The sequence below is a fragment of the Pseudaeromonas sharmana genome (genome assembly GCF_042649925.1).
GTDB classification, from domain to species: Bacteria; Pseudomonadota; Gammaproteobacteria; order Enterobacterales; family Aeromonadaceae; genus Pseudaeromonas; species Pseudaeromonas sharmana.
This window is the reverse complement of sequence record NZ_JBHSAF010000014.1, coordinates 634,115-691,785: the sequence shown is the minus strand read 5'-3', so window position 1 is coordinate 691,785 and position 57,671 is coordinate 634,115. Positions and strand designations below refer to the sequence as shown.

42 protein-coding genes (2 of these 42 running past the window's edge) are annotated in these 57,671 nt (G+C 55.0%); 21 read left to right on the top strand and 21 right to left on the bottom strand.

The window, feature by feature from the left end; all coding sequences use genetic code 11:
- A protein-coding gene (locus tag ACFOSS_RS12815; RefSeq protein ID WP_377153109.1) for a methyl-accepting chemotaxis protein crosses the window boundary here: on the top strand, window positions 1-1,392 show its 3' portion. It extends 582 nt beyond the left edge of the window; 1,392 of the gene's 1,974 nt are visible here — the last part of the coding sequence; its start codon lies beyond the left edge, outside the window; the stop codon is at window positions 1,390-1,392.
- Here ACFOSS_RS12815 and mepA read toward each other — a convergent pair.
- Both mepA and glgX read right to left on the bottom strand, forming a co-directional pair.
- A complete protein-coding gene (gene mepA, locus ACFOSS_RS12810; RefSeq protein WP_377153107.1) occupies window positions 1,389-2,171 on the bottom strand; it encodes a penicillin-insensitive murein endopeptidase in 783 nt (260 codons plus the stop codon). The two genes, ACFOSS_RS12815 and mepA, sit on opposite strands and share 4 nt — an antisense overlap.
- Window positions 2,172-2,284: 113 nt before the next feature.
- Complete coding sequence (gene glgX, locus ACFOSS_RS12805) at window positions 2,285-4,357, bottom strand: glycogen debranching protein GlgX (protein ID WP_377153105.1); 2,073 nt, start codon at window positions 4,355-4,357, stop codon at window positions 2,285-2,287.
- A 249-nt stretch (window positions 4,358-4,606) separates the two neighbouring features.
- Here glgX and ACFOSS_RS12800 point away from each other — a divergent pair, with 249 nt between their 5' ends.
- Window positions 4,607-5,077 (top strand): hypothetical protein, encoded by a 471-nt coding sequence (locus tag ACFOSS_RS12800; RefSeq protein ID WP_377153103.1) that lies wholly within the window; start codon window positions 4,607-4,609, stop codon window positions 5,075-5,077.
- Here ACFOSS_RS12800 and ACFOSS_RS12795 read toward each other — a convergent pair.
- The 3 genes from ACFOSS_RS12795 to phoP form a co-directional block, all read right to left on the bottom strand.
- Window positions 5,035-6,033 carry a Gfo/Idh/MocA family protein gene (locus ACFOSS_RS12795; RefSeq protein ID WP_377153101.1) on the bottom strand — a complete coding sequence of 333 codons (999 nt, stop codon included), beginning with the start codon at window positions 6,031-6,033 and terminating at the stop codon, window positions 5,035-5,037. The two genes, ACFOSS_RS12800 and ACFOSS_RS12795, sit on opposite strands and share 43 nt — an antisense overlap.
- An 87-nt stretch (window positions 6,034-6,120) precedes the next feature.
- The gene (locus ACFOSS_RS12790) at window positions 6,121-7,563 is read right to left on the bottom strand and encodes an ATP-binding protein (protein WP_377153099.1); all 1,443 of its coding nucleotides are present in this window, start codon (window positions 7,561-7,563) and stop codon (window positions 6,121-6,123) included.
- Complete coding sequence (gene phoP / locus ACFOSS_RS12785; protein WP_377153097.1) at window positions 7,560-8,234, bottom strand: two-component system response regulator PhoP; 675 nt, start codon at window positions 8,232-8,234, stop codon at window positions 7,560-7,562. Before phoP ends, ACFOSS_RS12790 begins: the two co-directional genes overlap by 4 nt.
- Before the next feature lie 209 nt (window positions 8,235-8,443).
- Between phoP and mscL the strand changes: the two genes are divergently transcribed.
- The 5 genes from mscL (at window position 8,444) to ACFOSS_RS12760 (ending at window position 13,781) form a co-directional block, all read left to right on the top strand.
- Window positions 8,444-8,893, top strand: coding sequence for a large-conductance mechanosensitive channel protein MscL (gene mscL, locus ACFOSS_RS12780; protein ID WP_377153094.1), 450 nt, complete (start codon window positions 8,444-8,446; stop codon window positions 8,891-8,893).
- 8 nt (window positions 8,894-8,901) lie between these two features.
- Window positions 8,902-9,501: a hypothetical protein gene (locus tag ACFOSS_RS12775; RefSeq protein ID WP_377153091.1), complete on the top strand. Its 600-nt coding sequence runs from the start codon at window positions 8,902-8,904 to the stop codon at window positions 9,499-9,501.
- Between the two features lie 62 nt (window positions 9,502-9,563).
- Window positions 9,564-10,310 carry a carbonic anhydrase gene (locus ACFOSS_RS12770; protein ID WP_377153089.1) on the top strand — a complete coding sequence of 249 codons (747 nt, stop codon included), beginning with the start codon at window positions 9,564-9,566 and terminating at the stop codon, window positions 10,308-10,310.
- 169 nt (window positions 10,311-10,479) lie between these two features.
- A complete protein-coding gene (gene pncB / locus ACFOSS_RS12765; protein ID WP_377153087.1) occupies window positions 10,480-11,706 on the top strand; it encodes a nicotinate phosphoribosyltransferase in 1,227 nt (408 codons plus the stop codon).
- A 29-nt stretch (window positions 11,707-11,735) separates the two neighbouring features.
- Window positions 11,736-13,781 (top strand): nitrilase-related carbon-nitrogen hydrolase, encoded by a 2,046-nt coding sequence (locus ACFOSS_RS12760; RefSeq protein ID WP_377153085.1) that lies wholly within the window; start codon window positions 11,736-11,738, stop codon window positions 13,779-13,781.
- Between the two features lie 54 nt (window positions 13,782-13,835).
- On the opposite strand, the gene ACFOSS_RS12755 is transcribed toward ACFOSS_RS12760, so the two are convergent.
- From ACFOSS_RS12755 to ACFOSS_RS12720, 8 genes are all read right to left on the bottom strand, one after another.
- Entirely contained in the window at window positions 13,836-14,999 is a 1,164-nt protein-coding gene (locus tag ACFOSS_RS12755) for a response regulator (protein ID WP_377153083.1), read from the bottom strand.
- Window positions 14,996-19,396 (bottom strand): response regulator, encoded by a 4,401-nt coding sequence (locus tag ACFOSS_RS12750; RefSeq protein ID WP_377153081.1) that lies wholly within the window; start codon window positions 19,394-19,396, stop codon window positions 14,996-14,998. Before ACFOSS_RS12750 ends, ACFOSS_RS12755 begins: the two co-directional genes overlap by 4 nt.
- A 99-nt stretch (window positions 19,397-19,495) precedes the next feature.
- Window positions 19,496-20,197 carry a lysophospholipid acyltransferase family protein gene (locus tag ACFOSS_RS12745; RefSeq protein ID WP_377153079.1) on the bottom strand — a complete coding sequence of 234 codons (702 nt, stop codon included), beginning with the start codon at window positions 20,195-20,197 and terminating at the stop codon, window positions 19,496-19,498.
- 14 nt (window positions 20,198-20,211) lie between these two features.
- Window positions 20,212-21,138: a phosphatidate cytidylyltransferase gene (locus tag ACFOSS_RS12740; RefSeq protein ID WP_377153077.1), complete on the bottom strand. Its 927-nt coding sequence runs from the start codon at window positions 21,136-21,138 to the stop codon at window positions 20,212-20,214.
- A gap of 22 nt (window positions 21,139-21,160) precedes the next feature.
- Window positions 21,161-21,787: a CDP-alcohol phosphatidyltransferase family protein gene (locus tag ACFOSS_RS12735; RefSeq protein WP_377153075.1), complete on the bottom strand. Its 627-nt coding sequence runs from the start codon at window positions 21,785-21,787 to the stop codon at window positions 21,161-21,163.
- A 10-nt stretch (window positions 21,788-21,797) separates the two neighbouring features.
- Window positions 21,798-23,051: a lysophospholipid transporter LplT gene (lplT, locus tag ACFOSS_RS12730; RefSeq protein WP_377153073.1), complete on the bottom strand. Its 1,254-nt coding sequence runs from the start codon at window positions 23,049-23,051 to the stop codon at window positions 21,798-21,800.
- Window positions 23,052-23,053: 2 nt separating this feature from the next.
- Window positions 23,054-25,213 carry a bifunctional acyl-ACP--phospholipid O-acyltransferase/long-chain-fatty-acid--ACP ligase gene (gene aas, locus ACFOSS_RS12725; protein ID WP_377153071.1) on the bottom strand — a complete coding sequence of 720 codons (2,160 nt, stop codon included), beginning with the start codon at window positions 25,211-25,213 and terminating at the stop codon, window positions 23,054-23,056.
- 30 nt (window positions 25,214-25,243) lie between these two features.
- Window positions 25,244-25,555 (bottom strand): ArsR/SmtB family transcription factor, encoded by a 312-nt coding sequence (locus ACFOSS_RS12720; protein ID WP_377153069.1) that lies wholly within the window; start codon window positions 25,553-25,555, stop codon window positions 25,244-25,246.
- Window positions 25,556-25,732: 177 nt separating this feature from the next.
- Here ACFOSS_RS12720 and rlmF point away from each other — a divergent pair, with 177 nt between their 5' ends.
- Window positions 25,733-26,833 (top strand): 23S rRNA (adenine(1618)-N(6))-methyltransferase RlmF, encoded by a 1,101-nt coding sequence (gene rlmF, locus ACFOSS_RS12715; RefSeq protein WP_377153066.1) that lies wholly within the window; start codon window positions 25,733-25,735, stop codon window positions 26,831-26,833.
- On the opposite strand, the gene ACFOSS_RS12710 is transcribed toward rlmF, so the two are convergent.
- Entirely contained in the window at window positions 26,757-28,358 is a 1,602-nt protein-coding gene (locus ACFOSS_RS12710; protein WP_377153064.1) for a GGDEF domain-containing protein, read from the bottom strand. The two genes, rlmF and ACFOSS_RS12710, sit on opposite strands and share 77 nt — an antisense overlap.
- A gap of 211 nt (window positions 28,359-28,569) precedes the next feature.
- On the opposite strand from ACFOSS_RS12710, the gene ACFOSS_RS12705 reads away from it, so the two are divergent.
- From ACFOSS_RS12705 to ACFOSS_RS12665, 9 genes are all read left to right on the top strand, one after another.
- Window positions 28,570-31,272, top strand: a complete 2,703-nt coding sequence (locus ACFOSS_RS12705; protein WP_377153062.1) for a glycoside hydrolase family 19 protein — start codon at window positions 28,570-28,572, stop codon at window positions 31,270-31,272.
- Window positions 31,214-31,717, top strand: coding sequence for a hypothetical protein (locus ACFOSS_RS12700; protein WP_377153059.1), 504 nt, complete (start codon window positions 31,214-31,216; stop codon window positions 31,715-31,717). The genes ACFOSS_RS12705 and ACFOSS_RS12700 overlap by 59 nt, the downstream gene beginning before the upstream one ends.
- A gap of 137 nt (window positions 31,718-31,854) precedes the next feature.
- Window positions 31,855-32,331: a hypothetical protein gene (locus ACFOSS_RS12695; protein ID WP_377153058.1), complete on the top strand. Its 477-nt coding sequence runs from the start codon at window positions 31,855-31,857 to the stop codon at window positions 32,329-32,331.
- A 101-nt stretch (window positions 32,332-32,432) separates the two neighbouring features.
- A complete protein-coding gene (locus tag ACFOSS_RS12690; RefSeq protein WP_377153056.1) occupies window positions 32,433-32,822 on the top strand; it encodes a hypothetical protein in 390 nt (129 codons plus the stop codon).
- Window positions 32,823-33,037: 215 nt separating this feature from the next.
- Window positions 33,038-34,747, top strand: coding sequence for a DNA phosphorothioation-dependent restriction protein DptF (dptF, locus tag ACFOSS_RS12685; RefSeq protein WP_377153054.1), 1,710 nt, complete (start codon window positions 33,038-33,040; stop codon window positions 34,745-34,747).
- 3 nt (window positions 34,748-34,750) lie between these two features.
- Entirely contained in the window at window positions 34,751-36,067 is a 1,317-nt protein-coding gene (gene dptG / locus ACFOSS_RS12680) for a DNA phosphorothioation-dependent restriction protein DptG (RefSeq protein WP_377153052.1), read from the top strand.
- The gene (gene dptH / locus ACFOSS_RS12675) at window positions 36,048-41,222 is read left to right on the top strand and encodes a DNA phosphorothioation-dependent restriction protein DptH (RefSeq protein ID WP_377153050.1); all 5,175 of its coding nucleotides are present in this window, start codon (window positions 36,048-36,050) and stop codon (window positions 41,220-41,222) included. The genes dptG and dptH overlap by 20 nt, the downstream gene beginning before the upstream one ends.
- Complete coding sequence (locus ACFOSS_RS12670) at window positions 41,223-42,920, top strand: hypothetical protein (protein WP_377153047.1); 1,698 nt, start codon at window positions 41,223-41,225, stop codon at window positions 42,918-42,920.
- Complete coding sequence (locus tag ACFOSS_RS12665) at window positions 42,921-43,862, top strand: HNH endonuclease (RefSeq protein WP_377153045.1); 942 nt, start codon at window positions 42,921-42,923, stop codon at window positions 43,860-43,862.
- On the opposite strand, the gene dndE is transcribed toward ACFOSS_RS12665, so the two are convergent.
- The 4 genes from dndE to dndB are packed head-to-tail and all read right to left on the bottom strand — an operon-like array spanning window position 43,852 to window position 48,938.
- Complete coding sequence (dndE, locus tag ACFOSS_RS12660; RefSeq protein WP_377153043.1) at window positions 43,852-44,214, bottom strand: DNA sulfur modification protein DndE; 363 nt, start codon at window positions 44,212-44,214, stop codon at window positions 43,852-43,854. The genes ACFOSS_RS12665 and dndE overlap by 11 nt on opposite strands.
- The gene (gene dndD / locus ACFOSS_RS12655) at window positions 44,207-46,186 is read right to left on the bottom strand and encodes a DNA sulfur modification protein DndD (RefSeq protein WP_377153041.1); all 1,980 of its coding nucleotides are present in this window, start codon (window positions 46,184-46,186) and stop codon (window positions 44,207-44,209) included. The genes dndE and dndD overlap by 8 nt, the downstream gene beginning before the upstream one ends.
- Window positions 46,183-47,850, bottom strand: coding sequence for a DNA phosphorothioation system sulfurtransferase DndC (gene dndC, locus ACFOSS_RS12650; protein ID WP_377153039.1), 1,668 nt, complete (start codon window positions 47,848-47,850; stop codon window positions 46,183-46,185). Before dndC ends, dndD begins: the two co-directional genes overlap by 4 nt.
- Window positions 47,847-48,938 carry a DNA sulfur modification protein DndB gene (gene dndB, locus ACFOSS_RS12645; protein WP_377153037.1) on the bottom strand — a complete coding sequence of 364 codons (1,092 nt, stop codon included), beginning with the start codon at window positions 48,936-48,938 and terminating at the stop codon, window positions 47,847-47,849. Before dndB ends, dndC begins: the two co-directional genes overlap by 4 nt.
- Window positions 48,939-49,033: 95 nt before the next feature.
- On the opposite strand from dndB, the gene dndA reads away from it, so the two are divergent.
- Together dndA and ACFOSS_RS12635 are read left to right on the top strand one after the other, a co-directional pair.
- A complete protein-coding gene (gene dndA / locus ACFOSS_RS12640) occupies window positions 49,034-50,158 on the top strand; it encodes a cysteine desulfurase DndA (RefSeq protein WP_377153035.1) in 1,125 nt (374 codons plus the stop codon).
- A complete protein-coding gene (locus ACFOSS_RS12635) occupies window positions 50,155-50,979 on the top strand; it encodes a restriction endonuclease (RefSeq protein WP_377153033.1) in 825 nt (274 codons plus the stop codon). The genes dndA and ACFOSS_RS12635 overlap by 4 nt, the downstream gene beginning before the upstream one ends.
- Before the next feature lie 11 nt (window positions 50,980-50,990).
- Here ACFOSS_RS12635 and ACFOSS_RS12630 read toward each other — a convergent pair whose 3' ends face one another.
- The 3 genes from ACFOSS_RS12630 to ACFOSS_RS12620 form a co-directional block, all read right to left on the bottom strand.
- The gene (locus ACFOSS_RS12630) at window positions 50,991-53,021 is read right to left on the bottom strand and encodes a DNA phosphorothioation-associated putative methyltransferase (protein ID WP_377153031.1); all 2,031 of its coding nucleotides are present in this window, start codon (window positions 53,019-53,021) and stop codon (window positions 50,991-50,993) included.
- A gap of 16 nt (window positions 53,022-53,037) precedes the next feature.
- Window positions 53,038-53,643 carry a hypothetical protein gene (locus ACFOSS_RS12625; RefSeq protein ID WP_377153028.1) on the bottom strand — a complete coding sequence of 202 codons (606 nt, stop codon included), beginning with the start codon at window positions 53,641-53,643 and terminating at the stop codon, window positions 53,038-53,040.
- A gap of 96 nt (window positions 53,644-53,739) precedes the next feature.
- Window positions 53,740-54,417, bottom strand: coding sequence for a Dph6-related ATP pyrophosphatase (locus ACFOSS_RS12620; protein WP_377153026.1), 678 nt, complete (start codon window positions 54,415-54,417; stop codon window positions 53,740-53,742).
- A gap of 208 nt (window positions 54,418-54,625) precedes the next feature.
- Between ACFOSS_RS12620 and ACFOSS_RS12615 the strand changes: the two genes are divergently transcribed.
- Together ACFOSS_RS12615 and ppk2 are read left to right on the top strand one after the other, a co-directional pair.
- Window positions 54,626-57,043 (top strand): EAL domain-containing protein, encoded by a 2,418-nt coding sequence (locus ACFOSS_RS12615; protein WP_377153024.1) that lies wholly within the window; start codon window positions 54,626-54,628, stop codon window positions 57,041-57,043.
- A gap of 54 nt (window positions 57,044-57,097) precedes the next feature.
- Window positions 57,098-57,671, top strand: the 5' portion of a protein-coding gene (gene ppk2, locus ACFOSS_RS12610; RefSeq protein ID WP_377153022.1) for a polyphosphate kinase 2. Its footprint extends 254 nt past the window's final position; 574 of the gene's 828 nt are visible here — the first part of the coding sequence; its start codon is at window positions 57,098-57,100; the stop codon falls past the right edge of the window.

The following is a 57,671-nucleotide window of genomic DNA, read 5'->3' as shown; positions in this document are numbered from 1 at the left end:
GATGGTCAAGAGCAGGCTGCTTTGCTGATGTACCGGCAGCAGGAGCGTCAACTGCGTGATGAATTGCTCCTGCAGGGGTTACCTCCTGTCAAAACTGCCCTTGCTGACTGGCAGCAGGATAGTCGCTGGAAGCAGATAAACGACATCTTGCAAAGCGTTCAGCAAGCCGGACCCGGGCCCTTTGTCATCCCGGAACGCCAAGGCTGGTTTGCGCTGGCCAGCGGGCGTATTGCCGATATCCAGGCGGTCGTATCGCCGTTGCTGCAACAGATGGCCACTCACGCACAGCAGGTGTTGCATCGCGATCGCTGGATCGTTTGGGTGGCCTTGTTTCTGGCGATCAGCTCAACGCTGTTTCTGGTGGCCATCAATGTGTTGGTCATCAGATTCACCAGCCGTCGGGTATGGCGTATCGAGCGAACCCTGGCCGGTGCTGCAGAGCAGAATGATCTCTCGGTGCGGGTTGAGGTGATGGGACGGGATGAGCTGGCTCATATCAGTCACGCTGTGAACGGCTTACTAAGTGCCATGGGGCGCCTGCTGGTAGAGATACGGGGCCATGCCGCGGATGCCAGCCGCATTGCCAAAGTCGTCGATGATCTCAGCGCGGATGGACAGTCTCAGGCGCGTCAAACACATCAACACACCGATCAGATTGCAGCGGCGATTACTCAGATGGCACAGAGCAGTCTGGAGGTGGCGCGTCATACCCGTCAGGCTGCAGATAATACCGTCACGGTGCGCGAGTTGGGGGCCGAGAATCGACATAATCTAATCGCAGCGAATGCGGCTATTCGTCATCTTAGAGACGATGTTACGGCGACGCAGGATGACGTAGCCGTACTGGCCAGCAGCAGCCAGCAGATCGGCTCGATACTCGATACCATCCGCGCAATTTCAGAGCAGACCAATTTGCTGGCGCTGAATGCGGCGATTGAAGCCGCGCGTGCCGGTGAACAGGGACGGGGTTTTGCGGTGGTTGCAGACGAAGTGCGGTTGCTGGCCAGTCGAAGCCAGGGGGCGGTCGAAGAGATACAACAGATGATACTGCGACTGCAGCACAATGCCGCCCAAGCCATGGAGCGAATGCAAGCCAGTTCGCAGACGACGGCGCAGACAGTCAAACAGGTTGAGCAAGCGGAAGGGGCCATGAGCAACCTGTTTACCCACCTTGATGATCTGACGGCGATCATCGGCCAGATCGATGAGGCGGTAGGGGAACAAACTCAGGTTGCCCAGCAGATTAATCAGCAGGTGGAGCAGGTGGCCACCTTGGCAGACGGCACCCGACGCGTCGTAGAGCATTGCCACCAACAGACGGTCGAGCTCGATCAGATTGCCAATCAGATCCATGAAGAGCTCGCTCGCTTTCGCCTGACCTCGAGTGATTAGTGCCCTAGCATCTGCATGCAGCGAGCCGGCAGCGCGGGTAACGGGCTGGGTTTGGGATGGCTGGTTACCTCGGTGGGGCCATCAAACCAGCTGGCGACCTCTTGGCAACCATCACCCCAGGGGATCGGTTTTTGCGGTGTGCAGGCGAGGGCTCCCGCCGGGCAACGCAAACGCACATGAAAGTGTGCCCGGTGACCAAACCAGGGGCGAATCTTGCGTAACCATTGCCGGTCCCCTCGGCTCTGCTCACACAGTGCCTGCTTGATCGCCGGGTGAACAAAAATTCGGTCCACCTCCGGTGCCGATGCTGCCAGTTGCAACAATAAGGCCTGCTGTCGAGAGAAGGCTTTGCTGACGACACGGTTGTTCGCGGCGACCATATCCAGTGCCTGCGGTTGCTGCAGCTGCTTGTTTGACAGGCGAGGCTGGGCAAACCGGAACCAGAGGTCGGCATCCAGCCCGGATTGATGGCTGCGATGACCACTGCTAAAGGGGCCCCCCTTAATCATCGCCATATCGCCGATCAGCAACGGAGGCAGACCAGCCTTGCGCGCCGCACTTACCAGATGCTGCAGGTAGCGGATCAAATTGGGATGACCGTAGTGACGGCGATTTTGTGGTCGCAGCAGCTGATAATCAGGAGAATGGGCAGGCATGGCGACGCTGCCCTGCAGGCATCCTGCACTGTAAGAACCAATCGGGTCGGCAACACCCGGGGCTCGGGTGGTTTGTGCCGGCCAGGGATTACTCAGCACGGCGAGGAGCAGGAGAGAGTACATAGTGAGCTGTCCGCAGCTAACAGAAGGCGGCGTCTATTGGAGCGCTTTTTAGCGGTGACGACAAGGGTTGGCCGCCACCAAGCTGCGCTCATTCGATCGCAGCTTGATGCGGATCAATCGTCTGCTGCACACACCAGAATGACGATGGAGCGCGATTTGACCGGGTACACTCTATCAACCCGGACCAGCGCGCGGCCATGGGAGTTGATATCGTCTGGTGCCGGCAAGCCCGTATCGATCAGTCGCAACCAGCGGCCATTTGGATTGTTGGGCGGTACCGGCAACTCAATCTGCAGATCCTCCCAATAGGCATTGAAAAAGGCGTAGTAGTTGGCATGTTGTCCCACCGAATAGACCGTCAAGCCTAACGAATGTGACTCATCACCCCAGTCAGGAGAGTAGGGTTTGATGCCATGCCAGCAGATATCGGCTTTTTCCAGTGCCTCGGTCAGACTGATCAGCTCAGGGATGCTCTCTGAACGCATTGAACGGTAGCTGAGCAGCTCGCGGGTGAAGCGGAACATCTCGGCACCTTGTTGATTGCAGTGCCAGTTCATCCAGCTGATGCTGTTATCCTGACAGTAGGCGTTATTGTTGCCCTTTTGGCTGCGCAGACGTTCGTCACCCATCAGCAGCATGGGCGTACCGACAGACATCAGATTCAACAACATCAGGTTCTTGGCTTGCCGCAACCGCAGAGTGTTGATCTGGCGATCATCGGTTGGGCCTTCAACACCATGGTTCCAGCTGCGGTTATCATCCGTGCCATCACGGTTTTCCTCGCCGTTGTCGAGGTTATGTTTACGGTCATAGCTGACCAGATCCCACAGGGTGAAGCCATCGTGACAGGTGACGAAGTTCAGGCTCTTGTGAGGATCGGTATAGGGCGTGTTATAGATGTCCGGGCTGCCGATCAGCCGGCTGGCCAGCCGCGACACCATGCCATTTTCGCCACGAATAAAGGAACGCACATCGTCTCGGAAATGGCCATTCCATTCGCGCCAGCGCGCCCCGGCCATACGGCCAACCTGATACAGACCGCCGGCATCCCATGCTTCGGCAAAGATCTTGGTGTCGGCCAGATTGTAGTCGCTGTCAATCGCTAGCAGGGTGGGAGGATCATTCAGCGGGTGTCCATTCTTATCCCGTGACAGGATCGCTGCCAGATCGAAACGGAAGCCATCGACGTGCATCTCCTCTTTCCAGAAGCGCAGGCTGTCGGTGATCATCCGTTTGGTCATCGGGTGGGAGGCGTTGAGGGTATTGCCACAACCCGAGTAATTGGTATTGAAGTTACGGGTTTCGTCGAGGATGTAATAGGCCGAATTATCGATGCCGCGGTAACAAAGGGTCGGACCGTTGTCGTCGCCTTCGGCCGTGTGGTTGTAGACCACGTCGAGAATGACCTCGATATTGGCCTTGTGCAGGGCTTTAACCATGTCGCGAAATTCATCGAGGACACCGGTCAAACTCTGATCGGCTGCGTATTCGGCATGCGGAGCGAAAAAACCAATCGGGCTGTAGCCCCAGTAGTTGCTCTTGCCCGGACGGGCATCCTGGGGATCAAACTGGAAGATCGGCAGCAGTTCGACGGCCGTGACTCCCAACTCCTGCAAATAGGGGATCTTGTCGATGAGACCGGCATAGGTGCCGCGTTTGGCCGACTCCAGCCCTGAGCTGGGATCCTTGGTGAAACCGGCGACGTGCATCTCGTAGACGATGGAATCTGACATCGGATGCCGCGGTGCGCGGTCATCTTCCCAGTCATAGTTGCTCATGTCGATCACGACACTTTTGGCACAGCAACGCAGGTTGCTGCCCGGGCGGGCCGCGCGCTGCCGGTCATAGTTGTCCGGCAGTATGATGCGCTTGGCATAGGGATCGAGCAGTATCTTCTCCGGATCCCAACGGTTACCTGGCATGACGAGCAGTTGTGACGGGATACGCCAACCGTAGATCTGCCCCTCTTTGAGCCCTTCGACGTGAATATGCCAGTAGTAGCCGGAGCGGTGATGAGGGGCTGTGAGCCGGATGACCTCGGGACGGGTATCTTCCGGCCCGGAAAATAACAGCAGTTCCATCTCTTTGGCAAAGCGTCCCCAGATGGCGAAGTTGACACCATCGTGCTCCAGCACGGCGCCCAGCTGCCGGCAGTGTCCTGGGGTAATCGTCCATGTCTTGGCCATATAGAAACCCGATTGCAGTGATGACGTTATGCTCGTTATGGTACTGCAAATGCAGGTTAAGCCAACGCTCTGCACGAAAAAGGTAACGCTTTCTTGAGCTTTTCATCGATAAAAAAATCAGTTTGGATTCAAATGCATGCGATTTTGCGCATAGATTTACATAACTTGAGACGAATCACGCTCTGGCTGCGGAACTTTTAATTTGTTCAACAGCTCTAATTCAGCAATGGTTCAGGGATGAGAGAAACGATGAAACTGATAAAAACATGTGGTTGGGGGCTGGTCGCTTGTTGTGCGCTGTTGTCGGCATCGGCTCTGGCGGCACCCGCGCCGGTTAATTCGCCCTATGGCAGCTGGCGTCTGGTCGGTGCCTCGGTGAATGTTCCGCCCGCCTGTCGCCAATCACGACTGGAAATTGGCCAGGATCAGGTGCGTGTGATCAGCGGCAAACCAGAGGCGCCCCAGTTCTCTTTCCACAGCCAGATGGCGATGAGCCACAACGGCAACATCTATGTCATGCACCTGCGCAAGCCGGTCCATAACAGCCAGCCGGATTGTCAGGGCCATGCGGCTGGCGACATCGTGAAGCACTTCAACACGACCCGCTATCTGCAAGTTAGCGGGGACAGTCTGTTTCATTATCTGGGGCCAGATAGCAGCGGCGGCTATCTGCGTTATCAGCGCGTCGCATCCTCGGCTCGTGGAGTCAGCGCCCAATGAAGCCCACTGTCTGCGGCATGGGTAGCGGTACTTCGGTCGGCTTGCCATAGTGGCAGAAACAGTTTCTCCATGGCTCTGGCGCGAGCGACATCAAACAGTCTCGGCTCGGTGACGTCGCCATCCAGATGCGCCTTGACGGCCGCCATGACGCGGTAGTTGGCTTCCATCCACGGGTTGGTATGCACCGGCTCGCCTTGACTGATCGGGTGACCGTCCGCCAGCAGCGGCTCAAACCACCAGCCCCGTTCCGGCCGAAAGCCGCCTCTGAGCTGGTAGGCATTGGCCGTACCGACAATCGTCACATCAAAATGCAGACCCGGTTTTGGCCAATCGCAAAGCAGAATATCGAACAGGGCCCCCTGGCAGCGATACTGCACCGTCATGTTATTCCCCTGAGCTAACTGGACGGAGCAAAATTCGAAATCATCAAACAGGGTATACAGCAGCGAAAACGGGTGCACTACGTCCTCGGCGAACCATTCGACGGGGGTCTTGGGATAGGGCAGGTTGACGCCGACGACCAGGCATATCCGTGTCAGCGCTCCGAGCTGTCCGTCGTGAAGTTGTTGACGCAGCACGCTGGCGGCATCCAGAAAGGGAAATGGATAGCTGATGAAATGGTCCTTGGCCGTGAGTGCATCGAATGCATGCTGGTTGTCTGGCGTCAGGCCGAGCGGTTTTTCACACAAGACAGGGCGGGTCGCGAGACGCTGCAGGTAGCCCAAATGACTGGCGGTCGGGGTGGCGATGGTCACCCAATCACAATCGGCCAGGATCTCAAGGCTGGAGCCACTGTGCGCTATCTGCTCTTCAGCGGCAATGCGGGCGGCCAGCTCGGCATCGTGGGCCATCAGGGCCGTGACTTCACAGCCCGCTTTGCGCAATCCTGCGACATGGACCCGACCCCAGTTGGTACCAATGACCCCGGCTGTAGGGCGCTTGCTTGCCTTGTCCATCCGCTTTGACTCTCCATGGTGGATTCATTCAGGTTCTGTTGTGGCATCATCGCCACAAAAGGCCTGCGGTACAAGTGCCTGCCGGGATTATTGTTGAGCCTTGGCGGGCTGGGTGCGTGCAGTGTCCGAGCGAAAGAGCAACGAGAAACATGCGCCCCCCAGATCACTGGCCTGAATCGACATCTGGCCGCCGTAGGATTCCAGAATATCGCAGACCACGGCCAAGCCGATGCCTTGTCCCGGCTTCAGTGTGTCAATCCGGACGCCGCGCTGCAGTATCTGTTCGCGACGGTTGACGGGGACACCTGGTCCATCATCCTCGATACGGATCAATAGCCCCTCTGGCTGTTGCTCACAGCGTACCAGTACATATTCCAGGCAGTATTTGCAGGCATTTTCAATGATGTTGCCGACCATCTCTTGAAAGTCATTGCGGTCGCCATAGAAATGCAGATTGTCGGGGCAATCGAGCGTCAGGACGACCCCTTTGCGGTCATAGACTTTTTGCAGTGCCCGGCACAACGGGGCGATTAGGCTTTGCAGGTCATGTTGCTGGCGAATCAATCCCAGGTCGCGGCTGGCGGTCGCCCGGCGCAGGTAGTAGCCAATCTGCTGATCGATACGACTGACCTGCTCCAGCAACAGAGGTTCCTGTTCACGCATCAGGTCGGGGTGTTCGCGCAGGGTGTGAAAACTGGTTTGCAGCACCGCCAGGGGCGTCTTGATGCTGTGCGCCAAGTCGCCGAGGGAATGGCGGTAGCGCTCCACTTGACGCCGTTGCTGCTGCAACAACAAATTCAGGTTGTTGACGAGGCGACTGAGTTCGACCGGCGGAATGAAATCAAGCCGCTGGCCTTCACCTTTCTCCAGCTTGCTGACGGCTCGGGCCAGTCGGGCAATGGGCAACAGGCTCCAACGTGCGGCAATCCAGACCAGTGGCAACAGGATGAACAGGTTCAGCAGCGTCACATTGCGCAGCGTACGCCAGAAAAACGCATTTTCTTCGCGCTCCTGGGGCGTGGTATCGATTAAAACCAAACGCAGCGCCGGCTGATCGCCACGCGCCGGATAGTGTTTGACCAGTACGTAATAGCTAAACTCATCATGCCCCTGGAGTTGGGTAGCCGCAATCTCGACGCCTTCACTGTCCCGTGAGCCGGGCAACAGGGTGGTACTTTCGATTTCGTAGAGGCCGGGTTTATCGAGCCACTGGCTCTGCATCTTGGCAGCAAACTCGGGCAGCTCGCGCGAGCTCCATAACACGTTGTCGTCGTCGTCATAGGCCCAGAGGGCATAGATTCGACTGCGCAGATCGTTGCGAAACGGACGAAACAGCAGCTTGCCATTCTCGTCTTCGCTGAAGGCGGTGAAAAAATCGATCTCCCGCTCCATCCACTCGCTGGCATACCGCGCCTGCAGGCTGTTTTGCACATAGATGGCAAACACGCCGTAGGCAAACGAGATGATCAGCAAACCCACTGCGGTGCCTGCGATAAAACGCAGCCGCAGCGAGCGTAAAGACCATGTCATGCGGCGATCTCGAAGCGATAGCCCTGTCCCCGAACCGTGTGGATCGGGTCATCGAATCGCTCCTGCTGCAGTTTGCGGCGCAGTCGGCCCATCAGCACATCGATGGTATGGGTCTCGCGCAGCTCGGCATCGGCATACAGTTGATACATCAGGGTCTCTTTGCTGACGACTTCGCCGGCGCGTCGCATCAGGTATTCCAGGATCTGGTATTCGAATGCGGTCAATTTGACCAGATCGCCATCGACTTTCAGCTCCTTGCGGCTCAGATCCAGCAGATATGGGCCCATCTGCACTTGCGAGCTGGCCAGACCGCTGGCGCGACGCACCAGCGCGTTGATGCGCGCCACGAGTTCTTCCATCTGGAACGGCTTGGTCAGATAGTCATCGGCGCCAACTTCGAGGCCGCGAACCTTCTCTTCCCAGGCATCGCGCGCGGTCAGGATCATGATGGGGAAGGTCACCTGGCGCTCCCGCCAGCGGCGGATCAGGCTGATGCCATCCTCATCCGGCAGTCCCAGATCGACGATGGCCAGATCCAGTTCATGTTCGTGACAAAAATAGTCGGCTTCCTTGGCATCTTGAGCGCTGTCAACCAGATGTCCCAACTCCTGCAGTTGTACCGAGAGGTGGTGACGCAACAGAAGATTGTCTTCAACCAGCAAAATTCGCATAGGTAGGTACAATGTTCAAATACTCCGTGACGACATGATAACAGCGGTTCTAATGCTCGGCGATGCCGATTCGACGATTCTCGTTTGTGGCTGCCGCTATTTTACTCCTGGCAGGTGAACCTTGAGTAAACGAGGGCGTGGTTGCAGCGAAAACAGATTGGGATAACATGAGTCATCCGGGTCACGGATTTCGACAAAGGAGCAACAAGATGTTGAAAGAGTTCAAGGAATTTGCAATGCGCGGCAATGTCGTCGACATGGCTGTCGGTATCGTTATCGGTGCAGCGTTTGGCGGTATTGTCAAAAGTCTGGTCGATGATGTACTGATGCCGCCGATTGGTCTGTTGCTCGGTGGTGTGGACTTCTCCGATTTTTTCCTGGTGCTCAAGGAAGGGGCTAAGGCCGCATCACCGTATCACACGCTGGCCGATGCCAAGGCGGCAGGGGCGGTGACGTTGAACGTCGGTCTGTTTGTCAACGCGGTGATCAGCTTCACCATAGTGGCGTTTGCACTGTTTCTGGTGGTCAAGGCGATGAATAAACTGCGCCAGGAACAGCCGGCTGCACCGGTTGAGGTGACCACCAAGACGTGCCAGTTCTGCTGTAGCGAAGTGTCCGTCAAGGCAACGCGTTGTCCCCATTGCACATCGCAGTTATGAGGTGACAGGTGTTGCGAGCACGGTTAAGCAAACTTTGCTGTGTCATTGGCCTGTTTGGTCTGACTGCTTGCAGCGAGCCGCATCCGTCCTCGGGGCCAAGCAACGGCCCCGAACAGGTTGCCAACAGGTTCTATCGTATTCTGCTGGCAGAGCCGTTCGGCGGTTTGCCCACCCAGGAGCAGTTGCGCCCCTACCGTGCCGTGCTGCACCAGGAGCTGATTCGTCGCCTGGAGGAGGCATATGCCGCCGAGCAGCACTACCTGGCTACCGCCAACGAAGCGGTTCCGCCTCTGGTCGAAGGAAGCCTGTTTGGCTCGCTGTTCGAGGGGGTAACGGATTTCCAGGTGGAAAGGTGCCAGAACGCACGTCGGACCAGTCGTTGTCTGGTCACCTTGATCTACGACAAGCAAGGAGAACGAGTGGAGTGGCAGGATGAGCTCCATTTGCGCCAAGGTCGATTGGGCTGGCAAATCAGCAATCTGACTTATGGTGGCAAATGGGATTTTGCGCCCAGCGGTACGCTGCAGCAGCGGCTCGATGCCGTCATTGCGCAAAATCAGATCATCGAACAGGGAACCGTCAGCCATGCCTCATCGACTGCACCCTGATGCAGCTTATTTTGCATGACAGGGGCCTTGTTGGCCCCTTTTCTTTCTTTGGAGTCTTCTTTGTGAATCAACTGTCTAAGCTTACCTGTGCACTTTTTCTCTCTTCATCTGTGATCCCGGCTCTGGCTCAGGAGGAGCATGCTCATTGGGGGTATGCTGGCGATATTGCACCGGCCAAGTGGGGCCAACTCAGCGATGAGTATGCCGTCTGCGGTAGCGGCAAAAATCAGGCTCCCGTCGATATTCAGTCGGTGGTCAAGGCCGGTTTGCCAGCCTTGCCGGTTGCCTATCAGACCGGAGGGGAGCAAATCCTGAACAATGGCCACACCATTCAGGTGGTCTACCAGCAGGGTAGCCATGTCAGCATCGATGGCCGCGATTTCATGCTCAAGCAGTTCCATTTCCACGCTCCGAGCGAAAACAGGATCAATGGCCAAGCCTATCCACTGGAACTGCATCTGGTGCATGCCGACCAGGATGGCAACCTGGCCGTCGTCGGGCTGATGTTTGAAGAGGGGGCCGCCAACGCCTTGCTGGCGACGCTCTGGGCGCAGATGCCGGCCAAGGCCGGCACGACAGTGGCCCTGAACCCTGCAGTGAATGTGGCAGATCTGCTTCCCACCGACAGACATTACTACCGCTTTGCCGGCTCGTTGACCACGCCCCCGTGCAGCGAGGGCGTGCGCTGGCTGGTTCTTAAACACCCGATGACGGCATCTAAAGAGCAAATTGCCCAATTTGCCCAGTTGATGGGGCACCCGAATAACCGTCCGCTGCAGCCGTTGGGCGCACGTCAAATTGTCGAATAACCGATAGTTATTCCGGCTTGGTCGTCAAGCGCACTTGTGTAAAGAAAGGTGAGGGCGCTTGACGGCCGCTATGACAAGGCATATTTTGCGCCGTTTAATTTGCACCGATGATCGCAGCCATGGCGGTCACGTCATAACTCAAGCACGATGATAATACCGAGAGGCCCGCATGCTGCGGAATACCTGTATCCATGGGGTACTGGACACCGATTTCTATAAATTGACTATGTTGCAGGCCTACCTGCAGCAGGTCCCGAACCATTCGTCTGAGTGGGTGTTTCACTGCCGTAACAACGAGGATCTGACTCCATACCTGGAGTTGCTGCGTGAAGAGCTGGCGGGTCTTGCGCAGATGCGTCTCGAGCTGCCGGCACTGCGTGAACTATCCCGCAGCTGTCCACAATTCTCCCCTGATTTTCTCGAGTACCTGTACCGTTTTCGTTTCGACCCTTCGTTGGTGGAGGCGCGGATCCAGGCCGGCAAGCTCACCATTCGTGCGCGCGGGCCACTTTGTCAGACCTCGATGCTGGAAATACCGATTTTATCGACCCTCAGCGAGCTGCGTAACAGCATGCGTTATCCTGAGGTTGATGCGGCCGTCATCGAGCGCGTCACCATGGCGCGCATTGCCGAGCTGGAGCGTCTGGGCGATGATACCGATCTGGATGGTTTCCGCTTTGCTGATTTTGGTACCCGTCGGCGTTTCAGTTTTGCCGCCCAACAACAGGTGCTCGCACTGCTCAAGCAGCATCTGCCGCGTCAGTTACTGGGCACCAGTAACCCGCTGTTGGCCCAGCAGTTTGGCTTGCCGCTGGTCGGTACCATGGGACACGAGTGGCTGCAGTCATTCCAAGCGCTGGATGGCCCGTTGGCCGCCAGTCAGCACACGGCACTGCGTCGCTGGCTTGAGGTCTATCCCAAGGCGCGGAACGTGGCGTTGACCGATGTGATTGGCCGGGATGCTTTTTGTCGCGATCTGGATTTTACGCTGGCAAATCAATACAGTGGCTTCCGACATGACAGCGGTGACCCGATAGTCTGGGGCGAAGCCATGCTGGCGCGGCTGGAGTCGCTGGGGATTGACCCCCTGAGCAAGCATCTGGTGTTTTCCGATGGTCTGGACTTTCAGCGTGCTGTCGCCCTGTATCGTCATTTTCGCGGCCGTACCCAGTGTGATTTTGGTATCGGAACCTGGTTAACGGGTGATTTCGGCCTTAACCGGCCATTGAACAGTGTCATGAAGATGGTGCGTTTCAACGGCCGCTCCGTGGCAAAAATATCGGATACGCCGGCAAAGAATCTCTGCCGCGATCCCCAGTTTATGCAGCAACTGATGGACGCTTTCGCGGTAAACGCCGGCGTACGTCAACAGATCATGAGCCAGCTGACCGGATAGAGGGCTGGCCTCGAGGAGAGCCATTCCTGATGCGTCAAACCCTGACTCTGGCTACGGCCTGTATCAATACCACCCCTCTGGATCTGGACGGCAACCTGGCGTTGATACGCCAAGCCGTCGATGCGGCCGCTACGATGGGCGCCGATCTGCTCTTGTGCCCGGAATTGTCGCTGACCGGTTACGGCTGCGAAGACATGTTTTTTGTCGCCGACTGGCTGGATGCGTTGCCGGCACAGGTCGCCGCCTTGGCCGATGAGCTGCCGGAACATATGCTGCTGGCTATCGGGCTGCCGTTGCACTTTCCCGGCGGACAGGTGTTCAATGCGGTTGCCCTCTTGTCACGAGGCCAGATCCATGGCCTGGTGTGCAAACAGCATCTGGCGCGCAACGGCATCCATTATGAACCGCGCTGGTTCACGCCGTGGCCAGCAGGACACGTTACCCAACTGAGCTATGCCGGACGCGAATTGCCGGTGGGCGATCTGGTGTTCGATGTCAGCGGTGTGCGCCTTGGGTTTGAGATCTGTGAAGACTCCTGGGTGGCCTCCCGCCCCGGGCGCACGCTCTTCGAGCGCCAGGTCGATGTCATCCTCAATCCCTCAGCCAGCCACTTTGCACTGGGTAAACAGCAGCAACGCAGCCAGTTTGTGCGTGAAGGCTCGCGTGCGTATGGTGCCGTGTATGCCTATACCAATCTGCTCGGCTGTGAAGCCGGGCGGGCCGTCTATGACGGGGATGCGATGGTTGCCAGCAATGGCGAGCTGGTGATGATCGGTGAGCGGCTGAGCTTTTCGCCACTGAAAGTGTACAGCGCCACGGTCGATCTGCAGATCAACCGGGCACAGCGGCTGATCAGTAGCCAACCTATGCTTCCTGGCCATGCAGACGGCATTGCCAGCGTCGACTTTGTCTGGGCTGGCGAGCCCTATCTGCGGGCGTTGTCTGCACCGTGCACGCTACCGGCCGAGGATGAACACGCCGAGGCGTGCCGGGCCGTAGCGCTCGGGCTGTGGGATTGGCAACGCAAGACGTGGACTGGAGGCTACGCACTGAGTCTGTCCGGCGGGGCGGATTCGGCATTGTGCGGTGCTCTGGTGTTCTTTGCCCAGGTGCAGGCCTATGCCTCTCTCGGTGAGTCGGCTTACCTCGCGCAGCTGGCCAAGGGACGTTTTGAGATCGGCGCGCGTGGCGTAGACGAAGCGCCGTTGTTGTGGCTAAAACGAGCCGTGATGCCGCAGATTTTAACCACCCTCTATCAGGGCTCTGAATACAGCGGCAGCGTGACCCGTGATGCTGCGGCGGGGTTGGCGGCTGGAATTGGCTCGCAACACCATGCCTGGTCAATCGCTCCGCTGATTGACGGATATCTGCAACTGGCGAATGCCCTGACGCCGGACGACCCGCTGAACTGGCAGCGCGACGATCTGGCGTTGCAAAATATCCAGGCTCGGGTACGAGCGCCGGGGATCTGGCTGCTGGCCAATCGTGGCAACAAGCTGCTGATCGCCACCTCCAACCTCTCCGAAGCCAGTGTCGGCTACTGCACCATGGATGGAGATACCTCGGGTGTCTTGTCGCCGATCGGGGGCATCAGCAAGTCACGGGTGCTGCAGATCAACCGTTATATCCTCGAGCAGGGGATCCCGTTGCAACAAGGCGAGGTGCTCGGTATCGCTCGGCTGGCGCTGGCGGAGATGGCCGCCATCGTCAATCAGGCACCAACGGCGGAGTTGCGCCCGGTTGAGCAGACCGATGAAGCGGACCTGATGCCATTCCCGGTACTGGATGCCATTCGACGCATCAGTCAGACCCAGCATCTGACCCCCAAGGGCGTGCTCCAGCAGTTGCTGCGCAGTCCGTTTGCCCAGCAGTATTCAGTGGCGACACTGACCGGGTGGTTGCGACGTTACTACGGTCTTTATTGTCGGAATCAGTGGAAACGCGAGCGGATTGCGGTCAGTTTCCACATCGAAGCCGACAGTGCCGACCCCAAGACCTACCGCCGTTTTCCGGTGATATCCAGCCAGCTCAAGCGGGAGTTGGACGAAATGGATGCCTTTGCCGCAAGCCTCTAGCGTGTGCGGCAGCCCCTTGCCGGCCGCGGTCAGGCAAGGGGCACTGGCGTCCCATCAGGACGCGGGCGTGTCACCAGCCTGTGCCGCCGCCTTGGCTTCCAGAGCCTGTTGTGAGTCGGCATACTGCTGGGCAATCGCGATAAAACTCGCCTCTATCTGTAAAAAGGCATCGACGATATCCGGATCAAAATGGCTGCCCCGTCCTTCGACGATGATGGCCACAGCCTTGTCATGGGGCATCCCTTCCTTGTAAACCCGCCGGCTGATCAGGGCATCATAGACATCGGCCAGGGCCATCAAGCGGGCAGACAGCGGAATGGCCTCACCGGCGAGCCCTTGCGGATAACCCGAGCCGTCCCATTTCTCATGGTGGCAATAGGCAATCTCCTTGGCCAGCTTCAGAAAATCCACCGAGGCACCCAGTGCTTTTTCGGCATGCTCAATGGCATTGAGTCCGAGTTCGGGGTGACGCTTCATGATCTCGAATTCGGTAGGTTCGAAACGGCCAGGCTTGAGCAGAATGCGATCCGGAATGCCGACCTTGCCGATGTCATGTAACGGCGCAGATTTAAACAATAGCGATATGGTGGCGTCATCCAGCTGGTGGGCAAAGCGCGGATGGTGCTGCAAGGCTTCGGCCAGAGCCTTGACGTAATGCTGGGTTCTGCGGATATGGTTGCCAGTCTCGTTGTCGCGGGTTTCAGCCAGCGAAGCCATCGCCAGAATGGTCACATCTTGGATGGCATTCACCTCGCGGGTGCGTCGGGCGACCTCCTGCTCAAGAAAATCGCTTTTACTGCGCAGGAAATCGGCGCTGGCTTTCAAGTTGAGATGGGTCTTGACCCGGGCAAGCACCACCGGCGGACTGATGGGCTTGGTGATGTAATCCACGGCTCCCAGTTTAAGGCCAAACTCCTCATCCTCCACACTGGCTTTGGCGGTGAGGAAAATGATCGGGATGTCACGGGTAGCGGCTTGCTGGCGCAGGTGCCGGCAGACGGCATACCCGTCCATCTCCGGCATCATGATATCCAGCAGTATCAGATCGGGTTGTGGCGGCTGCAGGGCAATCCGCAAGGCCTTTTCGCCACTGTTGGCGACTTTGACTTTATACAGTTCCTTGAGCAAAAAGCTCATCAGCGTCAGGTTTTCCGGCGTGTCGTCAACGACGAGCACGGTGGGTTTATCCAGTGGTTGTGCCTCGTCATCTGTGCTCATGGCGTCAGCTCCTCTATCCATTTTTCGGCAATCGTCAGGGCTTGCTCAAATTCGTAGTCGCGGATGGCGGTTTCGAGCGGCCCCAGGTGGGGGCTCGGTCTGGCGGATAATGCAGCGCTGTGGCGCTCCAGCAGATCCAGCGCTTCGGCATCATCCCCGCGTAACAGGTCGGCCAGTCGGGTGAGCAGGGGCTTGATATCTTCCACCACGCCGTCTCTCGCCACAGGCGTTTCATCTGCGGTGACGAGCGCTGCTGCGAGCGGCGCACAGAGTTGTTCGACACTCATGGCTGTGGTGTTCAGTCGCGTCAACAGGCTGGCCTCGTCACCGTGGTCACGGAGGTGCTTTTCCAGCTCGGCCGCCTGCTGTTGCAGGGTGGAGGCGCCAATATTGCCACTGACGCCTTTAAGGGTATGAGCCAGCCTCTCGGCTAACGCCCGATCGCCGGCAGCGAGGGCTACGCGAATGCGACTGATGCAGTCACGTTGTCCCGCGACAAATTTTTGCAACAAACTACGGTACAAGGCACGGTTGCCCATCACCCGGCTTAACCCCAGCGCCGTATCAATCCCCGCAATGTCCGGTAACGGGATATCGATAGCCGCGGGGTGCGTATCGGATTTTAGCGGGCCGCCAGGCGCCACCTGAGCGGGATGCCGCGCCGGGATCCAGCGCAGCAGCGCTTGCCATAACTGGGCGGGCTCGATGGGCTTGCTGACAAAGTCATCCATGCCGGCATCCAGACACTGCTGACGATCCTGTTCCATGGCATTGGCTGTCATGGCAATGATGGGCAGCTTGGTCCAGTGTGGTTCACACCGGATGTGCTGTGTCGCCGTCAGTCCATCCATGACCGGCATCTGTACATCCATCAGCACCAGGTCATAATCGACGCGCCGCATCTGGTCGATCGCCGCCTGTCCGTCTCCGGCGATATCGACGTGGAAGCCGGCACTGCGCAGTAACTCACTTGCGACCTCCTGATTGAGATCGTTATCTTCAACCAGCAATAGGCGCGCGCCGGCGATAACGCTCAATTCGGCCTGATAGTCTGTTCCCTGGGCACGACGCTGCGGAAATCTTTCCGCGGTCGGGTGGTCTGAAAGCAGCCGCATGGCGGTATCAAATAACTGTGATGGTGTGATGGGCTTGGTCAGGTGGGCGGCGACCAAGGTGCTTTGCATGAGCTCGGAGTCAGTGCCGGGATCGCTTGGGTGTAACAGTACCAGCGGGATTGTCATCGCCTGCTCGGCCAGCCTCCTGGCCAGTTGCAAGCCATCCATATCCGGCAGACTGACTTTGGACACGATCAGGGCAACAGGCTGGGACGTCTGCATGTCAGCCAGTGTTTGCAGGGCCTGTTGTCCCGAATCCGCCAGGATGACGTCGAAGCGCATGGCCAACAGCATGTTGGTCACCGCGGTGGCAGCCTTGGGATTGTCATCGACAACCAGAATGCGTGCTCCCAGCAGATCCACGCTCGGTGTCAGCATGGCGGCGCCCGGTGCAGGAACCGGTTGTAACAGCGCGGTGAACCAGAACGTGCTGCCTTCGCCGTAGCGACTCTCTACGCCTACCTGACCGTGCATCATCTCGGCCAGTGTCCGTGAAATGGCCAGCCCCAATCCTGTGCCGCCATACTTACGCGTGGTGGAGGCATCGGCTTGCTGAAAACTTTGAAACAGTTTGCCGCGCTGCTCTTCCGTGAGGCCGATACCGGTATCGTGGATGGCGAAATACAGCAGCAGGCCCTGTTCGCTGCGCTGCTCCACACGGATTTCCAGCCGGATGTCGCCGTGTTCGGTGAATTTGACCGCATTACTCATGTAATTGATCAGGATCTGCCCCAGCCGCAACTCATCGCCAATCAGCTCATAAGGAACATCGGGCGCGATATCGATGATGAACTCCAGCCCCTTCTGCCGGGCCTTTTCGGCGGTGAGATCGATTAAGTCTTCCAGCAGGGTGTTGAGGGCAAAAGGTTGCGGATTCAAGGCCAATTTTCCGGCCTCAATCTTCGAGAAGTCGAGAATGTCGTTGATGACCCCCAGCAGGTGCTGGCCGGAGCGATGGATCTTGTCAACGAAATTACCTTGCCGGGCATCGAGTTGAGACTTTTGCAACAGGTGGGTCAGGCCCAGAATGGCATTGAGCGGCGTGCGGATTTCGTGACTCATATTGGCCAGAAAATCGGCTTTCACTTTGGCGGCTTCTTCGGCGAGTTCTTTGGCTTCGGCCAGTTTGGCTTCAGCCTGCTTCTGTGACGAGATATCCACAAAGGTGCCGATCAAACCGCCGGGTTGACCATCTCCTTTGTGAAATCCCGAGACCCAATACAGGGTTTGGTGCACCTGGCCATCGGCAAAAGGAATGGGCATCTCGCGCTGGACCGACCCCAGCTCGCGGATGATGCGCTCGTCCTCCTCTTGATAATGGCGTCGATCCTCGAGTGGCAGGTACTCCAGCTCCAGCACTGTCTTGCCAATCAGCTGTTGTGTATCCACGCCAAAGGTCTCGCCATAGATCTTATTGAAGCCAGCAAAGCGGCATTCGGCGTCTTTATAGAACAGGGGATAGGGGATGGTATCCATCAGCACACGCTGGAAGGTCAACTGATCGGCCAGCGCCTGTTTGGCTTGTTGTTCTTCGGTCACATCGCGCCAGTAGCCATTCCAGACATAGTGTCCGGGTTCGGGCTCTGTCACCTCGGCGCGCGTTTCGAGCCAGCGGAGTTGCCGTTGCTGATTGTAGATACGGAATAACATGTCGCGGTTTGCGGCGCTGGACGCCTGCTCATGCAGCCGTTGCCTGGCCATGTCGATGTCATCGGGGTGGACCCGTTGCCAGCGCAGTTCGGGGTCCTCCAGCATCGCCTGACTGCTGATTCCCCAGACCTGCTCGGAGCGATTACTAATGAAAGTAAAGCGGCCGAGCGCCTCATCGGCACGCATCTCATAGCGGAATACCGCACAAGGTACCGATTCGGTGATCTCGGTGATCAAACGGCGCGACCACTCGGCCGATGCCGTGATCTGCTCCAGTTCTTGGGTTCGATCCCTGATCTTCTCTTCCAGGGTGTCGTTAAGCTGCTCCAGTGACCTGGTGGCATCCAGCAGATTACGGCGCATCAGTTCCTGTGCCGAGACCAGGGCCTTGAGTTCACTGATCTCACTTTGCACCGTCACCGGGGACTGCAAGTCCATATTGCCCAGGCGGTGGCTCTCGCGGACCAGCGCTCTTAGCTGGCCGGCAATGCGTCGTGACGAGGGGATGACCAGCAGGGCCGCCAGCAGCAGTGTCATCAGCAGCAGGCCCAGGAACAGGGCCCATTCTTTGGCTCCAAGAAAAACAAAGTCGTTGCGTGGCGCATAGATGGCCGCCCAGATGGTCTTGCCACCGAGTGGCAGAGGGCGGAATTGATAGAACCAGTCGGAGCCATCGCTAAGACGAATACTCTGCAGCTCACGGGCGGGTTTGCCGTTGGCTATCCACGCTTTAACGGACTCGCCGACAGCCGGATGGCCGATACCATCAACCGCGTCAAATAATTGCGGAAGCCGCTGTTGCCGCTGCATGACAGTGGTGAGCATTTTTTGCGGTCGGGAGAGCATACGCATCTGGCTATCCAGCAGCAGCGGAAATCCCTGTTTACTGACGTTGAGCTGGTTGGTGTACTCCGACAAATCCGTCAGGCGGATATCAACGGCAAGGATGTAGCTTTGTCCATCAAGGGCGCGAAATTGCTGACTGACCGTCACGCCAGGTTCACCGGTCGCAACAAAGACATACGGCTGGGTCCAGCTGATGGCGTGGCGCGCTGCGGCCTGACGAGCCCCGATAAACCAGGGGCGGCTCCGGGCATCATAATCGGATGTCTGGCGCTGGCTGCTAACGAGCTCAAGATCGGCGGTCCACTGCTGCTGAATGACCTCGTTGCCTTGCGCGAGCGGGCGGCTGACACGATTTGCCGGCAGGCCGTTCTCATCGCGCATCACCAAAATCTCGGCGCCATCCAGCCTGGCGAGATGGATGGAGAAAATGCTGTTGTGATTATCAATGAAGGGTAAAAAAAAGGAATTGAGTGCGGCCAGTTCCTGTTGATGAGCCGGCCAGGGTTGCTGGCTATCCGAACGCCCCGAGGGGGAGAGATGGTTGTGCTCCAGAACGCCACGAATGGTACTCAGGATGGTTTCTGTGCCTTGAGCCAGTTGCAAGATGCTGGTTTCCATTTCCGCTGACGCCTGTTGCATTTCGGCGTCGGCAATGCGGGACATGGTAGGACGAATCAGCAGGAAATTGATGGCGAGCCCAAACAGCAGCAAGGCGACAAAAACAATGCCGAACGCGCGGCTGAGCATCATGTACAAAAAGGAGAACCGGTTTCGAGCCAATGCCATCATCCGCTCCGGCGCATCAGGTGGGGATGAAGAGAATCTATCAGGTCTTCCTGAGTCTGGCAGCAAGCAAAAGCGAAATCTGGCAATCGTTTACCATCTTTATTCTGCAGTGCGCCGCTGTATCCGAGTGGCGCCCTTGGTTGCCAGGATGGCAAAGCAATTGGCCAGGGTCTGCAGATAAGCCGCCTTGTCGTCGCTATAAGGCAGGGGCCGGCCGACATAGGCATCGACAAAAAACGGGATCGGGATCCATTCCCCCTTGGGCATTGACTTGCCCAAGCCCTGTAGATAGACCGGAACGACCGGAACCGCAGGCTGATCGCGCAGCAGATGCCAGAGCCCTGGTTTGAGCTTGGACATGACCTCCGGCTCACCGCGGGTCCCTTCGGGAAACAACAGCAATATTTCATCACGTGCCAGCGCCTCGCGGCACAGTAGTAGTGGGTCGCCTGCTGGCGTGACGCTATTTGTTCCCCTGGCTGAGCCGCGCTGTACCGGGATCAAGCCCAGAAACCAGCGCGCGATGAACCGCAGCAGTGCCGTGCTGAAAAAATAGTCGGCGGCGGCGACTGGACGCAGCAGCGGCAGCCGCGAGAGTGGCAACAGGGTCAGCAAGACCAGCAGGTCGAGGTGACTGTTGTGGTTGGCGATGATCACCGCAGGCCCGCGGCGCGGCAACCGCATGCGGTGACGCACCGTGAGTCCAAGCCACAACAAGACCACAGGCCAGGCGACGACCAGTACGAACAGACGCCGGCACAGCGCATACAGCCAGTAAGGGCGGGGCAGATCGCTTTGCATGCTGACCTCCCGCCTCAGTAGTAGAAGTAGTAGAGGGTGTGAAAATAGAGCGGTGCCGTGAACGTCAGCGAATCGAGACGATCCAGAATGCCGCCATGGCCCGGCAGCAGGGTGCCGGTATCCTTGACACCGATATCGCGCTTTACCGCTGACATCACAACGTCACCGATAAAGCCGAAGACCCCGATCTCCAGGCCAACCAGCAGTGCGCGCGGCCAGTCCAGTGGCGTAAACAGCGGGCCGAGCAGGGTGGCGATGACGACAGTCGTTGCGGCGCCCCCCAGGAAGCCTTCCCAGGTCTTGTTCGGGCTGACCAGGGGCAGGATCTTGTGTTTGCCCAGGGTCTTGCCCCAGACAAACTGCGCCACATCATTCATCTGCGTCAGGAACACCAGCAGGAACAGCAGGCTGGCACCGCTGATCAGCCGACCATGGGCCTCAAGTTCCGGCAGCACCAGCAGGTAGGCCATGTGACTCAACGAAAAGACGGTAGTGACCAGCCCCCAGTGCAGTGTCGAGGTGGCGTTGAGAAAGCCTTTGGGATGACCGGAGAGGACCAGCCGCGTCGGCAGCAACAGGAACAGATAGACAGGGATAAAGATGATAAACATGCCATACCAGGCCTGGATGACCCAAAAGTACTGCAGCGGGATAGCCATATAGGCCCACAGGAAGGCCCAGCGGTCCTGCTGGCGGTTTGGCGTCAGCGAGATGAACTCCTTGAATGCCATGAAACTGACCAGTGCCATCAAGATAGAGGGCAACGGTTGGGGAAATAGCAGTACCGGCAGGAAGAAGGCGATGATCCAGCACCAGGTGCGGATGCGCACCAGGATCTCCTTGCGCGCCGGGTGGCTGGCAGGCACTTTCCAGCGGGTAATCGCATAACCTGCTGCCAGGATGGATAACACCAACGTAATACCGTGATATAGCGGATCCATGCTCAGACTCCTTGGTCTTGTCTTAGGCAGATTCTGCGGCCAGTGCCGCGCGCAGTCGATTGTAGCAGGTGAGTCCCATCGCGCCGCACGCCAGCAGCAACACGAGCGACATCCAGGGCAGGGCACCGGCGACCGGCCAACCCAGACCAATCCAGATGCCGAGCGCACCGATCAGGGTGGCGCGGTCACTCTTGCCCATCGGGCCTTCGTAGCGACGTCCACCGCCAATCAGCAGGCCACAGACGCCGGCATATTCGGTCAGCAGTGCCAACCAGATAAACGCCAGCACCACGGCGGGCCAAAGCCCGCTCACCAGGGCCAGGGGCGCAAACAGGGCGGCATCCGCCAGCACATCCCCCATCTCGTTGAGCAGACCGCCGAGGCGGCTCTTGTGGTTGAACTCCCGTGCCAGCTGACCATCGATGGCGTTGAGCGCCATGCGGACAAACAGCCATAACGGCAGGCCGAGCCACAGATAGCGCCCCAGCGTCGTGTCTGCGGACAATGCCAGCACGGCGCCATAGCCGACGGATAGCAGGCAGGCAAGGCTGGTGACCTGGTTGGCGGTGACGCCACGCCGCTCCAGCTGGCAGGTGAGTGGGCGCAGCAGTGCCAGAAAGCGGGGTTTAAGTTGATAGACGCTCGGCATGGTGTACTCCTCAGGCGGCGTCGGCGACGACATCATGACGTCGACCACGGCGATAGCTGACAAACAGCAGCCCCATGATCAGCATCAGCAGTACACCGAAGGCGAAGACCTCCTGTGCCGGATCGAGGAACTGGCTGGCGACATAGTGCACGCCGACAAATGCGGCGATCAGCAGGTTCTCGCAAAAGTTCTGTACGGCAATGGCGTGACCGGCGCCCACGGTCGCCTGTCCACGATCTTGCAGCAGGGCATTGAGCGGCACGACGAAGAAACCGGCCGCGGCCCCCAGTGCAATCAGCAGCGCACCAGCCTGCCACAATTGGGTGGTCAAGCCCATGAACAGCAGTGGGGCGCCAATCAGCAGGCCCGCCCACAGCGCGCGGCCGGCATGCTCGAGGCGGATGAGCGCCCCGGCAAGCCCGGCGCCGACGATGATACCGACCGAGACCACGCCACCGAGATTCGTCGCCGCACTGGTATCGGTCAGGCCGAGGGTGAAGGGTACCCAGGCGAACAGCACCAGACGCAGTGTTGAGCCTGATCCCCAGAACAGGCTGGTGCCGAGCAGCGAGGTGCGCGCCTTGCGATCGCGCAACAGGGTCGCGACGGCGCCGGCAAAATCCTTCACCATGGCCGGCAGCGCCGCGCCAGTGAAGCCATGCACCACCGGCAGCCGCGGAATCAGCAACGACAACCCGACGGCGAGGGCATAACAACAGGTAACCAGAACCAGCAAACCGGTCAGCGACACATCTGCCAGCAGGCCGCCGCAGACAAAGCCCAGCAGAATCGCCACTATGGTCGACCCTTCCATCATGCCATTTGCCTTGACCAGGTGGGCCGGGCCGCAGAGTTGGGTCAGAATGCCGTACTTGGCCGGCGAGTAAATCGCGGCGCCAATCCCGGTCAGCACATAGGCGGCAATTACCAGAATGAGTGCTTGCTGGCTACCGTACCATGCCACCAGCAGCATACCGATCCCTGAGACCAGCTTGATGCTGTTGGCCAGCCACATGACGCGCCCTTTGGGCATGCCGTCGGCCAGTAGGCCGACAAACGGCGCCAGCAGGATATAGGGCAGGACGAAGCTGCCCTGCAAGACCGCATCCATGCCTTTCTCTGTGGCCAGCGTCATCACCAGCTTGAGGGCACCCACCAGAATCGCGTTATCGGCAAACGCCGAGAGAAACTGGGCGATCAACACGGCCACCAGGCCGCGAGATAACAGGGGTTGTGCGGTTTGCGTATGAGTGTGATGTTCCATCTTCAGACTCCGCTGGAGGCGGCCAGCGCCTTGAGGGTGACATAATCGGTTTTGCCGGTGCCTAGCAGTGGCAATTCACTGACCACGCGCACGTCGCGCGGTACTGCCAGCGCAGGGAAACCCTGTTCGCGAGCCAGTTGGCTCAGCTGTTCTATGCTGACGGGCTGGGTACTGAACAGCACCAGCGCCTCGCCCTTGCTCTCGTCCGGTCGTGAGCTGGCGGCATGCTGGCCCGCGGGGCAGGCGAGGGTAGCCAGTTTCTCGACCACTTCCAGCGAGATCATCTCGCCGGCGATCTTGGCAAAGCGCTTCAGGCGGCCCTTGATATGGACGAAGCCCTCCTCGTCCACCTCGACGATGTCTCCGGTGTTGTACCAGCCGGCACCCCGTTCAGAGGCGGTGGGCTCCAGCACTCCGGGGGCGGTGGCGCGCAGATAGCCCAGCATCACGTTCGGGCCCCGGACGTGCAAGATGCCTCCCTGCTCGATCCCCGGGACCGTCTCCAGCTGCCACTCGATACCGGGCAGGAACTGACCAACCGTGCCGGTGCGATACGCCATCGGCGTGTTGACGGCCAGAACCGGCGCCGTCTCGGTCGCGCCATAGCCTTCGAGGATGCGAATACCGAATTTCTCGAACCACTGCTCGCGCACGCTGCTAGCCAGTTTCTCGGCGCCGGCAATCACATACCGCATGCGGAAAAAGTCATAGGGGTGAGCGTGCTTGGCGTACTGGCCCAAAAAGGTGCTGGTACCAAACAGCACGGAGCAGTTGCGGTCGTAGACCACTTCGGGAATCACCTTGTAGTGCAACGGGGACGGGTAGAGAAACAGCTTGGTGCCGGTCATCAGAGGCAGCAGGGTACCGGCGGTCAAACCAAAGGCGTGGAAGATCGGCAAGGCGTTCATGAATTTGTCGCCGGCAGTGAAGTCAATCACCGACTGTACCTGTGCCAGGTTGGCCAGCAACTGGCGATGGCTCAGCACGACACCTTTAGGCGTGCCTTCCGAGCCGGAGGTAAACAGGGTCACCGCTTCGGCATCCGGTTGCGGGGCAGGCAACCAGGCCCATTGCCGCAACCAGCTGGGTACGAGCAGGGCGCTCTGCAGCCAGAGTTTGTCTTTGAGCTCCAGATGGCTGCGCAGATCCTCAAGATAGTGGATCTGCAACTGTTGCCCCAGCGCAGCGATGACCTCGGTCAGGCGGGCGGTCTCGACGAAGGCGCGGGAGGTGATGATTTGACGTACGGCGGCGACCTGGCAGGCGGACTCGATGGCCTGCCGCCCGGCGGTGTAGTTCAACATCGCTGGCACGCGGCCAAAGGCGCCGGAGCCCAGCATCAGGCCCACGGTTGCCGAGACGTTGGGCAGCAGCAGGCCGATGCGCTCGCCCGGCGCGGCCAGCTTGCTGGTAATCCGCCCCAGTGCCAGCGTCATTTTCAGGATATCGCCATAGTTGAGTTCGACCTGACGCATGTCCTCCAGCAGGCCATAGCGGCGGCCACAGCGGCTGATGGCACCTTCCAGCGCTTCATACAGGCTGCCGCGGGGGCGCGAGGCGAACAGCATATGCTGCATGATGCGACGCATGGCTTCCCCGGCCTTTTCACGACGCTCATGACTGCTGGCTGCGTCCGGCATGCGGATCTGTTCGCTCGGCATCACAGTCAGACGCATTTTGGGGAGCCAGCGACGCTGCGGATGGCCACGCAATCGGCTGAAGAAAGTGCGGCCGGGACCATCCAGATGCACCGGGACTACAGTGGCGCCGGTCTTGGCGGCGACAAACGCCGGGCCATTGTAGATTTTCATCAAGGAGCCGGTCACGGTCAGTCGTCCCTCGGGAAAGATCACCACCGGGCGCCCCTGCTCGACCAGACGCACAACCTGTTTCATGCCCATCGGGCTGGTCGGGTTCACAGCCAGATAGTCGGTCAGCGACAACAGCGGCTTGAACAGCCAGTGCTCGGCCACCCAGGTGTGGACGACAAACACCGGTCGGCAGGGCATGAACAGACCGAGCAACATACCGTCGAGGAACGATTCATGGTTGGCGACAACCAAAACACGCTCTTGCTGCAGCGCGCTCCAGTCACCACGGACCTCGACGCGAAACAGCAGACGGAACAGGTTACGCAGCAGCAGAATAAACAGGGTACGCATCAATGCTTCCTTTTTTCCTTGTGGCAGACGTCAGACTTCGTCCTGCAGATAGGTCAATACCTTCTGCAGTGCGTCGGTCAAGAACACTTTGTTGATCCAGAAATAGATTTCCTTGCCTTGTCGTTCATGCTCCAGCACCCCGGCCTCACGCAGGATCTTCAGATGATGGGATACGGTCGGACGTGACAGGGTTGAAACCTCGGCCAGCTGGCCCGCCGTCAACCGTTCACCCGGTTCGAAGGTCAGCAGGATGCGCTGGCGATGTTCATCGCCCAGTGCATTGAACACCTTGGCGATTTGCTGCCAGGTATCCGGAATGGCGCGCGAGTAGTCAGTGTGCATATTTCATTTCGATGTTCTTAAACATGTCGACATAATAGCCGGTGCCGTCCAAGTGTAAAGGGTTTGCAAAGGACTCGAGCGAACTTTTTTTATCCAGCTGTGATCTGCATCGATGACTTGCGCTTTTTACGTGATCTGGCCAAGATCGGCGCCCGGTTGAATGAATGAGATAGCGCCATGAGTCGAGCGCCTGCCAAATTTGCTATTGCCGCGCCTGCGGCCAAGCCACGACGTCAGTCGGCTGCGGCGGCTGACAAGCCGGCCAAACCAGCGGCTACGCCGTCACGACGTGGTGCGGGAGGCAAACAGCCTGTTAGCGTCAAGGGGCAACTGCATCCGCGCAATCCGCATCAGGGCCGCTATGACTTCACGGCGTTGTGTCAGGCCTCGCCCAGATTACAGTCGTTTGTCATCAGCGGGCCTCACGGGGCGACCATCGACTTTGCCAATGCCGCCGCTGTCAAAGCACTGAATCAGGCGCTGCTGGCGCACTATTACGCCGTCGTCTCCTGGGATATTCCGGACGGGTATCTTTGCCCGCCGATCCCGGGGCGGGCCGATTACATTCACTACCTGGCCGATTTGCTGGCCAGCGGCCATCGCGGCAAAGTCCCCATGGGGGCGGGTGTCACTGTACTGGATATCGGTGTGGGGGCGAACGCCATCTACCCGATCATCGGTCATCACGCGTATGGCTGGTCTTTTATCGGCGCCGATATCGATGCCGGCGCCCTGGCATCGGTCGAGCTTATTCGCGCGGCTAATCCGGCGTTGGCGGCGGCACTTGAGTGTCGCCAGCAGCCAGATGAGCAGCAAATATTCGGCAACATCATTAAACCGGGTGACATCATCGATCTGACGCTCTGTAACCCGCCGTTCCACGCGTCGGCCCGTGATGCGCAGAGCGGTTCGCTGCGCAAGTTGCGCAACCTCAACAGCCAGAAGCCGCGCAACCAGCAACAGGCCAATCTCGACCGCGTCCAGCTGAATTTTGGCGGACGGAATAATGAACTCTGGTGTGAGGGCGGTGAGCTGGCCTTTATCCTGCGCATGATCCGCGATAGCCAACGTTATGCCGCTCAGGTGTTGTGGTTTAGTACCCTGGTTTCCAAGGGGGAGAATGTGGCGCCGCTGCGCAAGGCGTTGCAGGCCGCCAGGGCGGTCGAGGTGCGGGTGGTCGAGATGACGCAGGGCCAGAAGATCAGCCGCCTGGTGGCGTGGACGTATCAGCCTTTGGCGCAGCAGCAGGCCTGGAGCCAGTTTCGCTGGGGACGTTAAAGACCGGTGGGCTGCCACTGTTGAACCAGTCACCATGTGCCGTCCTGAGTGTCCAGCCATCGCGGCCATGCTGTTTGCTGCGATACAGGCTGGCATCTGCCAGTTCAAATAGCCCGGAGTCCCGGCTGTCGTCCACGGTGGCAATGCCGATGCTAACGGTCACGCTACCTGGCGTCAGCCGCCGTAAGGCATGCTGCAGGCGTTGCACACTGTCGAGCAAGACGGCCGCCCGGCGTTCGGCGGTCAGCACCGCGAACTCATCACCGCCGATGCGGTAGCTGAGCGCCGGCTGCATCACCTCTCGCAGCTGGCGCGCCACGGCGATAAGCACCCGATCGCCCTCCTGATGGCCAAATTGATCATTCACTTCCTTGAAACGATCGACATCCAGCAACATCAGCGTCAGAGCCGAGGCTTGGTTGCGCGTACTGGCCAGATCCAGATCGAACGCCCGGCGGTTCAGGATGCCGGTCAATGGGTCGGTCAGCAGTGCCTCGCGATTTGCCATCTGTTCATGGCGCAGCAGGTGGGCGCGGGCCAACACGTCGCGGCTGAACCAGGTTGACAGGCGTTGGTGTAACACTTCCGGATCCTCACCGGCCAACAATTTGGCCACCAGGCGCTGCTCGGCCCGAAAGATCAGGATCAGCACCGTCAGGCTGGCCAGTGACAGGCCAAACAACAACACCATCGGCAGCACGATGAGACGCAAGGTTCCGAGTACGGACTCCATAAACAGGCTGGCTGGCAAGTAGAGTTGCAGATCCAGCAGACTTTCGCCGTTGCGGTAGTTCAATTGCTGCCCGTGATGCAAGATTTGCCAACTGGAGCTAGCATGCGAGCCGTCACCGCTGGGCGGGAAGCGTTCGGGATAGATTTCGGTGATCAGCTCACCGGTCTGGTGGTGTAGCACTCTTAACCCGACGCCGACATCTTTTAGGCTCTGTTGCAAGCGTTCATGGATGCGGTCGACAGGAATATCCGCTATCAGCAAGCCGAGAATGGCGCCGTCGTGATTGCGCACCCGTCGCGTGTAACTCAGCATCCAGTCACCGCTATTGAATTCGCGATACGGGCCAATCAGCTGAGAATCGCCGCCTTCGGCGAGCAGCGCCTGATACCAGGGGCGAACTTTGGGATTGTATGGTTCGTTCGGCGCCCAGTGCGGGTAGGTGTCGAGCCGGTTCGTCGCCATATTGTAAAAAAACAGATAGGCCGGTTCGGCGCGCAAGCGATAGGCGGCATTCCACACCGCGTTTAACGCCGGCTCCCCGCGGGCAATGGCGGGTTTATCCATCTGCTCCTCGATGATGGCCAGTATGGTCTGGTTGTTGTGACTCAGTGGCGAGAGGTAGAGGCTATCGAGGGTGAGCAAGAGCTTGTGAAAATCACGGCCGCGCCCTTCAATGGTATTTTGCAAGTTAAGCCAGCCCATGCCGATGCCGATCAGCAAGGTCAACACACTGCTGCTGATGGTTAGCAACAGAAAGATGTAGTAACTGCGTCTGTCCTGGCGAATCTTCATTTCTGCCCCCGTAGCATGAGTCTAGGCCCATCCCCACAAAAGGCATATAAACAGGCTGGTTATTGCAGTTATTAACCGGCATCAGCAGCCGTGGTGCACGCTTTGCCGACTCAGACGCCCGTTATGAGCATGTTGCTTTGCCTGATTCGACAGGCGCGATTCGTGAAGGGGTGTGACAAGCTTTTGCCACCCACCATTACGGTGTCATCTCATGACGGCTGCAACCACTCAATCAGCGGTGTCTGTGGGCGAGCGCCCGGCATCGCCTGCCATAGCGTCACCCCCAGTGACGACTACACGGCTGTGTATGCCGTTCTGTCAGGCCGATGGCCGCCCGGTTGAGCCGGGGGGAGATGTGGCCGCACTTGTGTTGGGAGAAACCCTGGGCGGTTATTTACTCGGACAGAATCTGAGCTGGCATGGCGGCATTCATCTGACCGATCAGCATTATCCGCAGCATGTGGATCAGCAGCCGCTGCGCTGCCTGATGGATGGCACCGTGATCGCCTGGCGCCTAAACAAGCGTTATCCAACGCTGTCATGGGGTGACAAGGCACTGCGCTATAGCAGCAGTTTTTGTCTCATTCGGCATGATTACTGCTCGCCTGCCGGCGCACACGGAGCGCAGAACCAGCTGCGCCTGTATAGCCTGTATATGCACCTGGCGGACTACCACCACTATCAGCCGGTGTCGAGTGAGCAAGCCATTGTGCGTCTGCGCCAGCGTATCTATGTTCGCCGGGCGGATGACCCTACCCGGCGTTTGGGCAAGCTGGGAGCAGGTAGCGTCCTGCTGGCTGACAGCGAGCGCCGGCGATTGTCGATTGCCGAGCGCGTGCAAGGGCGAACGCAGCAACGCGAGCTGGAGTTTGTCCGCGCCAGGGTGCAGGAGAAAGGCCCGGATTCGGCTCATCATATTGCCGTTGGTGCTGAGGTTTGGGTTGCGGACAGTCCTGAGTATGTCGAGCATGCCAACCAGCAGATCTTCAGCCCGCCACGGGCGTTGCCTGGTTACTTGCAGCGTTATCAGATGGCGACGTTACGTCAACCGCAGCCGGTTTACCGCACTGCCGAAGCCTGGCAGCAGCGTGATGCCGAAGGGCGCCTGCAAGTCGGAGCCACGTTGCGCATCGATCGCCACCTCTGTCGCCCTGTGCAACGGGATGGCCGCGTCCAAAGTGTGTTTGCCGCCGAGATCATCCATGGTGTGGATGGCGAGTCCGATGGGCCATTAAGCGGCCAGATCTGGCTGTCGCTGGAGCCTGGATTAGCCTCACTGCAAGACGAACCACCCAGCCAGTTTGACACTCTGGTGGCATCGGACTATCCCATCCAAGCCGGTGAGCCAGTCGGATTTGCCGGCTGTTATGACAGCCCAACACTGACTGACTTGGCCAGGGTCGACACCGAGTACCGGTTGCATCTTGAACTGTTTACCGATGCCGAGGCGTCGTTGATTCAGTGCTGGCTGGATAATGCCGCCGAGGTGAGCGTCGACACTCACTGGGCCTGTTTGTCCGGGGATGAGGCCCTGTATTGCCCTGGCCAGCAGACGGATGCTGCACCAGAGCTGACCGCATTACATGCCGATGCCGGACAGTGTGTGCCGGTGTTGCGGCACTTTGAGCACGAACACCAGCCTTGGTGCGAATTGGGCGCAACCCAGTGCGGGCCGACGCGGCTGGAGACGGCGTTGCTACCAGAGCAGAGCGTGTCGCTATGTGGCCCCTTCGATCTAGCGCGTCAGGGCTTTCGCCTGCTGAATGGACATGATGCCGGTCAGCAGGTGGTGATTGATCTGCAGGCTAATCAGGTACCCGGCCTGTTTAGCCAGACACTGCGGGCTCTGGATCGGGATCAGAATGGTGTGGTGGATGCCGACGAGCTGCGATCCGCCTTGCAGGATGCTCAGAGTCGGGGCCAGCTGTCGCGCCTGCTGGTCCGGCATGACAGCGAGTGGGGCGTAACCTGGCGACAGAAGGTGGAAAAACATTTGCAAGACAGCAAGGCGCGGCTGTTGGCTTTGCCGCCGGCATGCCTGTCTGCCGCGGAACAGCAGCAACAACAGGCTCACTTGCAGTTGATTGAGATGGAAACACAACGCATCAAGCAATTGGCCATCGAGCTGGCGTTATTTAATCAGCCGCTGGTGTTTATGCATCCGTTATTAATGGTTCAGCTGCTGAATACGACCAAGGCGATAGCCGAGCTGGTGACCAAAGAAATGCTGGTGGTGCTGGTACCGGAATTAGCCGATGAAAACTGTGACGAGCTGCTGCGTTATCTCAATCAATTTATGACGGTATTTGAAATCAATACGCCACTGCGCATTTGTCATTTTCTGGCACAAATGGCCCATGAGTCCCGATTTAGACCAAGAGCGGAGAATCTGAATTACACCAGCACGCAGCGAATACATGAAATATTTGGTTGCAGCGGAGGGTCAAGAAATTACAACGCCAGCGTCGACAGCTGTACACGAGGTGTTCATGCCGGGCGCGAAGAGCTTTGGAGTAACCCCCAAAACTATACTCGTCATCCGGCAGCGCTTGGTAGCTTGGTTTATTCAAATAACATGGAGAATGGTTCTTATGAATCTGGTGATGGATATAAATACAGAGCAAGGGGGTTGATTCAACTGACGTGGAAAAGGAATTACAGGTTGTTCACGAATTATCACAATGAACATTTTTCTGATGATATACGTGATTTTGTTACTGATCCTGATTTAATTTCTAGCTCGTTGAAGTATGCGGTGGAGGCCTCTTGTTTTTACTGGGGCATGATGGATATAAACAGAGCCGCTGACATAGATGATGTTCGCATTGTGACTAATAAGATCAATGGGGGTGTAAATGGATTGCAAGATAGAATGGAAAAAACTAGAGCGATTAAATCTCATATTGGTATTTAGTTGTGCTTTCACTTCGCCACTTTCCAAGGCGAGTGAGATTTTATTTAACTGTAATAGCGGGGTTTTAAAGTATGAGCTTATTCAAGATGATGCAGGTCGAGTTTTTTATGTGCATAAAAAAAATGGAATACAAGACTTTTCCCTTTCTAGTACACAAAAAAACAATCCCTTTAAGGTAGCTAGTGTTCCTTTTAGTGGTGGAGGAATGGCATATGTTCATTTTAAGAATGGTGAATACGATTACTATTTATATAATGCGGTCTCTTATGCCTCTGAACCTTATATAGATGTGCTTGGTGTAATGGTTTGGCATGAGAATAAAATTATCTCGAATAGACATTGTTCAGGTTCTGCTAATGGGTTGTTCCCTCCGGCATTTAGAGTTCTTTCTGAAGAAGAGCTAGATATAAAAATCCAAAATGAGGTGTTTGATAATCGAGATTAGATTGTTGATATATGTGTCAAGTGGATCTTCTATTTATACGCCCTGCATTTGGATTGGTTGATGCTTGTTTTGTTATCGCTTTAATCACAATCAATGTTCTCTGGAGGATAGAATGGCTGAGGAGGAATTCATTGTAAATGAAACAAATTTTACTGAATGCATTACATGCGGCGGTCTTTTTTGTTATTCTTTCAGCAAACGTAAAGTCGGCTGAAATTCTTTTTAATTGTAACATTGGAAAATACTCGTATCAGATCATATTGGATGGCGAGAGTATTATATATTCACACTCCATTTTAAATGTGAAGGATCTGAACGTCCATGCATCGAAAACAGATGCGTCGTTTAAAATGGCCAGCTCTCCTCTTAGTGGTGGAGATGTTGCCTATATTCAATTTTCCCGAGGTGACTATAGCTATTATTTTTATGATGCCATTACCTATGCCAGAGATCCGCCACTGGATGCCATAGGGGTTATGGTGTGGCGAAATGGTGTCATGCTCTCTGATCGAGCCTGTTCGGGTAACAAAAACGGGTTGTTTTCCGAGGTATATCAGGACATTCCGAGAGTGGAAATGGGTGAACAAGTTTTTTTAAAAATCATCGATAGATGAGTATGAGAGCGGTTAATTTATTGCAGCATCAGTATATTTCAGCACACGGGTTGTATATAACGGCTTGCGTATAACGGGTGTCAGTAGCAATGATTATTAGCATGACGACGCTTGTTGTTTCGCTGAGCACAGTGCCAACCCTTATCCTGGATGCCAGGGTTATCGCCAATCAAACACAGGGCGAGCTGTTAACAGATTTAATCCTGACGGCGGATCTGGATGGTGATCATCATATGAACACCGTGATCTACGATTTTAGCCGTCAGGCCGCACCGGTTACCTGTGATACGGCGTGCCCGCAGAATGATGGATTATTCAATCGGCCACAGCTGACCATTGCATTCATTTTGCATGGCAAACGCATCAATCTGCCGTTCCTCTGCGAGCAGTTTGGCTATTTCAACAACCAGCACGCAGGTATGCCGGATCTGTGGTGCGGGCCTGATACCCGCCTGCGCTGGAATGGCGAAGAGTATGGCGACGCACACTAGCCTGGTTGTGGGCTCTACGCAAAATGTCGCTCAATAGCGGCATTTTTTTGTGCTAACAGAGCTCTGCTTCATCTTCAGTACGGGTCCTCGTAAGAAACAGATTGCGTTTTTTTTAGCCATGCCTCGGTTTTGTTATCGCTTTGTATCGGGATTAGAGCTTTCATCCAAAAAAAACTTAAAAAACGTGATTTTGTGACTGGGTTTTATATGGCTCTTTGCTTGTCAACTGTAATAGAATTCAGAAAAGCCAAATAAAACATGACGATATGAGCACGATCACACTTCGGCAGGCACTGGGTGTTCTTGCCAAATCTTCACCCTTTTCTGTTTCGACAGTTAGTGAACGTCCTAAAGACATTTACGACGAGCTAAAGGCCTATTTGTATGTCGAACAAGACATAGAGAAGGACTTCAAAAAACTACTGACCTCGCTGCGAGGCAATGAAGTTATCTTCCTTTGCGGTAGTAGTGGCGATGGTAAATCCGAGATCCTGACTCGCGCCTACGAGACTTATCACAATAAATTCAGGTTTCATCTCGACGCCACCCATAGCTTTCAACCCCACCAATCCGCCATTGAGGCTCTCGACCAACTCTTTGATGAAGCTATTGCTGATCCTCGACCCCTCGTGTTGGGCATCAACATTGGCATGTTGGCTAACTTCGCCAAGGAAGGGGCCTCGCGTCACCATTACATTCGTACTGTAATCGAAGGTTTTTTGGAGAGAGGCTACCGTTCGTTTGATCGGGATGACGACTCATGTGCTTTTGAGCGCTTCCACTTTCTCGATTTTGAACAGTATCCGAAGTTTCAATTTAGCCAGGATGCAGAAGGCTATTCGGAGTTCGTTCGACATTTGTTCTCGCGCCTGACCCAGCAAGATGACAGCAATCTCTTCTATCTATTGGCCAAGCCGCAGATGCAGTCAGGTGCCGATGCCCAAGTGCTGGCGAATTACCGATTGCTGGCCATGCCCTCGGTGCAGGAAGTCATTATTACCAACCTGTTTAAGGCTCGTCTGTACAAGGATCAGTTTGTTACCACGCGCGCCTTGCTGGATTTACTGCATCACCTCCTGCTGGGGCCAGGTTATCTGTTCGATAACCTGTTTTCGGGATCGGATAACGAGTTGGTTGCCCGTTTGGAAGAGTTTGACCCTGCGTTGTTACACACCCGGGCGCTGGATCAGTTTGTTTTGCGTTATGAGTTGGCACTACCAGATCCAGAGCTCGATGCGTTTTTACAAACACTGGCTGAATTGGGAATTCATTTTTCGGCAGAGCGCGAGACGGCCGGTGAGGCCGCCTCCATGATCCGCCTGTTTTACCTGTTACAGCATCAGTCTCTAGGCAACGACTATCATCAGCAGTTTTCTGCCGATTTTGCCGAGAGTCTATTGAACTCTTATGCCCAGGTCTGGATGCAGCATAGTGATTATGACGGCAGTAACGAACGCAAACTGGCTTTGCGCCCCTTCTACATGAATGAACTGATCAGTGCGGTATTTCGTTACGCCAACCGCAATGCCCCTGAATTAGAAAAAGGCGAATGGTTCCTGGGGCAATTCGGCAGCGTCAAACTGGCAGCGTCGATCACCATCAAGGCGGATTTTACTCGCGTCCACTTCGAACGGGTCGAGAAGGTTTCGCAGTTCCAAACATTTATCAAAGTGGCGGATAGACAAGGCGAATACGAGCTCAAACCGATTGCCATCAATCTCAATTTGTTCGAACTGATTTGGCGTTTGAATCGGGGCTATTGCCCTAACAAATACGACAAAAATGCCATTGTGCTGCTGGATGAGATTGTTGATCAGATCAGCGAAGTGGCTCGTCGAAGCCCAATCCTCAAGTTTTATGAATCTGGCAAAAGCTATAGCGCCAGTCTGGATGACGGCATGATCGCTGTCAGTGGGGTGATCTAAGCCATGATGTATCCGATTCCCGAGGGATTAACCCCGTCAGATAAAAACAAGCTCAACAGCTATCTCCCGATCCGCAATAAGGGCAATGAATTTAATTGGGACACCATCACAGGTCTGGTATTAGGGCATGCCCTCAAACGCTTGGTGAAGCATTACCCATTTGAGCAATTTCGCGAGGATTGCCAATCCCGATTTATTGCCAAGCTCGATGAGCCTGGTTTCTGGCCTGTGCTGGATCGCATGTATTTTGCCACCGAGGCGGTATTTCATATTTCACCGCTGTTCTTGCTGTTCAAGGCGCAGCGTAAAGGCAGTGGTAAAAGTGAACTCGGCGCTGAAAATCTACGCATGGGCGAGCTATTTGCGGGTCTGATGGGTAACTACTTTCTGCCTGATGAGGTAAACGACAACCTCACTTTTATTGAGCAGGAAATGTTGTCGGTGTTGCGTGGCCAGCTGAAGCAGGGCAGCGCATTGAGTACTCAGGAACAGCCATATCTTCCCTATCTGGCGAATGCCTTCCTGAGCGATCTCGCCTTTTTGGCCCGGCATCCGCAGTATTTGCTGCAAGAGTTAACCCATATGCTGCAGTTGTATGCATTTACCTACTGCGCCCAATTGGCCCTTCATGTAACGGATTGGAAGGCCGGTGAGCCGGTCAGCAAGCCACTTTATTTTATTCTGGATAATGAAAAGGCCAGCAAAGAGCGGGTTGCGGTCCAGCACTATGGCCACAAGCTCTTCTCCGAATCGAGCAAGCGCCTATTCCCGATGCTCTCTGCGTTAGAGGTGCTGCAAAGCCAAACGCCTAAACGACCGTTGTGGCGGATCTATCAAGAAGCGGTCGCCTACGAAGACCAAGAGCGACTGCTTGCGGATCTGAATCGCTACTTGCAGGCGTTTGCTGTATCCCGCTCTTTACCCGCGTTGGAATCAGCCAGCTCTGTGCCCCAGGCGTTTGAGCAATTACGCGAACTGGCTATGAAACAGTTTGAATCCGAAAAAGATACCCGCAGTGAAATCAATGGTAAGTACGTGAAAGAGTTGGAAAAACAGGTCGGTGCCAACTTCATTCAGTCCCGTGGTCGTGCTGGACGGGTTCTGGTTTTGAATCAGGATCAGCTGTTGTTGTTGACCAATCTGGCGATTGGCGAGCGCGACAAGTTGCGATTGCATGAGCTGATCAAGGGCTTTGAACAACGCGGTTTTTATCTGGACAACCAGTCCCAGCAGGTATTGGTCAGTTTCTATGAGCGCATGGGCAATGTGGAAAGAATGAGTGATAGTGGAGATGCCGTTTATGTCCGCAAAACCATATGAGCAGTACCTGGCCGAGCAGTTTATGGACTGGGTGGGGAGCGACATCCAGGCAGGCACCCGTTATCAGTTCAAATCACCCGATGCCGAGAACTCTAAGCGTCTGTATCAGGCTTTTGTCCGTTTAGCGGCCGGGCAAACGTTATCCCTGGCTGGTGTTTCCTTGCCCACCGTGGTGTGCAATGGCGTGGCCTTGTTGCCGGTTCTGCACGGCGAAGCGCCGTTAGGCTGCACTGAGAACTACATCTCCCATCTGCGTGATGCGGTTGCCAGCCGCAGCGGTGAGTTTGCCTCTACCGCCTTGTTGATCATTCATAACAGCATGCTGGATACCCTGATCAACAGTGCGCGCGATGTCGCCGCCATGGGGGCTATCTGGCATCCACAGACGCTACAAACGCGGCTGGCCAGTTTGATTGATCCCTACAGTGACATGCGGGAGTTATCGAACTGCCTGTTACTCGACCAACTGGAGATGGTGACAGAGGAGGGGGCGACCATCTTTGGTTTTGCCTCTCTCTATCGCTCACTGGAGGATGGTCAACTTGATTTCAGCGAGTTGGGTCTATTTGATGACCCCTTGATCCAGAAGATGAGTGGCCAAACGGCGCAGATCCGCCGTCGGTTGGATGAAAACCGTAGCCTGCGTCGGCATATCGAATTCAGTGTCGAGCACTATGCCAATCAACTGGATATCCAACTGAACAAGTTTGGTCCCAAGTTTATCCAGCAACATTTTGTGAAAGAGCCTGCCGACTGGCGGCAGCTGGATTTCCAGACCTATCTGGATGAAATAGATGCCAACAAGGCGCAAAAACTGGTGCTCGATGCCATAGATCTCGGTGCGGATATGGCGGGGGGCTCTCTGTTCCAGCGCGCCAAGAGTCAGACCAAGGCTGGGCAAAAAGAGCTGAGCTTGCTGATCCAGGTTCCCGCTTCCGCGTCTGAGTTAACCATGACGCTGACATTTACCGGTAATGATCTGGAGCCGGATCAACTCCAGCTGGCCCATAACAAAGCATTGGAAAAGCAGCTGCACAAGCAGATCAATCGAGCCGGTGGCAAGCGCTGCTGGGCTGATCTGACGCTGCCCTTTGATGGCCAACCCACATTTTTCAGCATCGAGCTCAAGCGAGACAATCGCTCCGAACAGTACAAGTTGCGCTGTCTGCTCCTCAAAGAAGGGAGCTTTTATCTCGAGCCAATCCAGAACTCGTTTCGCGTCGATCCCCGCCATGGTTGGTTGACCCTGTTGATGGATGAAGATCGGCTGCAGCTGAGTGCCGATGAAGGTGCCTGTATGCACCTGGGCGATGACGATGACGAGGTCGATTGTCAGCGTTATAGTTGGGTCGATTTTGCCGAGCAGGCGAATCAAAGCGAGATGATCCACTTCACTCTGTGCCATGGTGAATCGCGTCTGCCGATCAATATCGAAGGGCCGGCCGCCGAAGAGGGGGTGAGCCAACCCTTGTTGTTTGACACGGAGCGCTTTGCCAAGCTGCTGTGTGACGATTACAACGGTGAATACAACCGCGCCAAGGGCAAGATCATTCTCGACAATGCGGAGCACGCCGTCGTTGGGGTGCGACAGCAACTATTGACGCTCGAGGCTCGCCTGGTCGATGAGCGACTGATCTATATCGGTAGCTGTGGTGATCCGGTGCGCCTGAGTAGCCTGCAAACTTCGCATCCGGCACTGCATGACGCTTATGCGGCTCTGTATGACTATCTGACTCGCAACAAGACACTGCCAAGTTTGGTCAGTTGGGGGGATGGGTACAGCGTACTGGCCGCGGCGGTTGTCAGTGCCTATGAAGCCGCGTTGCAGCAGATCCGTCTGCATAGCGTCCTGGGTTTGGACGAGAAACGACTGTTGCGCGTCGGGCTCTGCAAGATCGAGGAGAAGGAGCGTTTTACCCCGCTGCACCCTCTGGTGCTGGCCTATTACGGCCAGCTGGTGGCGGCGATCCGCGCCGATCGGGATGACAACGGTGAGAGCAGCTTTAGTGAGTTGCCGGAGGTGACTCGCGAACGTCTGGTGGCGTCGGGCCTGATGCCGTTTGCCTATGATGAGGCGGGCTTTGCCCATCTGCAGCCGGTGAAGGAGAATAGCGGTTGGCTGGAGTTGGTACCGCAACAACTGATGAGCCATAGCTTTGTCAAACGGCTGGTTAAAGACAAACTGGCTGAGTTCACCCAAGCCTATGCCCGCCTGTTCCGGGCTGGCCCGCAGAGTACCTTGATCATCAATGCCATCAATCAAGGGGAGGCGAGCGAGCTATTTTTAGGGCTGGTGGAGCACTTCAAGCAACACGGTGAACGGGCATTTGCCCTGCATGTGAACTTTTATGATGCCGGGCTGCAATACAACGAGTTTGACCGTTTTGCCGATATGGCCAGCTATGACGAGCTCAAACACTGGCTTGGCTTGAACAGCGGAGGTTGGCGTGAAGATGCTGACCTGCTGATCGATCTGCTGCGCAGCCGACTCACCTACAGCAAGTTCGTCACCCCTGCCGAAGGGAGCGAATTTGCCTATGCCCACTTGGCATTTTTCAGCAATAACGCGCCGGTCGACTGCCGTCCGATGGATATTTCCCAGGCGCTCAGTGGGGTGCTCTGTGATGGCCTGATCGCGGGTGAAGCGGCCGAGACCAAAGATAGCGCCTATTTCACCGCCTTTGGTCTGCGGCATGTCGAGGTTGAACCCCATCCCAGCCTGCGCGTGGCTCGGCTGCTGGGCCAGCTCTGGCAACCGGCGCGCAAGAGTAACGATAGCCATCTTGGCCTGGGCATCGGGCTGGCCGTCAGCGCCGATTTCAAGCAGTTGCTGACTCACTCCTATAACAGCGCCTTGTGGACCACCATCATAGACCCCAAGGTGACTCTCGATTTCTTTACCAGCCAGAAGGATGTGGTGTTGATCCACTATTCGGATCAATACACCAGTGCGGCTGGCTACGATGCCATTACCGTGACACGGCGGGTCGATCTGTTTGAGGGCCTGCTGCGTAAGGAGAGCCAGACCCTGGGGCGCAATCTGCTCTCGGAATTTAATGCCTTCAATGGCGAGTGGCTGCTGCAGATGCTGACGGCGAATGCCACCCAGCGCAAAGAGAAGAACGGCATCATAGGGGCCTACAAGTTTGTTAGTGGCTTGCTGCTCGAGTCGGATATCAGCTGGGTGCCGCTGTCGGTGGCCGAGATGATTCGTGTCTCCGGCAATGTGGGCCTCAAGATGAGCGACAGCGAGTTTTCTCGCCATGTGCACGGTTACCGCAAGGGTGCCATCTCCGATGACGTGCTGTTTGTCGGCTTTAAGGATGACACCCTCTATTTGCTGCCGTTGGAGGTCAAAACTGGCGCGCGTCCGGATTTCAAACATGCCGGTGAGCAAGCTCAAGAGCTGCTGCGCTACCTGCGGGATGAAGTGCTGGGGCCACAACGGCTGGCCAATCGCCTCTATCGTAGCCTGTTTGTGCGCCAAGTGCTGCAGCAGGTCGAGAAGTTGAGGCTCTATGGCGTACTCAGTGCCGAGCGGTTGAGTGAACTGCTGGCCCGTCGCGAATGGTGGCTCAAGGGTGAGTATGCCGTCAGTGCTGTGCCCGGCTATGTGGACGGCATCGTCTTGGCGCATATCGAAAACGACAGCTGCTTTGAACCCCAGTTGCAAACCACAGCGCAGAACCTGCTGCAGATTGAATTGCCCTATGCGCTGCTCCCCCAACTGATGTCAGCCGAAGGCGACGCCGAGTTGGCGCAGTTTGTTGCATGGTGTAAGGGCGCCGAGCACTACCGGCTGCAGCCGCTGCAACCGACGGTGAGCGCGCCGATTGAAGAACCTGGATCGGCTGGCGCCGCAACCACCGCAACCGCTGCCGCTGCGAGCGCTGTACCGCTGGCCGCAGAGTCGCCAGCTATCTATACCTCCGATGAGGCAAGCGCAAACACTGAATCGGCACAGCCCACAGTGATGAGCGAGACCACAGTAACAAGCGAACCGACAGCGACAAGCGAGCCCACTGGCCCGCTGCAGGTGCTATTTGGCCATGATGCTGGCACGCCACGGAATACCCCCTTGTATTGGGAGCCCACCAATACTGCCAAGTTTATGAATACCAATACCGGCATCATAGGCACCATGGGCACCGGCAAGACGCAATTTACCAAGTCGTTGATCACTCAGCTGATGCGTCAGCAGGGCAATAACGTCAATGGTGCGCCCATCGGTATGTTGATCTTCGATTACAAGTCCGACTATGTGGATGATGCCTTTACCGATACCAACCAGAGCAAGAAATTCAAACTGCATCGGCTGCCCTATAACCCCTTGAGCCTCTACGGTGATATGCCGATGTTGCCGGTGCATACCGCCACTGGCTTTGCCGAAACCCTGACCAAGGCATTTGGCTTGGGGCCCAAGCAACAGCTCAAACTGCGCAAGCTGATCCTGGATGCCTATGAACTGGCGGGGATCAGTAAGTCGGATGCCAGCACCTGGAGCAGACCGGCGCCAACCTTGACCCAGGTGTGGGATCTGTTTTTGGAGCAGGAGAAGGTGGAAGAGGATTCGCTCTACGCGGCCCTCGACTCACTGGTGACCTATGAGATCTTCGAGACCCAGCCGGATGCCGTCTGCTCCCTGTATGACCTGCTCGATGGTGTGACCGTGATCGAGCTGGCGGGTTACTCGCCACAGATCCAGAACCTGGTGGTGGCCCTGACGCTGGATCTCTTCTACTCGCAGATGCAAAAGCGCGGCAAGCCGCAGGTGCAGGGCGATTACCGCCAAATCACCAAGATGATACTGGTGGATGAGGCCGACAACTTTATGTCGCAGGACTTCCCCAGCCTGCGCAAGATTTTAAAGGAAGGGCGGGAATACGGGGTCGGGGTCATTCTCTCGACCCAGGATTTGAGCCACTTCAAGACCGGGGAAAACAATTACGGCTCCTATATTCTGACTTGGGTGGTGCACCGCGTCGCCGAAATCAAGAATGCCGATATCAAGGCCATCTTTAATAAAGATGATAAGAGCGAACAGGATCAATTAATGGAAACCATCCGCAAGCTGGACAAGCATTTTAGCCTCTATATTGACGGCGAAAAGCAAGTCAGTAAGATGCGGGATAGAGCGTTTTGGGAGATTATTTAGATGATTTTTTTAGAATATAAGTATCCAGCTATTAGAGTTGTTCAGTCAGAAAAAAGTAAACCATTACTGCTATTTGGTGCTCCAGCAACAGAAATCGTTAATTGGGCTGGTATACCGCAGAAAAAGACTATGGAGTCCAATAATGTTGAAACTGCTGGATTTCAAAGAACAGAAAATAGCAAAAGACTAGAACAACTTAAAAGCTTTTATGGTAACACTCAAAATGTTGTACAGAACAGCCTCATTTGTGGTCTTAAAAAGACGGAAGGAGGAACTGTGGTATTTTCATCTGAAAATGGTGATGATTGTGGATTTATTACAATAAAATGTCCTGATCTCTCTAAAGAAAAATTTGTTGTTTTGTTAGATTTACTACGTAAGTCTCTCGAGGTAAGAATAGGGAATGGTTCTTCATCAATTGATAAACAAGAATTAAGCAAGCTTAAAGAGGCTTTAAATAAAGAGCAATCTGGTAAATCCCATTATGACGTGATAAATGCAGAAGATGAGTTTGAAAATTTAGAGTCTGACGATGATAATTTTATATTTGATGAGTCACACTTAAATGAATTTTTAAAGGATGTTGTCGTTCGTCATGAAATTGCGAAGGAGATTGAAGATGACGAAATACAATCTGGCGATGTGTTCTTAGGGTTCGAGCGGAATGCTATTATTTCATTCTTGCTTCCGATAACACTGGTAGATGGACAGCATAGATTGAAAGGCGCAATATTGGCTGCGAAAGATGCCATTAATAATTCAGAGTTAACTGATGAAATAGCAACTTTTATTGCGGAAAAGAAGGGGACCGCAGAAGAGGCAGAGAAAATATATTTGAACAAGGTTTCGCGTCGATTACCCGTTTCATTACTGATGGAAGATGATCCCAAAGAGCAGGTGTTTCAATTTGTTGTTATAAATCAAAAAGCAACTCCGATAGGGAAATCATTGCTAGGAACAATAATATCGACATCGCTTACAAATGATGAAATGGAATCGGTTTCAGACAGATTAAGAGAGTCTGGAATTGTTCTGGAAGAGGCGAGAGCGATTACATGGGCGGCTAAGAGTCCAGAAAGTCCATTCTTTAATTTAGTGGAGCGTGGAATTCAAACAGAAAAAAAGGATCTACTTCAATGGAACGTAATGGGGTCTCTCATTCAGATTTTTAGAGAATTGAGTGGAGGGGTGTTGTTTCATTCTAAAGTGGATTATGCGAAAAGATGGAAGGAAAAACATCTTGATGAATCAAATATTGTTGATTCGTCAAATGGAGCTAGTTCTTTCGATAATTGGCGGGAATTAAATGGACCATGGAGAACTCTTTTCATTGTATTTTGGAAGAAGATCAGGGATGAGTTTTCTGATGTTAATAATGAGGAACGAAACAACTATTGGGGGCGACCAAGAACATCAAACCTCTTTAATAAGATCTCATTAACAATTCTCGCGGCAGATTTCTTTAAGTTTCTTGTTACAACTAAATCTAAAGTCGACGATGAACAATCAATAATAGATCTTATGGATTTGTGGTTGGAAGACGTCGATAGAAAATACTTTGACAGAGATTGGGATCTAGCCGGAGTAAAGAAGGATTCAACAGGGATAAGATCTAACTGGTCAGAAATATGGTCAGAATATAGAGATTGTCCTACGCAATTACCACAGGCGAAAAAGTATAGAGTGGCAAAAAAATAAATGACAGTAATGGGGATAAATAAGATCTGCAGTGGTCACCTTATACCTGAGCTGTGCTGGGATTGGGACAGTCATCATGAAATCTCAAGCATAAAACCACCAGAGTTACTGATGGGGGTCCGAAAGGACCTTCTTCAGGGAGATATATATATTGAATGGTTTAGATGGATTATTGAACAATTCATAGAAAGAGAATATCTACATAAGGCTCCATCGTTTCCTTTTGTATTTGAAAGCATATATAAAGAAATTAGCGCCTTGGTTGGAATGCAAATATCAGATGAGCAAAAGATTTCATTGTCAAAGCATGTTTCAAAGTTGGTTATTGATAGAGTGTCATTATATCATAATAAAAAATCAATAAGAAAAGCGGTATCACTTGAAACAAAGTTGGCCTTATTGGATATATATGGTAAAAAACCAAGATGTTGGTTAACTGGTTATCAGTTCACAAAAGAGGCAATATTTAACTTTACAGAGCCCAAAAGTGAACATTTAGCTCTTAAATTACCAGTATATGTTGACAGGTTAAAGCCAATTGGACTGAATGAAAGAGATATATCAATTGAAATTGACCATCTGCACCCCTTCTCTCAAGGTGGTGCTGACGACATTGGAAATTATAGATTGGTTTGTGGTTGGGCAAATAAAATCAAGAGTGACTCAATAACGGGGTATAGCACCGCACAGAAGCATATATGTATGGACTCATATCCTTCTAATGGTTTGTATTATTGGGTGCTCAGATTAATTGGTCTCCGAAGGAAATGCGAGCACCCAAGCTGTAACAAAACAATTGAAAATAATGAATTACGAGTTAGATCATCACTTGGTAAGTCGAAGTTAATTAATCCGCTTAATATGCAGGTTGTATGTGAAGATCATGATGATTTAGATGACAGATTTATTCTTTCGAGTAAATTTAATGATTTTACTCTTTAATAAATATCTCATCTATAGTATTAATCTTTCTGATGAGAAATGAAATGCCTCGGTGGAGGTGAAGCTTAAATTGAGTGGCTATTTCTTTCTCATCTATTTCTTCGAAATCAAGATGTATCCTATTCAAGAAAATACTTCTAAGTTCATCGCTTAATTCACCGGAGAATACTTTCCACGTCATTTCAACAGAGCTATCTGTTTGAATATCTTCAAAGGGAGGAATGGACTCTTCAGCTAAGGACAAACAAAGTGCCCAGCGACACAGCACGTTCCAATTTTCGATGCCAGTCTTGCGCTTAATTACGATCAACTGTTGTTTGGCTTTTTCTGACAGGCGAATATGTTCAATCATGTTTTTCCTCCGGGAAGTAGCCGGGCTTGATGGTGGAGGTCAATTGCGACTCCTCGTAGGAGATATGATATTCCTTGGCGATATAGGGTTTGAGCTTCTTGTAATAACTGCCTTTGATTTCTTCGTCGGTTGACAGCAATATCACCTGCGCCGCCGCCATTGGGAAGTATTGCTCAATCAGTCGGCTGCGATGCTTACCATCCAGCCGTCCCATGGGGGTATCAATGATGGTCGGCAGCTCTTTTCCAGACTCATCGGCTAAGCCCCAGAGTACAGAAATGGCCAGCAGTTGCCGTTCACCTGCCGATAAACGGTGCGGTGAAATAGGGCGCATATCTTGGGCTAAGAGTGTTAAGACAAATGTATCTGGATCAATTTTTATTTCACTGATCAGACTCTCTTTTCGTTTAATAGTATCGAATTTTGATTTAATCTTGCGCTGTAGTCGCTCGATATTCTCTTGCACCAGTTCATTCTTAAATTCGACAACAATCTCTTGCAGCTTGGCCATATGCTCAGATAGCTGTTGTTGACGTTGCTGTTCAAAGTTCAGCGCATTGCCTTGTACCCGAATGGCATTGAGCTGCTCTTCAGCTTGTTGAATCGACTCTTCCATCTGCTGTATTTGGGCGAGAGTTTCACCACGCTTGGTTTCCGCGAGACGCAATTCCAGATCGCTGGCAAGTGAGCGCTCAATAAGATGTTGCACTGATTTTGCATCTGGGATGGTTTCCAGCTTGCGCTTGATCAGCTCCAATTTATTACTGAGCTCGGATTTTTGCGCTAATAGGGATTTTGCCTCTTGCTCTTCTCTTTCCAGTCTCTCGTGAAATCCATTAAAAATACTGGGGTCACTATTGAGATAACAGGTCTCGGAATAGAGACTGTCGCTGGCGGCTCGCTCGGCATCCAGCTGATTCTTGAGTGTGGTCAATTGCGCCGAACTGACACTCTGTTTTTGTAATAGACCCAGTATTTTTTCCTCCTGGGTCAGCAGTAGTGAGCGCGCGTTCTGATATTGTTTGATGGCCGCTTCTTTTTGCAGTTGTTGTTGAGTCTGCTCAATTAACGGTAATACCAGCTTTAACGGCAAGGCTCCGGCAGCTAATTTAACCAGCTCGGAATTAATGTTTTCCAGCTGGGTCTTTAGGCGCGTCTCTTCACGAGCGATCTCATCTTTAGTGGCAATCAGATGGGCACCATTATCTTGCAGTTGTTGCTGCCAATATTCTGCTTCTGCCTTTTTGTCGTTCAACGCTTCAATGGCGTTGCTGAACTCGTTGTCCAGTGCATTGCGTGCAGCCTTGAGTTCGGCAAGACGCTCTTCGGCATCCGTTAATTTTGAGCGCTGTTTTTCATCCAGCAGCTCTTCTTGTTGCCGGTTTTTTAACACGCCAAGATCAATATGTAATTGCGCCAATAATTCCAGCCCCAGCAGCGCTTCAATCCCGGTTTTTACCAGTTCAGCCGCACGTGCCGGATCGGCAAGAGTTTCAATTTTTTCGCCATCAAAGAAGAACAACTCAGAGAGGGATTGCGGAATAAATTCATTAATAAATTCATCCCAATGTTCGCTCAATAATGCATCCGGGTGTCCGTTATGACTAACGACCACCGACTCCTTACACTCTTTACGATCGACTTTTTCCCAGGCACGGTTAATCTCGTAAATATGTTTTTTGCCGCCGACTTCATGACGAAAGCGCAGGGTAATCGAAGTCTCTTTTTCCGTGGCATAGCGATTGATCGTCTGTTCAAGATAGGCGGTATAGCTTAATCGCCCACGGTTCGAGCATTTAGCATATTTGCCATACAAGGCTAATTGCAACGCATCGAGAAAGGTGGTTTTACCACCACCATTGAGCGCCCCAAATAGAATAATCGGCTTGGCATGATCTGGACTGTCCAGATCAATGGTGTGTTCCCCTTTGTAGATACCAAAGTTCTTGAGGGTTAGACATTCAAAAATCATTCGGAACGCTCTTCAATCTGGATTTGCTCATGTTCAAGAAAACGCGTGTTGTCATGCTCTCTGGATAAGGACTCAGTCAGTTTCTGATTTTCCCACTCCAGCTGTTGTTTTTCTTGCTCTGTAATATGTGGTAACAACAGCTTGATATTGTTTTCATTGAGACGACGATTCAAGGCAAATTCGCGTGCTTCATCAATGTTATTAAATGCCATGGTTTCCAGGCTCTTATTGAGCTCGGTATATAACTTGGCGCGGCGCAGCAGTTTGCTATGCCGCTCTTCGATGGTCAGCAGGGTTCTTAATTGTTCGTAGAGCAAACCATCCGGATCATTAAATTGCGCGCATTTAGCTTTCAATTTATCCATAACATGGGCATTGAGCAGGCTGTGGGCCTGGCGTTTTTGCTCTTCGTAAGGCTTGCCAAATACCTGTTCGTAAATCCGCGGCACGCTGTCTTCGACTTCATATTTTTCTTCGAGCCACAGGGTTCGGATGGCCTCGAGATCCTCGCGGGATAGCAGCTCAAGATGTCGAACTTCTTCAGGGCCAATGGCTTGAACCTGTTTTTGTGCTTCGAGCACTTTTCGCAGCATATGTTCGCGAAATGGCTGGCGGTAAGGGCCACGCACCAGATCGGCGCCATGTTCGTTAATATGCACTGTCAGGCTGCCATTCATGCGCCGAAAATCGCGATTCGATTTATCGCGGGTGATTTTTTTGACCTTGGCTTCCCGATTAGAGTCGTTGACATCAATTTCATTGCGCAGCTGTAGCAGCGGGAGCATCCACTCCTTTTCACTGTCGTTCTGAATCATGGCGGCCATGGATTTATCTTCACCGACCATGGTGCACACGTAACAACCAAAGCGACTGTCGCCACAGCTGGGGGTGGATTTATCGACCACCAGCGGGCATTCACCATCGGCAGTTGCCCCTTGATACATACCCAGCAACTCTTGATTGCGGAACCCCCAAGGATTCTTTATCTGCATCAGATATTGCCAGACGTCGTCATTACTCCAGTCGGCAATCGGGGTATAAATCCATACCCGGTCCAGCTGCTTGTTGACGGTTAAGCCCACAGCACTGCGAGTGTTATCAGCGCGGTTTTCATAGCTCTCCATCGTGGCTGCACGCACGGCACTTTCAGCTTTGCGTGTACCGAGCACCAGAATCGCTTCACCGTTTTGCTTTACCACATTACGAATGAAGTTGTTGGAGGGGCTGATCTTCAAACGATCTGTACACCAGCGGAATTTGTAGCGTGGCGCAGGATAACCGCGTCCGATCAGGTTCACCCAAAAGCGATCGTTTACCGCAGGGGTCAGACGATGGGGAATGATGTTGAGACCTTGGGCCTGCACGGCATTGCGCATCTGGTTTAATGAACGCTCAACCCACATGGCAACAATCGGGTTCTCAACCAAGGTATCGGTGCTGATCACATGAACCGGCTTATTAGCTTTGCCTTCAGCATGTAACTCCTGCATCGCATACCAGACTAGTTGCAAAATAGCGGTGGAGTCTTTGCCGCCGCTGTAACCAATGACCCAAGGGATTTGATCACTCAAATAAAGCGCCTTGGTTTGATCAACCAGTCTGGCGATGGTCTCTTTAAACCCCGCATCAAAGGCCGAGGGGGCGGGGTGCACTACCATGGTCATGCCTTGCCTTTCCTGAATAAATTCTCTGCGTGCTGTTCACTTTCCGTTAACGGCAGGCCGAGATGAAGTTTGATGAAATTTGCCGTGAGCAACATGGTATTGGTGGTCTTATGAATGCGCCCGCCGATCAGGGCGCGCCCTTCCCACTGCTCACCGTTTTGGCGTGACCAGTCGAGTGTCGCCAGTCCTGCCAAGGTTTGTTTTAAATCGCTGCCTTGCTCAAGCAAGGCCTTACCGACATGACCCAGCGCATGTAGCGCAACAGCGTGGCTGTGTACGAAATCTTCACGGACCTCTCCAGCGGTAAGCTTGGAACCTCTTACCAGTTTCCATTCTGGGATCAGCAGATCGACTTCATTCCAGAAGCGGCAAGCATCGCGAATGGCTTTATGGCTATCCAGCTGTTCCCAATCGGCAAAGAGCTCTTGTGTGGCCTGATGAATAGCGCTGAGCGTAAACAGCTTGCGCGAGCGTTTACCCAGCTTGTTTTGTTCCAGATCGACGATGCCCTTGAAGGCCTTGGACTTGGCCGCCACAGCACGAGCGACTGCGGCACTTTTGTCGCGCTGGTCGTAGGCAATGGCTAATGATTTACTGGCTTTAACTTGGTTCTGGTTCAGATCCTTGAACATCTGTTGCGAACGGGACAAGCCGCGATCCAAAAAGAACACCACAGAGATACTTTCTTCAGCTAATGACGGGTCTTCTTTCAATGCAGCTTCTATGGCTGCTCGACGGTGTTGGCCATCGTTGATGACAAATTGTGCATCCAGCCCGATCCGCAGTGCACCGATGCGGCTGCTTTCCCCATTGTTACCCATAGGTTCAAAGCGGACGTCACCATCCACCGACGCTGTGATAGCAGAAAAAACGTAGGAATCTCGATACTTCAGTATGTAGTTTGCAATGGTTGGAACGCGGGCAGTATTAAGGGTACGTTGGGCTCGCAGCTCCGGGGAGAGGTCGTCTTCGTCGAAGCGAAAAATCCGGGGCAGCAACTTGAGCGGGCACATGGAAACATAGTACTCACTGTCCGCTTGAATACCGCGAATAGCAGGAAAAACGAACTCGAATGACGGCTCTATCATGGTATCCCTTTGCGCTCCACAATGTTTGTGACACCATGTTATCTGGTTCGAACAAATCTGTGTGTACGTACGAACAAAAACAGGTGGCAAGGATAATGACTGTTTACTTGGATTGCAACGCAACTTCGCCGGTGACGCCGGATGTCGCCAAAATTGTCATGCGCTATATGACTGAAGAATATGGAAACGCTGGTAGTCGGACCCATGAGTTCGGAGCGGTGGCCAAGCAGGCGGTGGAGAAAGCCAGAGGGCAGGTGGCCAGTCTTGTGCTGGCTGACAAGTCGGATGTTTATTTCACCAGCGGAGCTACTGAAAGCAACAATCTGGCCATTCTGGGTCTGGTGCCTTATGCAGAAAAAACCGGCCGTAAGCACATTATCACGACACCTATCGAACATAAGGCTGTGCTGGAGCCCATAGAGCAGCTGGCTGCTCGTGGCTTTGAGGTGACTTATCTGCCCGTAGATGAGACCGGTATGGTCAAGGCAGAGGATCTGCAGCGGGCGTTACGGGATGACACTCTGCTGGTGTCGGTGATGCATATCAACAACGAGACTGGTTCGATTCAACCGATTGCGGCGCTTTGTGAAGTGCTGGCTTCTCATGACGCGTTCTTTCATGTCGATGCTGCACAAAGTTTTGGCAAATACAGTGCTGTGTTGGCAAATAGTCGTATCGATATGCTCAGCATCAGCGGCCACAAGATGTATGCCCCAAAAGGGATTGGCGCGCTGTTACTGCGGCGTCGCGGCTATGCTCGTGCGCCCCTGGCTCCGTTGATGTTTGGCGGTGGGCAAGAGAGAGGGCTGCGTCCTGGTACTTTGCCTGTGGCATTGATTGCCGGTTTAGGACAAGCCTGCGAAGAAGCCAGCCATGAGCAAGCATCACGGCAAGCCTATTGTGAGGCAATAAAACAGCAGCTCAGGGAAGCCTTGTTGCCGTTGGGATGTGTTGAAAATGGTCAGAATACGGCCAGCCATGTTTTGAATATCTCCATCCCTGGAGTGAACTCTGAGGCGGCTTTGGTAGGTTTGAAACGGTTGGTGGCCATCTCGAATGGCTCAGCCTGCACATCACAGAGTTATACGCCGAGCCATGTTCTTACCGCCATGGGATTGGATGAAGAAAGAATCGAAGGTGCGATTCGAATCTCTTGGTGTCACATGACAAAAGACATACCATTGGCTGAAGTCATTGACAGCATTAAGAAATTACTGTGATTACTCGAACGATAGTTGATGCAGCTAAACAGGCACTCTTACTTTTGGGTCGTCCTGCGACTGTAGACGAAATTTACCAATGTATTCAGCAACACCAACTCTATGAGTTCGGGGCTAAATCGCCGCAGTCGGTAATACGGGTGACGATGGATCGTCACTGCGCGAACAAAACGTTAGGTTCGATGCACAAGCAGCGTTTTTTCCGCAAAGATGAAGATGGAACATACCAACTGCTGGATGCTGTTTCCTATTCGCCGAGCGTACCAACTCAGCCCCTCACTCTTTCGGAAAGCGAAACGTCCGCCGAAGAGGTTGAGACTTACATCGAGCAAATCCAGGATCTCGCTGCGATTCAGCGTGAAAAAGTGAAACTGGAGATATTGGCTAGCTTACGCCAGTTACCACCAGATCGATTTGAAGCTTTTTGCCGGCAGTTCCTCTCGCGTTATGGTTTCACCCGCATGGAGCTGACTAGCCGTGGTCGTGATGGCGGGATTGATGTGAAGGGACTGCTGAGAATGGGCCTTGCCGAAATGCGCGTTGCCGTTCAGTGCAAACGCTATGGTGAAGATAACAAGATCGGTAGACCCACAGTCTCTTCATTTCGCGGCGATATCACGGGTGATTTCGAGCAAGGTATCTTCATCACTACTAGCGGCTTTACCAAAGAGGCCGAAGAGGTTTCCTTCAAACCGGGTTGTGTACCTATCATCCTTATTGATGGTGAACAGCTGGCTGAAATCATGATTGAAAAGGGGATCGGTGTTCAGCGCCAGATGATCGATGTCTATGACTTCGACACCGAGTTGCTATGGGATTGAACAGAGGGGCTTCAGCGGCGGTATAGCCTGAAGCCTCCAATCCTGACCTCCGCCTGTTTTAGCCCTGCCTCAAACTCTATCCGGCTGAGATTTAAATCCTGGCTCAAATCCACGCCGAGTAGTGTCCCTAGGCGCTGCTCCAGCGAGCGCTGCTTGGCAAAGTCCGGATGTTCGGCGGGTAGCAGATAGCTTTTATTCAGCAGTGGCGGGCGGCGCTGTTCGTCCACATAGTCAAAGAAATCCACATCTTGCTCGGCCATCTTGATCTTCACCCGCTCACGCAAGTAGGGGATGGGTTGCTCAAAGTCGTCATAGCCCATCAGGCTCACCTTGCCGGATTGGATATGGATCTTGACCACATCGATCTCATCCAGCTCACCATAGAGCTGGCTGGCGGCGCCTACATAGACGCGCAGCAGAGCAGGCAGCTCGTTGATATAGCGCTTGTGCAGCAGCAACGAGTGGTCGGCAAAGAGCAAGGAGGCGAGGAGCTGTTGGTGCGCCAGCTGGCAGGCCGCTGCAATCTGTTGGGGGCTGGCGATGGCGTAGAGCAGGGCGACGGCCTGCTGCTGCAGCGAGCGGTAATCGCCAAAGAAGGCCTTGATATCGCGCTTTAGCTCATCGGGCAGTTGGGTATAGGGTTTGCGTTTATCAAACAGGTTCAGCGCAAAGTAGACCAGCAGATCCTCGATGCGCTCTGCTCGGGCCTGAGCGAGCTGCTGGCTCTGTTCACTCTCTCCCTCGGCCAGCAGCAATAACGCCTGGCGGTGCGAGCCTATCAAGGCGCGCAACTCAGCACTGCGAGCAAACTCCTCATTGGCAGGGACTCGTCCCAAGCCTAAACACTGCTGCCAGAACGCGTTAAACAGTTCCTGGTGACTTTCCAGCAGGGCGCGTTTTTTCTCTTCCTGGCTAATGCGCGGTGTACTGAGTTGTTGCCAGCCATGGTGGCGCTTTTGGCGGCCAGCGAGAAAGCGTTGCTCTTCGAGTTTATCTTTGAAGACAAAGAAGATGCCGGGAGCGATGGCGATGGGTTGCTCATCCAGCGTGCGTTCGATAAAGCCGCGTAACTCGCTCTGGTTAAAGTATTTCTGGAAGGTGTTGCGCGAGGTGATGATGCCATCTTTGTAGGGCTTGAACTGGGCGATAAACTCTTCACTGCCCAGCATGGCCGACACGACCAGCAGGGTATCAGCCAGGGCCCAGGCCCCGAGTAGGGCTTCGATGCGTTCATCCCGATCTTCAATTACGTTGATCACATAGCCCAGATTGACCAGTGCCGAGGCTACCTTGTCACCCTCCGGGCGAAAGTTGGGATCCCAGCCCAGCGCATCAATGCCATGGGCTTCCAACTCCCGCAGATCGTCCCCGCGGCCACAGCCGTAATCAAACAGCGAATACTCGCCGCTTAGGTAGCCATGCTTGGCTAATGCCTTCATGGGGGCGGAGAGCTCGTAGCGTACCAGAGCCGTCTTGTGCCGATCGATGGTGGGTTCGTTGTCGGCTTGCGGTGCGGCGAGCATGCTGTTACGAAACAAACGGCCATCGACCAGAGTGTAGCCATGACGGTTGATCAGGCGCTCCCAACTCTGCTTAAAGCCGATCCGGCGCGGCTCGGCATAGAGGCCAGCAGCTTCGCCTTCTTGGGTGATCAGGCAAAACGCTTCATGGTCCTGATGGGTGGGCAGCACCATCTGCTCTTTGCGATGCAAGATGGGTGGGTTTTCCTGCTCCTGGTACTCCATGATGCGGTGTTGAAGTTTGGCCAGATCCACCGTGATGCTGCGGTGCAAAGCCGGGTAAGCATCGCTAAAAAAGGTGGGGTAGTGCAGCAACGAGAGGCGAAAAGCCTGTCGGCCCAGTTTGATCACATTCCATCCGTCATCCGGGATTTTGAGTGCCAAGGCGACGGCTTGCACAAATCGACCCAGCGCCTCATCGCTTTGCTGCAGGGCATCACGGTGCAGATAAATTGCATCCGGTAGCCGTTTACCGACCGCCAACTTATCTACCCGCTGGCAAAACTGCTCTGGGGTCAGCATGACAGAGCCTCCGGAATTAGCATGCCTGTCTCTCCAGTTGCTCCAGTTGCTGGATAAAGGCGGTGGGTGTTAGCCGCCTTGGGATCCGCCGCCCCATGTGCTCTTTCATCCACACAATTTGCCCACGGTATTCTGGTTGCCCGAGTCGTTCTGGCCCAACGCTCACATGCACTGGTCGCTCGGCACCGTAGTAGTAGAGGCGATCAAAGGGTAGGGATTCAACGATAAAGCGAGCCAGCTCGGCGCTGCTGACTTGGTGGCTATAAAAATCAACGGCGGCTCCCAGCCGTGAACAGATGGGTAGCCCCTTGGTATTGATCTCATGGCTAGCGTGCTGATCCAGCGCCGGGGCGATTCTGGGTTGGGGATTTTGCCGGATCAGACGCGCCAGTGCCGCGGAGCAAAATCCAAAGGTGAGCTCTATGGGCCCCAATTGGTCGACCACAGGGTCAAGAATGGTGCTGGCCAGCACAGCCAATGCCTGCCAACTAGCGGGCTGCTCGGGCAGGTTCGCCAACTGCGTGCGCTGCCAGGTCTCCCCGCAGCAGATGAGCTGCTGATAGCGGAAGTGACGGCTACAGGGGGCACTCAATCTCAAATCACTGGGTGGCAGATGGAGCATGTTGGCGTCTCTCGCAACCTTTAAGAGCTTACTCTGCCAGATCGGGTCTCTCCTGCGCGAGCCTGATGCTTCTCTCCTGTGCCGTGGCTCGCGCCTTTAATCGGCTACTTGGTAGCTCAGCACATGAAACCTGCCGCTGCGGTCGATCTCACCGGGGTGCAGGGTGAGGGGGGAGCTAAAGCCGGGCATGTCGGTGACCAGGGTATGGAACTCGCCGTTCTCGCCACACGGGTCGACCTCCGGCGGCAGTTCGGCCAGCAGGCCGGCATCGAACAGGCGGCCACAGAAGCGGCCATCACACTGGCTGGTGTCAACGGTGATGAGGTGGGTGGTGATGCCGCGCTGCAGGATCTCGCGCGCCAGGTCGGCGGGGTTATCGCCGAGCAGCGGGAAGACACACTGCCAGCCGGCGGGTTCAATGTAGCTGCGGCGGTAATCGGCAATGCCATTGTGGAACATGTCACCAAAGGCTACGGCATCAATCGCCAGGCCACTGTGCCGCAGGCCATCGACCACGCACTGCTGGTAGACCGGGTTGGGCGGGAACACTTCCGGCAGGGCGATGGTGATAAGCGGCAAACCTAGCTGGTGTGCCTGTTGCTGCACCACCTCCAGCGGCGTGTTTTGGTACGGCACGCCACCTGCCACATGAGTGGTATAGAGGCCGATGACGTCGTAACGCGGATCGTCGCGCAAGCGCAGCAGGCTGAGGGCGGAATCTTTGCCGGAAGACCAGCTGATCAGGGTTCGAAGCGGCGACAGAGAGGGGGACATGGCGACTCCTTGCGATATGCGACGCCGCTCATGCTAGCGGCAACAGATGACCCGGGAAAGCGATCGTCGACGGATTGTTTTCTATACTCCTAGAACAAAACCTCGGGCTGGTCTCAAAAGAGGCGGTTACGGGGGCTGGAAAGAGTGGAACATGATGCTGACTGACGATTTGTTAGTCATTTTATGAGCACGAGATCCCGGAGGCAGTGTGACAAGACGATTGCCACATATCCGATTGACAACCCTTGCCTATGTGCTGGCGTTAGCCCTGCTGGCCGGTCTGACTTTGGGTTCACATCTGTTGCTGGCCAAAGTGGTTGCCAGCCAGGCGCAGGTTGCCGAAGTGGTCAACCTGGCCGGACGGCAACGCATGTTGTCGCAACGGCTGGCCAAGCTGGCACTGCAATGGCCCGGTGAGAGTCCGGCGCAGCGCCAGGTGTTGCAAAGCCGTATCGAACTGGCGTTGAGCGAAATGACTGCTGCCCACCGCTTGTTGTCCAATGCCAATTCGCGCCTTGGCAACCACTATGTGCCGGAGGTGGCCAAGCTTTACGAGCAGGGCAGCCTGGCCATCAACCGTTTGATCAATCGTTATTTGAATGACGTCAGATTGGTGGTCCGGCCCGGCCCGGTCAATCGCCCCGAGGTATTGCAGGATCTGCTGCAATTAGCCGACACCACCTTGCTCAATCAACTCGATGCCGTGGTGTTGACCTACCAGCATCATAGTGAACAGGTCATCCACCGTTTACAGATGCTGCAACGCGTTGGCCTGGGCATTATGTTGCTCACCTTGCTGCTGGAGGGGCTATTCATCTTCCGCCCGTTGTTCAAGCGGTTGGCATTGCGCGAGTGGGAATATCAACACCTGCTGTCGGTGATGGAGCGGCGGATTTCGCACCGTACCCGTGAGCTGATGCTGTCGGCCAAGGTGCTGGAACAGACCAGTGAGGGGGTGTTGATCCTCGACCGGGAGGGCAAGGTGATCGAGTCCAACCCGGCAGCGCGGCTGGCATCTGGCCGCTCCGAGCCGGAGCTCAAGGGGCGCATGGCACCGATGTTGCTGTCGAGACATCATGATGCGGCCTTTTATCGCAATCTGTGGACGACGCTGGAGTGGAGCGGCAACTGGGAAGGGGAGATCTGGGATGAACACCTGGGCGGGCGTGAGTATCCGGCTTGGGTGGTGATCAATCGGGTGCAGATCGACGGTGAGACCCGCCATATCGTGCTGTTTCACGACATCTCCGCCAGCCATAAACGGACACAATCGCTGCGGCACATGGCGTTCCATGATGCATTGACCGGGTTGCCGAACCGCTATTTGCTGCAGGAAAAACTCAATGAGTTGTTGCATGTCTGCCATGCCAAGCAGCGCAGGTTTAGCCTCATCTATCTGGATCTGGATCGCTTCAAACATATCAACGAGGCACTGGGGCATGAAGCGGGCGATATCTTGCTGGCGGCGTTTGCCCGCCGTTTGCGTAGCGAGATGGATGAAACCTTCACGCTGGCCCGCATGGGGGGCGATGAGTTCGTGATCCTGATGCCCGATCTCGCCGATCAAGAGTCGTTGCAGCCGGTGTTAAAACGCGTCACTAATGTGGCGGCAACACCGTTGGAGATCAATGGCCTGCCGGTTCAGGTTACGGTGTCGATCGGGGTGGTCTGTTTTCCGGAGAATGGCATTACGGCATCGGATTTGCTCAAGCACGCCGACAGCGCCATGTTATTGGCCAAGTCTGAAGGCGGAAATTTGCACCGTTTCTTCCACAGTGGCATGACAGACCGTATCAGTCGCTCGACCCGATTGGAGATGGAGCTGCGTAATGCGATTGAGCGCGAGGAGCTGCAGCTCTATTACCAGCCGAAGGTGCGGCTGGATAGCGGACAGATGGTTGGTGTCGAGGCGTTGCTGCGCTGGCCGCACCCTCAGGAAGGCATGATTTCGCCGAATGAATTCATTCCGTTGGCGGAAGCCACAGGATTGATTGTCGAGCTGGGTGATCTCGTTTTGCGGCTGGCCTGCCGACAGCTGGCGGCCTGGCGCGATCAAGGTCTGGAGCTCAATGTGGCGGTCAATGTGTCGGTTAAACAGCTGTTGCGAGCTACCTTGCATCTGCGTATCGATGAGTTGTTGCAGCAGTATCAGATCCCGTCACACCTGTTGCAGGTTGAGATCACCGAAAACAACGCCATGTTGAATCTGGATCATATCAGTCAGCAACTGCAGCAGTTGCGTGACATGGGGATCCGGGTGGCGATTGATGACTTTGGCACCGGCCACTCCAGCTTGGCTACGCTTAAGGAGCTGCCGGTGGATTATCTGAAAATTGATAAATCGTTCGTACTGAAGGCGACGGTTGATGAAGAAGATGCGATGGTGGTGAAGACCATCATCGGTCTGGGGCATCTGATGCACAAGCAGGTAGTCGCCGAAGGGGTGGAGACGCGAGAGCATGCCGACTTGCTGCAAGCGCTGGGATGCGAGCAGGGACAGGGCTATTACTTCGCCCGTCCGGTCCCGGCGGAGCAGATCATCCAAATGTGGAATCAGCCGGTTGCCATCGGCAGTCAACCCGGTTGTCTGCCACTCAGCAGCGCGCTTTCACCGTATTCATCATGAACGCCCTACGCGATAACGCGTCAACCTAGGGCCGGTCGGAACAAGGAGCAGGAGATGGGCAAGAAGAAACGCGAAGCCAGGGTAGTCGCTTCGGTACCCGCGCCGGAGGCCGGGGCCTTGGGTAACAAGGCCTACGAGCGCGAGTTGAAGAAACTGCACGAGGAGTTGGTCAAGCTGCAGCTATGGGTGGTGGCCAAGGGGCTGAAGGTGTGCATCGTTTTTGAAGGGCGTGACGGTGCGGGCAAGGGGGGGACCATCAAGGCGATCACCGAGCGGGTCAGCCCACGGGTCTTTCGGGTTGTGGCCCTGCCGGCCCCCACCGAACGGGAGAAGTCTCAGCTCTACCTGCAACGTTACATGCCACACTTACCAGCCGCAGGTGAGGTGGTGATCTTCGACCGTAGCTGGTACAACCGAGCAGGCGTCGAGCGAGTGATGGGATTTTGCACGCCGGAACAGAGTGATTCGTTTCTCAACTGGGTGCCGCTGGTGGAACGCTCCATGGTGGAATCTGGCGTTATCTTGCTGAAATACTGGCTGGAGGTTTCACCGCAGGAGCAGGAGCGCCGCTTGCGCGATCGCATTGATGATGGGCGCAAGATCTGGAAATTGTCACCGATGGATATCA

Coding starts and splice junctions, on each gene's coding strand:
- dptG (WP_377153052.1), top strand. CDS start 34,751: ATGATGTATCCGATTCCCGAGGGATTAACCCCGTCAGATAAAAACAAG.
- ACFOSS_RS12750 (WP_377153081.1), bottom strand. CDS start 19,396: ATGGCATTGGCTCGAAACCGGTTCTCCTTTTTGTACATGATGCTCAGC.
- ACFOSS_RS12740 (WP_377153077.1), bottom strand. CDS start 21,138: ATGGATCCGCTATATCACGGTATTACGTTGGTGTTATCCATCCTGGCA.
- ACFOSS_RS12720 (WP_377153069.1), bottom strand. CDS start 25,555: ATGCACACTGACTACTCGCGCGCCATTCCGGATACCTGGCAGCAAATC.
- ACFOSS_RS12735 (WP_377153075.1), bottom strand. CDS start 21,787: ATGCCGAGCGTCTATCAACTTAAACCCCGCTTTCTGGCACTGCTGCGC.
- ACFOSS_RS12705 (WP_377153062.1), top strand. CDS start 28,570: ATGACGGCTGCAACCACTCAATCAGCGGTGTCTGTGGGCGAGCGCCCG.
- dndE (WP_377153043.1), bottom strand. CDS start 44,214: ATGATTGAACATATTCGCCTGTCAGAAAAAGCCAAACAACAGTTGATC.
- ACFOSS_RS12795 (WP_377153101.1), bottom strand. CDS start 6,033: ATGGACAAGGCAAGCAAGCGCCCTACAGCCGGGGTCATTGGTACCAAC.
- dptH (WP_377153050.1), top strand. CDS start 36,048: ATGTCCGCAAAACCATATGAGCAGTACCTGGCCGAGCAGTTTATGGAC.
- ACFOSS_RS12755 (WP_377153083.1), bottom strand. CDS start 14,999: ATGAGCACAGATGACGAGGCACAACCACTGGATAAACCCACCGTGCTC.
- ACFOSS_RS12665 (WP_377153045.1), top strand. CDS start 42,921: ATGACAGTAATGGGGATAAATAAGATCTGCAGTGGTCACCTTATACCT.
- ACFOSS_RS12625 (WP_377153028.1), bottom strand. CDS start 53,643: ATGCTCCATCTGCCACCCAGTGATTTGAGATTGAGTGCCCCCTGTAGC.
- ACFOSS_RS12745 (WP_377153079.1), bottom strand. CDS start 20,197: ATGCAAAGCGATCTGCCCCGCCCTTACTGGCTGTATGCGCTGTGCCGG.
- ACFOSS_RS12760 (WP_377153085.1), top strand. CDS start 11,736: ATGCGTCAAACCCTGACTCTGGCTACGGCCTGTATCAATACCACCCCT.
- ACFOSS_RS12670 (WP_377153047.1), top strand. CDS start 41,223: ATGATTTTTTTAGAATATAAGTATCCAGCTATTAGAGTTGTTCAGTCA.
- ACFOSS_RS12790 (WP_377153099.1), bottom strand. CDS start 7,563: ATGACATGGTCTTTACGCTCGCTGCGGCTGCGTTTTATCGCAGGCACC.
- ACFOSS_RS12630 (WP_377153031.1), bottom strand. CDS start 53,021: ATGCTGACCCCAGAGCAGTTTTGCCAGCGGGTAGATAAGTTGGCGGTC.
- mepA (WP_377153107.1), bottom strand. CDS start 2,171: ATGTACTCTCTCCTGCTCCTCGCCGTGCTGAGTAATCCCTGGCCGGCA.
- rlmF (WP_377153066.1), top strand. CDS start 25,733: ATGAGTCGAGCGCCTGCCAAATTTGCTATTGCCGCGCCTGCGGCCAAG.
- lplT (WP_377153073.1), bottom strand. CDS start 23,051: ATGGAACATCACACTCATACGCAAACCGCACAACCCCTGTTATCTCGC.
- dndC (WP_377153039.1), bottom strand. CDS start 47,850: ATGACCATGGTAGTGCACCCCGCCCCCTCGGCCTTTGATGCGGGGTTT.
- ACFOSS_RS12690 (WP_377153056.1), top strand. CDS start 32,433: ATGACGACGCTTGTTGTTTCGCTGAGCACAGTGCCAACCCTTATCCTG.
- ACFOSS_RS12700 (WP_377153059.1), top strand. CDS start 31,214: ATGGATTGCAAGATAGAATGGAAAAAACTAGAGCGATTAAATCTCATA.
- aas (WP_377153071.1), bottom strand. CDS start 25,213: ATGCGTACCCTGTTTATTCTGCTGCTGCGTAACCTGTTCCGTCTGCTG.
- pncB (WP_377153087.1), top strand. CDS start 10,480: ATGCTGCGGAATACCTGTATCCATGGGGTACTGGACACCGATTTCTAT.
- glgX (WP_377153105.1), bottom strand. CDS start 4,357: ATGGCCAAGACATGGACGATTACCCCAGGACACTGCCGGCAGCTGGGC.
- dndB (WP_377153037.1), bottom strand. CDS start 48,938: ATGATAGAGCCGTCATTCGAGTTCGTTTTTCCTGCTATTCGCGGTATT.
- dndA (WP_377153035.1), top strand. CDS start 49,034: ATGACTGTTTACTTGGATTGCAACGCAACTTCGCCGGTGACGCCGGAT.
- ACFOSS_RS12695 (WP_377153058.1), top strand. CDS start 31,855: ATGAAACAAATTTTACTGAATGCATTACATGCGGCGGTCTTTTTTGTT.
- ACFOSS_RS12620 (WP_377153026.1), bottom strand. CDS start 54,417: ATGTCCCCCTCTCTGTCGCCGCTTCGAACCCTGATCAGCTGGTCTTCC.
- dndD (WP_377153041.1), bottom strand. CDS start 46,186: ATGATTTTTGAATGTCTAACCCTCAAGAACTTTGGTATCTACAAAGGG.
- mscL (WP_377153094.1), top strand. CDS start 8,444: ATGTTGAAAGAGTTCAAGGAATTTGCAATGCGCGGCAATGTCGTCGAC.
- ACFOSS_RS12800 (WP_377153103.1), top strand. CDS start 4,607: ATGAAACTGATAAAAACATGTGGTTGGGGGCTGGTCGCTTGTTGTGCG.
- ACFOSS_RS12710 (WP_377153064.1), bottom strand. CDS start 28,358: ATGAAGATTCGCCAGGACAGACGCAGTTACTACATCTTTCTGTTGCTA.
- phoP (WP_377153097.1), bottom strand. CDS start 8,234: ATGCGAATTTTGCTGGTTGAAGACAATCTTCTGTTGCGTCACCACCTC.